We start from the raw sequence: 57,671 nt of genomic DNA, 5'->3' as shown, positions 1-57,671 counted from the left end.
ACCACCCGCAGGAAAACTGCCATCGCTTCCAACGTATCCATGACTGCCTACTTGGCGATGATTTGGAATGAATACTATAGGTATTTACGCTCTTATCGGAATCGCTCGACTGCGTGAGACTGTGCCCATCGCCCCAAAACAGTTCAACAGGAGTTCCCATGAGCCAGACCACCATGCACGCCGCCGTCGCCTTGAATGCCGGTGCCGCCCTGCAACTGCAGAACCTGCCACGGCCTGAAATAAAGACCGACCAGGTGTTGATCAAGATCATCGCCAGTGGCGTGAACCCATTGGACACGAAGATCAGCAGCGGCCAGGGCGGCCATGCGCGGCAACCGTTGCCCGCGGTGTTGGGCATGGACCTGGCCGGGGTTGTCGAAGCGGTCGGTGTCGACGTTACGGCGTTCAATATCGGCGACCAGGTCTACGGCATGGCCGGTGGGATTGGCGGTCACCAGGGTTCGCTGGCGCAATACATTGCCGTCGATGCCGATTTGCTGGCGCGTAAACCGCGAAACCTGAGCATGCGCGAAGCTGCCGCCCTCCCCTTGATTTTCATCACCGCCTGGGAAGGCTTGGTGGATCGGGCCAAGGTCCGGGCCGGGCAACAGGTGTTGGTGCAAGGTGGCGCCGGGGGTGTCGGGCATATGGCCGTTCAGATCGCCAGGGCTCGCGGGGCCGACGTGTTCGCCACCGGCAGTGGCAAGGGCCTGGCAATCATCGAGGGCTTCGGCGCCACGGCGATTGATTACCGCAGTCAGGCGCCGGCCGATTATCTTGAGCAACACACCAACGGCGAAGGGTTTGACATCGTGTATGACACGGTCGGCGGCGCGACACTGGACGCCTCGTTCGATGTCTTGAAGGTCTACACCGGCCACGTGGTCAGTTGCCTGGGCTGGGGCGAACACAAACTTGCGCCGCTGTCGTTCCGGGGCGCGACCTATTCCGGCGTTTTCACGTTGCTGCCGCTGATCACCGGAAAAGGCCGCAAGCACCACGGCGAGATCCTCGCTGAGGCCACGCGGATGGCTGAAGCCGGGCAACTGCGGGTGCTGCTGGACGACCGACGCTTTACCCTGGAAAACGTCAATGACGCTCACGCCATCGTTGCTGCGGGACAGGCAATCGGTAAAGTAGTGATCGACATCTGACCGATCCCTGCCTGGATACTCATGAATGAGCGTTAAACCGAAACTTCGCATCCTGTGCTGCGCCGGCCTCAGCCTTATCGTCCTCGACGCCCAGGCCAGCGCGCCACCCGAAACCTTGCAACCGCTATTGGTGACGTTGAACGAACGCCTGAACATCGCTGACCTGGTCGCCCTGACCAAATGGGACAGCGGCAAGCCGATACAGGACAGCCCCCGGGAAGCTCAAGTCATCGCCAACGCCAGGCAATTGGCTACCGACCGTAAAATGGACCCCGAAGACGTCGGCCAGTTACTGGCGGCGCAGATGGAGGCCAACAAACTGGTGCAATACGGCCTGCTCGCCAAATGGCAAGCCACCGGCAAGGCACCAGACACCCCGCGCCCAGACCTCGCCAAACAAATCCGGCCACGCCTGGATGAGCTGCAAAACCGCCTATTGCAGCAATACGCCGACTTCACGCCGTATCGAAAGGATCCACAGTGCGCGGACTGGATCGCAAAGGCACGCGCCAACCTGGCCACCGATCAGTTGCATGAACTGGCATTGATCCGCGCCACGGGGGAGTTGTGTACCGGTAAACCGTAACGCGATCCGTAGCAGTTGGCGCTCGGCTTGTCGCAGCTGTCGAGCCCCAGCGAGGCGGCGTCTGGCGTTATAGCTGCTCTGCTACAACGCCAAACGCAGGCGACGCCACGCGCTCACGTACTCGGCGATTTATGCCACGGATAGCCTTTCGCGCTGAGTTCAAAGGCGTAATCGAATAACCGCTTCATGTACGCGCCATCGAATTTGCGACTACGAGCACCATCAAAATCGGCGCCGATGTACGCCAGGTTGAAGTCCGCGCCGTCCTGTTGGGCGATCCGGTAGATTCGATCGAGGTCGCTGATGCCCTGGGTCTGGATCAAGGTGCTGATGGCTCGGCCGCCGATACTCAAGGTACGACGCTTGGTGCCGGACCACTGCGGTTCCAGTTTGCCGTTGCGAATGACATAGAAATGCCGTTCCCGGCGCAAACGCGCGCCGGTCACCTGGTTCAGCGCCATCACGGTGCCCGGTGGGTAAAGGAACACCTGGGTGAGGACGCCGCCGTCCACGTGCATTTCCTGGAACTGTTTGCCGTCGACTTCTACATCGATCATCACCGGTGAGACCGCGCCGGGAATGCTCATCGACGCCACCATGATGTTGCGAAACAGTTCGAGCGCTCCTGGTGCACCGCTGGCGGCAATCGCGCCCATGTTCCAGGTGACGGCCCGCCCTGAATCCAGGTCGGTGGTGCCGATCATCAGCAGTCGTCCCTTGGCGTATTGCCCGGCGATGGCCGCCAGCACTTCGGCGCTGACGTACTTGGCAATCAAGCGCGACAGTGGCTTGCTGTCGGCCATACCGTCGCTCGCCAGGCGGGTCAGCATGCTGCGCGAATGGAACACGTCTTTGGGACCGATGCCCTTGCAGATCCCCAGAATGATCCCGTCATACTCAGGCCCCAGGTAAGCAAACGGGGCCACCAGGGCGCCGGCGCTGATGCCGGTGACGACCTTGAACACCGGTCGGGTGCCATGCAGGGACCATCCGGCAATGATGCCAGCGGCGAAGGTGCCGGCGTCGCCACCACCCGAGACGGCCAGCATATCGGCCAGCGGCAGCCTGTCATCCGGTGCCTCGGTACTGGCGAACGCCTCGTACTCTCGATGGTTGGCCTCACTCGCATCCCGGATAAACGACGTCAGGTCCTGGTCCAGCCAGTAACGCGCATTGGGGATACCGGGGATGACCGCTTGTTCCGTTAGCGCTTGAGGCACCGCATCTCGACGTTGCAGGCAGCCTTGGCGCAACATGTTCAGCGTTGAGGCGCTGGGCCTGGGTAGAAAGGGTTTCAACACGCCTCCTCCGGTCCCTGCCATCGACAGAGAACGTGCTCGACTATTCGGTGAAATGGCCTCGCCCATCATGCGCGCGCCCTGCAACCGTGACTACCCACTCAGGGACGCCCGGTCTGTCTTGCAATGGATTCAACGCAGCTTCAACGGATCGACCAATTGCGCCGCAATCGCCATCCCCACCAGGTCCGGCAAGGTATTGGCCTGCATCCGTTTCATCACCCGTGAGCGATACAAATCGACGGTTTTCGCGCTGACGCCCAATTGCTCGGCGATTTCCTTGGTGGTGTAACCCTGCACCAGCGGCAGCAATACGTCGCGCTCCCGTGGGGTCAGGGTCAGCATGCGTGCCTGCAATTCTTCGTGGCCCACATTGCCCGAGCGATTGGCCGCGCAGTTGCTGAGGGCTTGTTGCACGCTGTCGAGCAGCAGCTGTTCGTTGTAGGGTTTTTCGATGAAGTCATGGGCGCCGGCCTTGAAGGCACGGACCACGATCGGCACATCGGCGTGGCCGCTGACGAAGATGATCGGCAGGTTCAATTCGCGCAGGCGCATTTCTTCCTGAACGTTCAAACCGCCCATGCCCGGCATGCGCACATCGAGCAACACGCAGGCGTTGAGCCGTGCGTCGCAGGCCTCCAGAAATTCGACGCCGCTGGTAAACGGCAAGGCCTTGAGGCCCACCGACTCCAGCAGCCAAACCGTCGAATCGAGCATGCCTTGATCATCATCGACCACGTACACCACGTGCTCCGTCACACCTGCCATTGCGTCATTCCTGTTGTTGTTTTATGGGGCCGGCCAGTGGCAAACGGCAGTAAACCAGCAGCCCGACCGGTTGCCGCCGCGCCCGTAACTCGCCGCCGAAACCTTCGATGATGCTGCGGCTCATGGACAATCCCAGGCCCAGGCCATCCGGTTTGCTGGTGAAGAACGGGGTGAATATTTGCTCCAGTTCCGGTTCGCTGACGCCCGGCCCCTGGTCATGCACGCTGATCTCCACCGTGGCCGCACTGCCCTGCCCCGCAGCCATCACGATCAGCGACGGGCGGCCCGGATGTTGTTCGCGGTTGGCATCGATGGCGTTGCGCAACAGGTTGAGCAGTACTTGTTCCAGCAGCACCCGGTCGGCGTAAACGGGCGGCAGATTATCCGGCAGTCGATCCTCGATTGTCACTTGGCAATGGGTCGCTTCCCAGGCACACAAGCGCACCGCCTCACGGGCGACATCCACCATGTTCAGCGCCTGCATGCGCCGCTGGCCCTTGCGCAGGAAGCCGCGCAAACGCCGGATGACTTCCGAGGCATGGGTGGCGTGCAACGTGATGCGTTCCAGGCCCTGGGCCACCCGTTCCGCCGCCTGGGGATTGGTCGTCAACGCCTGCATATACCGCTGGCTGGCGTTGGCGTAATTGACCACCGCCGCCAGTGGCTGGTTGATTTCGTGGGCGATGCCCGAGGCCAGTTCCCCCAGCGTCACCAGGCGCGCGGTGTGGGCCAGTTCATCTTCCAGGCGTCGGCGGTTTTCTTCGCCCTGTACCCGCGCGGTGATGTCCCGGGACACGCACACCACTTCGACCACCGCCCCGGTGTAGGTCTCGCGAATCGCCCGGCTGGCGGTTTCGAACCACAGGTAATGCCCGTCACGATGGCGGATGCGATACGTCATGGTGTGATAACCGTTCTGCTCCAGGGCATCGCGCGCGGTTTGCACCAGATTCGCCAGGTCCTGGCCGTGGAACAAGCCTTGGGCCATTTGCCCGCGCAGCGCTTCGGGCCAATAGCCGAGCAAGGTCCAGGACGCTGGCGATGCATCCAGAAAGCGCCCGTCCGGGGTGTGCCGGGAAATCAGGTCGGTGGTGTTCTCGATGATCAGCCGGTACAGCCGCCGCGCCGTGGCCGCTTCACGCTCGGCCAGCACTTGGGCGGTGGCCACGAGACAGCGGGCGAACACGCGGTTGTTGGGCGGATCGGGGATAAAGGTCCAGATCAGAATCTGCGTCTGAAACTGCGCCTCGACCCCTTCGATCGCCCGCTGTTGCGCCAGGCAGGCGCGCACCAGGTCGCGATGATTTTTCGGCAGAAACCCGAGCACGTAGCTGTGCGGATGCTGTGCGAGCAATGCCAGCAGCGCTGCATTCAACTCCAGCGGCTGACCCTGGCTATCGAGCAGCACGCTCGGCTGAGGGTCATGGCTCAATAAGAGGGCGTCAGGCGTCATCACCGGTCCACTGCGTAGGGAACGGCCAGAATATACCGGCCAGGAAGGAATCGCCGCATTCATTTAGCTTCTGAAGAATTATATATAGTACATATACTATACAACCTAGGTTGTACTTCCATATCAAGGGTTGATTGTTATATAAAGCAGACCGGACATAAAAGTTGACCTCAGCGGCTACGCTGAACAGGTCAGCCATAGAGCTAACAATCAGCCACCGAGTACCCGTCATGTCGATCTTCGAACAAGGGCTTAGCCCTACGGCTGTCAATCATATCGCCTTGTCGCCGCTCAGCTTCCTCGAGCGCACCGCCCACGTTTACCCCGACTACCCCGCCGTTATTCACGGCTCGATCCGCCGCACCTGGGCGCAGACCTACACCCGCTGCCGACGCCTGGCTTCGGCGCTGGCCGGGCGTGGCATCGGCAAGGACGACACCGTCGCGGTCATGTTGCCGAACATCCCCGAGATGCTCGAAGTGCACTTCGGCGTGCCGATGATCGGCGCGGTGCTCAACCCGCTCAACGTACGCCTGGACGCCGAAGCCATCGCCTTCATGCTGCAACACGGCGAAGCCAAGGTGCTGATCACCGACCGCGAATTCCACAGCGTGATTCACGCGGCCATCGGCATGCTCGATCACCCGCCGCTGGTGATCGACGTCAACGACCCGGAATACGGCGAAGGCCAGGCTGTCAGCGACCTGGACTATGAAGCGCTGCTGGCCGAGGGCGATCCGGCGTTCGCCTGGCAATGGCCGGATGACGAGTGGCAAGCCATCTCGCTGAACTACACCTCCGGCACCACCGGTAATCCGAAAGGCGTGGTCTATCATCATCGCGGCGCCTACCTCAACGCCTTGGGCAACCAAATGACCTGGGCCATGGGCAACCACCCGGTGTACCTCTGGACCCTGCCGATGTTCCACTGCAACGGTTGGTGCTACCCGTGGACCATCACCGCGCTGGCCGGGGTGCATGTGTTTCTGCGCCGGGTCGATCCACAGAAAATCCTCACCCTGATCCGCGAGCACCAGGTGACTCACCTGTGCGGCGCGCCCATCGTGCTCAATGCGCTGGTCAACATGCCGGACTCGGCCAAAGCCGCCATCGATCACCCGGTCAACGCCATGGTCGCCGGTGCCGCGCCGCCGGCCAAAGTCATCGGTGCCGTGGAAGAAATGGGCATCAAGGTCACCCACGTTTATGGCCTGACCGAAACCTACGGCCCGGTGACACTGTGTGCCTGGCATGCCGAGTGGGATGAATTGCCCCTGGATGAGCGCGCGCAGATCAAGTCCCGCCAAGGCGTGCGTTATCCGACGCTCGAAGGGGTGATGGTCGGCGACTCGACCACCCTGAAACCGACCCCGCGCGACGGCAAGACCATCGGCGAGATCTTCATGCGCGGCAACACCGTGATGAAGGGCTATCTGAAAAACCCGACCGCCACCGCCGAAGCGTTTGAAGGTGGCTGGTTCCACACCGGCGACCTGGCGGTGTGTCATCCCGACGGTTATGTCGAGATCAAGGACCGGCTCAAGGACATCATCATTTCCGGCGGCGAAAACATTTCCACCATCGAACTCGAAGGCGTGTTGTACCGCCATCCGGGTGTGATGGAAGCCGCTGTCGTTGCTCGTCCCGACGAAAAATGGGGCGAAACCCCCTGCGCCTTTATCACCTTGAAGGCGGATCACCAGGACGTGCGCGAGGCGGACATCATCAGTTTCTGCCGCGAACACCTGGCCGGGTTCAAAGTGCCGCGCACGGTGATCTTCACCCTGTTGCCGAAGACGTCCACCGGCAAGATCCAGAAGTACGTACTGCGCGACAGGGCCCAGGCGCTCTAACCCTCCCACGCTGAACCCTTCAAGCGGCAGGTCGCGAACCTGCCGTTTCGGGCTCGTGCGCGCCGGATTCGGCGCAACGCGGCCCTGCCCCCACACACCGACAACAAAAACAATGTGGAGCTACCGATGATCGACATCCATTCAACCGACACCCAGCGTTGCGAACGGATTCGCGCGAATCCGAAATTCCTCCAACTGGTCAGCAGCCGTTCGCGCCTGGCCTGGACGTTGAGTGCCACGGTGCTGGGCACCTATTACCTGTTCATGCTAGTGGTGGCGTTTGCCCCGCAATGGCTGCATGCACCGCTCGGCGAGCACCGGATGTTGACCCTGGGCATGCCGGTGGGCGCGGCGATCATCATTTTTTCCTGGTTGCTGACGGGGTGGTACGTCTACCGCGCCAACACCCGGTTCGATGCGCTCGGCGCGGCGATTCTTGAGGAGAGCAAGTGATGAAGCGGCTCAGAAAGCTCTGCCTCGCGGGTGCAGCCCTGCTGTCGTCTGGCGTCGTACTCGCCGCGCCGCTGACCGGTGCAGTGGAGAAACAACCGCTCAACCTGAATGCGATCAGCATGTTCTTTGTGTTCGTGCTCGGCACGCTCTGCATCACCTGGTGGGCCGCGCGGCAAACCAAATCCACCTCGGATTTCTACACCGCGGGTGGCGGCATCACCGGGTTCCAGAATGGTCTGGCGATTGCCGGTGACTACATGTCCGCCGCCACGTTGCTCGGGCTGTCGAGCCTGGTGTTTGCCAAGGGTTACGACGGTTTCATCTACACCATCGGCTTCTTCGTCGGCTGGCCGATCATCACCTTCCTGATGGCCGAGCGCTTGCGCAATCTGGGGCGCTACACCTTCGCCGACATCGTGTCCTATCGCCTGGACCAGAACAAAGTGCGGATCTTCGCCGCGTTCGGGTCGCTGACGGTGGTGTGCTGCTATTTGATCGTGCAGATGGTCGGTGCCGGGCAGTTGATCAAATTGTTGTTCGGCCTCGACTACCCGGTGGCGGTGGTGATCGTCGGTGCGCTGATGCTGGTGTACGTGATCTTCGGCGGCATGATCGCCACCACCTGGGTGCAGATCATCAAGGCTGTGTTGCTGCTGGCCGGCGGTACGACCCTGGCGGTCATGGCCATGTCGCAATTCGGTTTCAGCTACGAAACCCTCGCCGCCAAAGCGGTCCAGGCCCACGCCAGCGGCTGGAACATCATGGGGCCGGGCGCGATGCTCGCCGACCCGATCAACACCGCGTCCATGTCCCTCGGGCTGGTATTCGGGATTGCCGGGTTGCCGCACATCCTGATGCGCTTCTTCACCGTGCCGAACGCCAAGGAAGCGCGTAAATCGGTGTTCTACGCCACCGGTTTCATCGGTTTCTTCTTCCTCGTGGTCTGCACGTTGGGTTTCGCGGCGATGGTGATCATCGGCACCGATCCGCAGTACTACGTCAACGGTGAAGTCGGCGGTGCCTTGATCGGCGGCGGCAACATGGTTGCCATGCACCTGGCCAAAGCGGTGGGTGGGAACCTGTTCTTCGGTTTCCTCGCCGCCGTCGCCTTCGCCACCATTCTGGCGGTGGTCTCTGGGCTCGCCCTGGCCGGTGCCTCGGCGATTTCCCACGACCTGTACGCCACGGTGTTCAAGAAAGGCAAGGCCAGCGAGAAACAGGAAATGCGCGTCACGCGCATGGCTACCGTCGGCCTGGGCATCGTCGCGATTTTGCTGGGCATTCTGTTCGAGAAGATGAACGTCGCGTTCCTGGTGGGCCTGACGTTCGGCATCGCCGCGTCGACCAACTTCCCGGTGCTGATCATGGCCATGTACTGGAAAGGCCTGACCACCAAAGGCGCGATCCTCGGCGGTTTCGCCGGGCTGATCTGTGCGCTGGTGCTGGTGATTCTGTCGCCAGCCGTGTGGGTCACCGTGCTCGGCCACGCCCACGCGATCTTCCCCTACGACCACCCGGCACTGTTCTCCATGCCGCTGGCGTTCCTGGTGATTGTGGTCGTGTCGAAACTCGACCGCAGCGTGCGCGCCGACAAGGAACGTGATGCCTACGCCGACCAGTTCGTGCGCGCCCAGACCGGTCTCGGTGCCGCCAGCGCTTCCAGTCATTGATTGAAAAAGCACGGCCCGCCGTTGCGGCGCCGTGCCCACCGTCCCAACGAGGTTCACGCTATGCCCGAATTCAACGCTCCCCTGCGCGACATGCGCTTCGTGCTGCATGAAGTGTTCGACGCCCCGGCCCTGTGGGCGCGCCTGCCGGCCCTGGCGGACAATGTCGATGCCGACACTGCCGACGCGATTCTTGAAGAGGCGGCGAAAGTCACCTCGCACCTGATTGCCCCCTTGAATCGCAGCGGCGACGAAGAAGGCGCGCATTGGGTCTATGGCCAGGTCACGACGCCGATCGGTTTCAAACAGGCTTACACCACTTACATCGAAGGCGGCTGGGTCGGTTTGTCCGGCAACGCCGAGTTCGGCGGCATGGGCATGCCGAAGATGCTCGCGGTGCAGTTCGAAGAAATGCTCTACGGCGCTAATTCCAGCTTTGCGCTGTATTCGGCATTGAGTTCCGGTGCCTGTCTGGCCATCGATGCCCACGCCAGCGAAGAACTGAAAAATCTCTACCTGCCGCCGATGTACGAAGGCCGCTGGGCCGGTTCCATGTGCCTGACCGAAGCCCACGCCGGCACGGACCTGGGGCTGATCCGCACCCGCGCCGAACCCCAGGCCGATGGCAGTTACCAGCTCAGCGGCAGCAAGATCTTCATCACCGGCGGCGATCAGGACCTGACCGAAAACATCATCCATCTGGTGCTGGCCAAACTGCCGGACGCGCCGGCCGGGCCTAAAGGGATCTCGCTGTTTGTGGTGCCCAAAGTGCTGGTCAATGCCGACGGTTCCCTCGGCCATGCCAACGCCGTGAGTTGCGGTTCGATCGAACACAAGATGGGCATCAAGGCCTCGGCCACCTGCGTGATGAACTTCGACGGTGCCAGCGGTTGGTTGGTGGGTGAAGCCAACAAAGGCTTGGCGGCGATGTTCACCATGATGAACTACGAGCGCCTGTCGATCGGCATTCAGGGCATCGGTTGCGCAGAGGCGTCCTATCAGAGCGCGGTGAAATATGCCCGCGAACGGGTCCAGAGCCGATCGCCGGTCGGTACCCTGGCGCCGAGCCAGATCGCCGACCCGATCATCGTCCACCCCGATGTGCGCCGCATGCTGCTGAGCATGAAAGCCATGACCGAAGGTGGCCGCGCGTTTGCCAGTTATGTCGGCCAGCAACTGGATTTGGCGAAGTTCTCCGACGACGCCCGGGAGCGCGACAACGCGCAAACCCTGGTGGCGCTGCTGACCCCGGTGGCCAAGGCGTTTTTCACCGACACCGGCCTCGACAGCTGCATCCACGGCCAGCAAGTGTTCGGCGGTCACGGCTACATCCGCGAATGGGGCCAGGAGCAACTGGTGCGTGACGTGCGTATCGCGCAGATCTACGAAGGCACCAACGGCATCCAGGCGCTGGACTTGCTCGGACGCAAAGTGCTGGCCGACAGCGGCGTGGCGCTGCGCCAGTTCACCGGCGAGATCCGCCACTTCGCCCATCAGCCCGACGCGCCCTACTCCATTCAACTGTTCGATGCCGTGCAGCGCCTGGAAAATCTCAGCGACTGGCTGCAAGACCAGGCCGCGACCAACCGCAATGAAATCGGCGCCGCGTCGGTGGAATACCTGCACTTGTTCGGGTATGTCGCCTACGCCTGGCTGTGGGCGCGAATGGCCCAGGTCGCGAAGAAAAAGCGCAGTGACGATCCGGCGTTCTACGGCGCGAAAATCGCCACCGCCGATTTCTACATCGAGCGTTTGCTCCCGCGCATTTTGAGCCTGGAGCAATCCATTCGCGCCGGCAGTGGCTCGTTGTATGGCCTGAGCGCCGAACAGTTCTGACGATTGAACCGCACGCGGCGCCCCCGCTCCTCATTTTGGGCGTTCGCGTTTTTTACTGAACAAGCCCTCGCCCGTCTGGCGAGGGTGCATGGCCGACTATTCCAACAATAAAAATAAAGGGGCTTCACCATGGACCGTCACACCCGCACGCTCGCTACCCGACTGTTACTGGCCGGTGGCGTCATCAGCCTCTCGGCCCCCGCTGCCGCTGACTTTATCAAGGACAGCAAAGCCAGCCTGGAACTGCGCAACTTCTACTTCAACCGCGACTTTCGCCAGGACAACGCTGCGCAATCGAAACAAGAGGAATGGGCCCAGGGTTTTCTGCTGCGCTATGAATCGGGCTTCACGGATGGGTTGGTCGGCTTCGGTGTCGATGCTATTGGCCTGCTCGGGGTCAAACTCGATTCGAGCCCGGATCGCGCCGGTTCCGGGTTGCTGCAACGCCATCGCACCACCAGCAAGGGTGCTCAGGACGAGTACGGCGACTTGGGCGTGACAGCGAAGGTGCGCGCCTCGAAAACGGTGCTGAAACTCGGCACTTTGCTGCCCAAGTTGCCGACGGTGCTGGCCAATGATTCGCGGCTGTTGCCACAGACGTTCGAGGGCGGTCAGCTGACCTCGCTGGAAGTCGAAGGCCTGACCGTGGACGGCGGACGCCTGAAACAAGTCAACCAGCGCGATTCCTCCGACTATGAAGACATGGGCATCACCCGGACCGGCGCCAAAGGCATCATCACGCCGCACACCACCAGCGACAGCTTCGACTTTGCCAGCCTCAACTACAAATGGACCGGCAACCTCGCCACGGGCTACAGCTATGGCCATCTCGACAACCTCTACAGCCAGCACATGGTCAACCTGACTTACGTGTTGCCGGTGACGGCGGGCCAGTCGTTCAAGAGTGATTTGCGCTTTGCCCGCTCCACCGACGATGGCGGCAGCAACGTCGACAACAAGGCGCTGGGGGCGATGTTCACCTACAGCCTCGGCGGGCATGCGCTGGGCCTGGGTTATCAGAGCATGAGCGGCGACACCGGGTTTGCCTACATCAATGGCACTGACGCGTTCCTGGTCAACTTCGTGCAGATCGGCGACTTCGCCAGCAAGGATGAAAAGTCCTGGCAGGCCCGTTACGACTACAACTTCGCAGCCATTGGCGTGCCGGGGCTGACCTTCATGACCCGTTATCTCACGGGCGACAATATCGATCTGGGCGGCAATCGCCCGGAGGGAAAGGAATGGGAGCGCGATACCGATATCGGTTATGTCGTGCAGAGTGGCCCACTGAAGAACGTTGGGGTGAAATGGCGCAATGCGACCGTGCGCTCGACGAATTTCGGCAGTGATCTGGATGAGAACCGGTTGATCGTCAGCTACAGCTTGCCGATCTGGTAAGCACCACATGATCGTTCCCACGCTCCTGCGTGGGAACGATCACCGAAGCTGAACCACCACATCACCTGTAGGAGCAAGGCTTGCCCGCGAAAGCGTCGGCACATCCAACATCGACAGTGACTGACGCAACGTCTTCGCGGGCAAGCCTCGCTCCTACAGGGGCGTGGTCGTCAGGCGGCGTTGCGGTCTGTTTGTGATCTTGTAGGAGCAAGGCTTGCCCGCGAAAGCGTCGGCACATCCAACATCGACAGTGACTGACACAACGTCTTCGCGGGCAAGCCTCGCTCCTACAGGGCTCGGCGGGTCGGCGACATCGGCGATAGTAGGTTAAGATGCCTGCAAATCAGGCTCGCCGCGAGACGCCCCGCATGACCGTTAACAACCCCAACACCCCCCGCCTGATCAAGAAATACCCCAATCGCCGCCTGTACGACACCCATACCAGCAGCCACTTGACCCTGGCCGATATTCGGCAATTGGTGGTCGATAAAATCCCGTTCCAGGTGGTCGATGCCAAAACTGGCGAGGACTTGACCCGCAGTATTCTGTTGCAAGTCATCCTCGAAGCCGAAAGCGGTGGTGAGCCGATCTTCAGCAGCGAGATGCTGATGGGCATCATCCAGTTCTACGGCCCGTACCAGGGCGTGCTCGGCAGCTACCTGGATAAAAGCATCCAGACCGTGATCGACATCCAGTCCCAGACCGGCGCCCAGTCGTCCGAGGCCTGGAGCACCTTCATGCACCAGCAGGCGCCGGTGATGCAGGACTTGATGCGCCAATACGTCGATCAGTCCAAGGCGCTCTACCTCAATACCCAGAACATGTTCGGCCTGTTCGGCGCCAAGCCGGGCACCGATAACGGGACGAAAAAAAATGGCGATGGGGAATAATCCCATCGCCATCGGTGATGCTGGCCTGATCTGACTTATTTGTTGCCGTTGGTAGTCTTGGCACCTGCTTCTGGAGCAGCTTTGCCGGCGGCAGCGGTCGCAGCGTCGAAGCCACTCTGGGCTACATCAGACGCCTGCTTTACCGCCTTCTGTGCGCTTTCGAACACGGTACCGGCATTCGCCAGACCCGATTTGAAGGCCGCGACCACTGGCTCGGAGCCAGCCGGTGCATTCTTGCTGATCGACTCGACGAACTCATTCACCTGCTGAGTGCCCGCCTGGACTTGACCTTCGGTCAGTTTGGCGATCTCCGACTGGGTGCCGACGATCAGCGCCTGAACCTGACGATTGAATTCAGCCAGGCGTTCGGTTTGCGCGCTCGGTTGGGTGAACGACGCCTGCAAATCAGCGAAACCTTGTGGATCACGCACCGCCAGCAGCTTGCGCACGCCTTCGAAGTGCTCCTCGGTGGAGTCGCGCAGTGCCTTGAACTGCAACTGGCTCAGTTGTTCAACGCTGGCGAAGACTTTGCCGCTGATCTGCTGCAACAGGTCGAGGTTGGCTTTCTGGGTGGCTTGCAGTTTTTCCGAGTTGAAAAAAGACATGCTGAAATCTCCTGGTACTGGAAGGCCCATTCAGGCCTGAGGACGCGACAGCGATCCGGGCAGTCGTCGCGTTAGCCTTGATATTGCAGTGCACAAAAAGGTTTGGCAACGGATATTTTGTGCGCTGCAAAATAAACGGTACTCCTGCGGTGGTTATTCACTATAGACTCGTGAAAATCCGATGACCGGCCTAGCCATCGCTAGACTGGCTGACGATTCCCCCCGCACCGTGTCAGGAGTTCACCATGGGCCAGGAAGAAAATATTGCGCTGCAAGATGAGGGGCTTTCCCCGGCGACCGGGTTGTTCGAGCACCTGAATCACCTACAACAGCTCAATACCCGCAACGTGCTCGACGCGGTGCAGCAGCGCCAGGCAAAAACCTTCGCGCCGCTCAGCCAGGGCCAGCTCAAACAACCGACGGCGGCGCACTGGCAGGAATACTTCACCGACCTCAGCCAACGCAGCCTGTTGTTCTGGGACACCTTGCGCCAGCGCGGCGACAACACCTTGGCCCACGAGCGGGCAGGCTTTCCGCTGCTGCTCAAGTTCGAGCATGAAACCCTGGTCAACGGCGCCGACCTGCCGCGCCCGGTCAACTACTCACTGTTGCGCATCCTCAGCGCCGAACCAGCCATCGACAGCCAGCCACCGGTGATCATCATCGACCCGCGCGGCGGCCATGGCTCCGGCATCGGCGGCTTCAAGCAGGATTCACTCATTGGCGAAAGCCTGCGCGCCGGTCATCCCACCTACTTCATCTCGTTCAGTCACTCACCCGCTCCCGGGCAAACCCTGGCGGACATCGTCGAGGCGCAAGCTCGGTTCATCGAAACAGTCAGCGCCCGGCATCCCGCCAGCGCCAAACCGGTGGTGATCGGCAACTGCCAGGCAGGCTGGGCATTGATGGGACTGGCCGCCACACGCCCCGAACTGCCGGGGCTGATCATCGTCAACGGGGCACCGCTGTCGTACTGGGCCGGGGTCAATGGCCGCAACCCGATGCGCTACACCGGCGGTTTGCTCGGCGGTGGCTGGATGGCGCGTTTGGGTAGCGATCTGGGCAACGAGCGGTTCGACGGCACCTGGCTGGTGAGCAATTTCGAAAACCTCGACCCGGCCAACACCTATTGGGGCAAGTACTACCACCTGTTTAGCGAAGTCGACACCGAAGCCGCGCGCTTCCTCGACTTCGAACGCTGGTGGGGCAGCCCGACGCTGCTGAACGGCGAAGAAATCGAGATGATTGTCGACGACCTGTTCATCGGCAATCAGCTGTCCGGCGGCCTGGGGCGCAAGAGCAGCGGGCTCGACCTCAAGCGCATCGAAGTGCCCGTGGTGGTGTTTTGTTCCTATGGCGACAACATCACCTCGCCGCAACAGGCGCTGGACTGGATCGCCGATGTCTACCCCAGTGACCTGGCCTTGCAGAACGCCGGGCGGACCATTGTCTACCTGCGTCACGCGAGCATCGGCCACCTGGGGATTTTCGTCTCCGGCGAAGTGGCCCGGCGTGAACACCGCGAGCTGCTGGGTGCGGTCGAGACCATCAACGCCCTGCCCGCCGGGCTCTATGAAATGCTGATCGACGATCTACCCGACACGCAATACGCCGTGCGTTTCGAACCCCGACGCATCGCCGACATCCATGGCGAAGTGCCGCCGCCCCGGGATGATGATCGCGAATTCGCCCTGGTCGAACGCGCCTCGAGTATCAACAACAGCGTGTACGACGGCTTCATTCGGCCGTGGCTGCGTCCGTTGATCAATGAACCGACCGCCGATCTGCTACGCAAGGCCCATCCGTTCCATCAGCAACAAGTGCTCTGGAGCAGTTCGAACCCGGCCCTCTGGTGGCTGGCCGGCAGCGCCGCCCAGGTGCGCAATGAGCGTCGCCCCGCCGCCACCGACAATCCGTTGCTGGCCTGGCAGGCGTTGTTCTCCAACCAGGTTCAGGACACTTTGAACGCCTACCGCGATCTACGCGATGCCACCCAGGAACTGTGTTTCTACGGCGTCTACGGCGCACTCAACCAACTCAGCGGCAACGTGCCAACGCGCGATCTGCAAGCCCACGCCGAGAACCACGACAAAGCACTGCTCGAACGCCTGCAAACCGCCCTGCCCCTGGGCGGCCTGATGGAAGCGCTGGTGCGCATCCTGTTCCTGCTGGACCGCGACAGCGACGCGCGAGGCAAAGCCAATCTCGACAAACTGCTCGAACAAATGCAGTGCTTGTTGCAGGACCACAGCGTCGAACCGCTGGATCTGCGTGACACCCTGCAAACGCAGAAAATGCTGGTCCTCACTTATCCGCAGGAAAGCCTGCAAAGCCTGCCGCTGTTGCTGCCTGAAACTGAGGAGCGCCAGCAGGTATTGGCCGCCGTTGCCAATCTGCTGCCGGAACTGTTGAACGAGAACGCGGCCGGGCACGGATTCTGGTGCGAGTTGCACACCTTGCTTGAAGTGCCGCTACCGGGTTTTGACCTGACTCAACCGCCCAGCGAGACTGATGCAGTTCCTGAACAACCCGCGCCTGTCGCCAAGGTTGAAGTCCCGACGCCACAACCCACCAAACCCCGCAAAACCTCGAAGAAACCACCAAAGAAATAAAACCGAACCGCATCGGCCAGATCAGGCCGATGCGGCTGTCTCGACGTCAAAAGATTCATCCGCCCGATACTGCCCCGGCGTCATCCCGAACCACCGGCTGCACGCCTTGTTGAAGCTGCTGTGGTCATGGAAACCAAGGAGATACGCCACATGCTTCATGTTGAAATGAGAGTGGCGCAGGTAGTAGTCAGCCAATTGCCGGCGCACCGCATTCTGCACATCCTTGAATTGCGTCCCTTCCTTTTCCAGCGAGCGTTGCAGCGTACGTTTGCTGATGTTCAGCGCCGCGGCGATCGACTCCATGTCGTACTGCCCTTGCCCCTGGCTCAACCGCTCGCTGATCAACGCGCGAATCCGGCCGACAATCGAGAAGCCGAACAGCAGGTCAAGTTGCGCCTCGGCAAAACTGTCGTGCAGCACCGCCAGTGTCTCGTTGGCCATGCTCAACGGGCGCAGCACTTCCTGGCCGTCGAACAGAATGCTGTCGTAGGGTGCGTTGAACTGCAGGTTGCAGCCAAACAAACGCCGATGTTCCGAAGTGTCGGCGGGTTCGGGATAACTGAACTGCACCTGCAACGGCTGCGGCGAGTTGCCGCCTGCCAGCCAACGGCAAAACCCCATCAGGGACGCCAGGGCGGCGTCGACGTATTGCCGGGGTTTGACCGAGCCGGCCTGCTGATGATCAAGCGCCGCCAATCGAAAGTTTTGCTGCTCAGCGGTGAAAAACAGGCTGAAGCCGGTACCGATCAACGGGCTGAAACGCACCAGCCGTTCTATCGCCCTTTTCAGGTTCAGGCTGGACATCATGGTGTAGCCGACAATCTGGAAACTGCCGGGATGGAAGTTGCCATAGGCTTTCAAGCCGATGTCCGGGTCAGCGCTGGCCTGCGCGGCCAGGGCCCACAATCGATAGATCGCCCGGCGTTCGCAAAACGCACCGGGCAGTTTCGCCAGATGGATGTCCAGTCCGGCCTCTTGGCACAAGCTGGCGACATCCAGTCCTTGAGCAGAAAGCGTATTCACCAGCACGCTGGCATAGCCTGAACTCATTCTGTACATGGGCGTCCTCAATGACCTGTGGTGCCGAACATCCTGTTCGGGCCATACGGATCTGCGTCTGAATCAAAGAATATTGGGCCGTTCAGTGTCGAGTGTTGATCCCAGTATAGGTACTCGTCGCTTTTAGCGACTTCTGGCGTCGTTGGACACCAAACAGTCACCTCACAACACTTCCCCAGCCCCCACCCATACCGAACAATCCTCCCATCTTGCAGCGCAAAATAATAAAAGGAAGAAGTCTATGAAGTCGCTTGGTCGTATTGCATTGGTAACCGGCGGTATGGGTGGGATTGGTACGGCGATCAGCCAGCGTCTTTACCAGGAAGGCTTCAAGGTGGTGGTGGGCTGCAGCGCCAATTCCAGCCGCAAGGAAGAATGGGCCGCCGCCCAGTCGGCAGCCGGGTTCGAGTTCCATTTTGTCTACGGTGACATCACCGACTGGGAGTCAACTCGCGCGGCGTTTGAGTGGGTCAAGGAGACGTACGGTCCGGTGGACGTGCTGGTCAACAACGCCGGCATTACCCGGGATACCTCGTTCCGCAAGCTCACCCCCGAAGACTGGAACGCCGTCATCGGCACCAACCTCAGCGGCATGTTCAACACCACCAAACAGGTGATTGAAGGCATGTTGAGCAAAGGCTGGGGCCGGATCATCAACATCTCCTCGATCAACGGCCAGCGCGGCCAGTTCGGCCAGACCAACTACAGCGCGGCCAAGGCCGGTATCCACGGCTTCACCATGGCCCTGGCGCGGGAAGTGTCAGGCAAGGGCGTGACAGTCAATACCGTGTCGCCGGGCTACATCCAGACCAGCATGACCGCGGCCATTCGCCCGGACATCCTCGACAGCATGATCGCCGCCACACCAGTCGGTCGCCTCGGCCAACCGGAAGAAATCGCCTCCATCGTCGCCTGGCTGGCGTCCGATGAGTCAGCCTACAGCACCGGTGCCGACTTCTCGGTCAACGGCGGCATGAATATGCAGTAACCCGTGCAGGGCAAGGAGGCCCTGCTGCCGTTCGACACATTCTTAATGAGGTCACGCATGAACGAAGTCGTAATCGTTGCCGCTACTCGTACCGCCATTGGCAGCTTCCAGGGTGCCTTGTCCGCGATTCCGGCCACCGAACTGGGTGCGGCGCTGATTCGCCGCTTGCTGGAACAGACCGGTATCAACGGCGAACAGATCGATGAAGTAATCCTCGGCCAGGTGCTCAGCGCCGGTGCCGGACAGAACCCGGCACGCCAGACCGCGATCAAGGCCGGCCTGCCCTTCACCACCCCAGCCATGACCCTGAACAAAGTCTGTGGCTCCGGGCTCAAGGCTGTGCAACTGGCGGTCCAGGCCATCCGCTGTGGTGACGCCGAACTGGTGATTGCCGGCGGCCAGGAAAACATGAGCCTGGCGCCTTACGTCCTGCCCAAGGCCCGCACCGGTTTGCGCCTGGGCCATGCGCAACTGCAAGACAGCGTGATTCAGGACGGTTTGTGGGATGCCTTCAACGACTACCACATGGGCATCACCGCAGAGAATCTGGCTGAGAAATACAGTGTCACCCGTGAGCAACAGGACACCTTCGCCGCCGCCTCGCAGCAGAAAGCCGCAGCGGCCATCGAAGCCGGGTACTTCAAGCGTGAAATCACCCCGATCCTGATTCCCCAGCGCAAGGGCGAGCCGCTGGCCTTCGACACCGATGAACAGCCACGAGCGGACAGCAGCGCCCAGTCCCTGGGCAAGCTGAAGCCGGCGTTCCAGAAAGACGGCAGCGTTACCGCCGGCAACTCGTCAACCCTCAACGACGGCGCCGCCGTGCTGTTGCTGGCCAGCGCCGCCAAGGCCCAAGCCTTGGGGTTACCGGTCCTGGCGCGGATCAAGGCGTACGCCAGTGCCGGCGTTGACCCGTCGATCATGGGCATCGGCCCCGTTCCGGCCACCCGCCTGGCGCTGGAAAAGGCCGGCTGGAGCCTTGATGACCTGGACCTGATCGAAGCCAATGAAGCCTTCGCTGCGCAGTCACTGGCGGTCGGCAAAGAACTGGGCTGGGACACCAGCAAGGTCAACGTCAACGGCGGTGCGATTGCCCTCGGTCATCCGATCGGCGCCTCGGGGGCACGGATTCTGGTGTCGCTGTTGTTCGAACTGATTCGTCGCGATGGCCATAAAGGCCTGGCCACGTTGTGCATCGGTGGCGGGCAAGGCGTCAGCCTGGTCATCGAGCGCTAGTCACACCGAACTGCTTGCCTTTGCTAATGACGCGGCACCGTACGCGGTGTCGCGCTTTTTTCTGCCCGGTTGACCTTTGTGGGCAAGGAGTTCCATGGATAACAACGCGCACACCTTCAACACTTACTGGTCTGGCCAGGTTCCGTTCATTGCCTCCTTTGCAGTGCAACAATTACGCCTGTGGGTCAGCACTAATCCGTGGTTCACCGGGCAGGAATACAACGACTGGTTTGACCTGCCCCGTGGCACCCTCGACAGCCTGCAGTCCGACTATCAACTGCAATGGGGTGACCTCGGCCAGCGCCTGATGACCGGCCAGCCGTTCACCTTCGATGATCGACGCTTCGCCAGCGGCGCCTGGAGCCAACCGCTGTTCGGTTCACTCGCCGCGTTTTACCTGCTCAACGCCGGCTTTCTGCTGAAGCTGCTCGACAAGTTGCCGATCAAGGACAAGAAACCGCGCCAACGCCTGCTGTACCTGGTGGAGCAAGCCATCGCCGCCGGCGCGCCGAGCAACTTCCTGGCGAGTAACCCTGACGCGTTACAACGGGTGGTCGATACCCAGGGCGCCAGCCTGCTCACGGGGTTGCTGCACCTGGCCAGCGACCTGCAAGAAGGCAAGATGCGCCAGTGCGACAGCAATGCGTTCAAGGTCGGTGAGGACCTGGCGACAACACCCGGCGAAGTGGTGTTCGAGAACGAATTGTTCCAGCTGATCCAGTACTACCCGCAAACCGAAACCCAGTACCGGCGCCCGGTGTTCGTGGTGCCGCCGTCGATCAACAAGTACTACATCCTCGATTTGCGCCCCGACAACTCGATGATCGGCCATCTGTTGCAGCAAGGCCATCCGGTGTTTCTGATGTCCTGGCGCAACTTTGACCAGGCCCACGCCAACACCACGTGGGATGACCTGATCGAAACCGGCATCATCAAAGGCCTGCAAGTGACCCGCGAGATCAGCGGCGAGCAACGACCCAATTGCGTCGGCTTCTGTATCGGCGGCACGCTGTTGAGCACGGCGCTGGCGGTGTTGGCCGCGCGTGGCGATAAAGACATCGCCAGCGTCAGCCTGTTGACCACATTCCTCGATTACCTCGACACCGGCCCCATCGACATCTTTGTCGACGAAAAACTGGTGGCCTACCGCGAACGCACCATCGGCGGGCTGGACGGCCCCATCGGCCTGTTCAAGGGCGAGGACATGGGCAACACCTTCTCCCTGCTGCGCCCCAATGACTTGTGGTGGAACTACAACGTCGACAAATACCTCAAGGGCCAGAAGCCGGTCGCCCTGGACCTGCTGTTCTGGAACAACGACAGCACCAACCTGCCCGGCCCGATGTATTGCTGGTATTTGCGCCACACGTATTTGCAGAACGACTTGAAGTCCGGTGAGCTGGATTGCTGCGGGGTCAAACTCGACCTGCGAGCCATCGAGGCGCCGGCGTACATCCTCGCCACCCACGACGACCACATCGTGCCGTGGCGCAGCGCCTACGCCAGCACCGAACTGCTCGGCGGGACCAAGCGCTTTGTGCTCGGCGCCTCGGGGCATATCGCCGGGGTGATCAACCCGCCGGCCAATCAGAAGCGTCATTACTGGACCAACAACCGCATCAGCAAAAAACCGGACACATGGTTCATGAATGCCCAGCAACATCCCGGTAGCTGGTGGAATGACTGGTTTGCCTGGCTGGCCGAACACGCCGGGGAGCGCCAGCCTTCGGCGCTGCACATCGGCAATGCCCAATACCCGGCGATTGAGTCGGCACCGGGGCGGTATGTGATGCAATGACCCGCCGTCCTGCGCGATGAACTTGCATCGCGCAGGGCTCATACCACACACAAACACAGCACACCCACTCAAGATCCCCAGCCGAATCTGCGCAACCATGAGCCTTCACTCAATCCCGTAAGGACCTCGTGATGGCCATTGCACAAGCAGTTCCCGGCAAAACCCTGCTGACCCCTACCGACCACACCCTGATCATGATTGATCACCAGTCGCAGATGTCCTTCGCGACCAAGTCCATCGATGCCGTGACCCTGCGCAACAACGCCGCGCTGGTGGCCAAGGCTGCGCGTGGCTTCAAGGTTTCGACCATTCTCACCACTGTGGCCGAGAAGAGCTTTTCCGGGCCGATCTTCGATGAAATCAAGTCGGTGTTCCCGGAACACAACGTGATCGACCGCACCAGCATGAACACCTGGGAAGACGAGCGCATCGCTGTTGAAGTGAACAAGTTCGGCAAGCAGAAAATCGTTCTCGCCGGGCTCTGGACCTCGGTGTGCATCGTTGGCCCGGCGCTGTCTGCCCTGGACCAGGGTTTCGAGGTGTACTTCATCGCCGATGCTTGTGGCGATGTGTCGATCGAAGCCCATGACATGGCGATTCAACGCATGATCCAGCTCGGCGCCCGACCGATGACATCGCTGCAATACCTGCTGGAACTGCAACGCGACTGGGCACGCAGCGAGACCTACGAAGAAACCGTGAAAACCTCCATCGCCAATGGCGGCTCCTACGGTTTGGGCCTGATCTACGCCAAAACCATGTTCGGCGCGTCCGAAGGCCATTAAGCAACAACGGCGACTGCGTGACTTGCTTGCGCAGTCGCTGCCTTGGTGGTGATCTATCCATGACGTCTTCTTTGTTAAATCGCAGCCTGTGCTTGTCGATACTGCTGACCGGCACGGCCCTGGCAGATGAACCGGCGCCCACAGGTTTTCTGGACGGTGCGACGCTCGGGGTGTTGAGTCGCAACTTCTATCTCAACAGCGACTATCGAACGCCCTCGCCTTCTGGAAAAAGCTACAAAGCCGAATGGGCTCAAGGGTTTATCAGCAACTTTGAATCCGGTTTCACCGATGGCGCGATTGGTTTTGGCCTCGACGCCCACGGGTTTTTCGGGCTCAAGCTCGATGGCGGTAAAGGCCATTCCGGCACTGGATTGCTGCCGCTGGATGATGACGGTCGCAGCGACAGCAACTACTCCAGTGGCGGCGGCGCGATCAAGGTCAAGGCGTCTCGCACCACCCTGGCATTCGGTGAAATGACCGTAGAAACCCCGGTGTTCGATACGTCGGACAAACGCCTGCAACCGGAGTACGCCACGGGTTTTCTGATGAACAGTCGGGAAATCGACGGCATCAACCTGGTGGCCGGGCACTTCACAGCGTTCAAGAACCAGGACAGCTCATCGGGCAAGGGCGATTTTTTCGGTTACGGCGCCAACACCGAGGCTGGCGGAATTTCCTTTATCGGGGCCGACCTGTTCACCAACAGCCCGGTGGGTGGTGCGTTGTATGCCTCCGAACTGAGCGACACCTGGCACCAGTACTACGGCAATCTGCACCTCAAGCAGTCTGATATTTTTCTCGATGCGAACCTGTACCACACGCAGGACACCGGCCGGGCATTGGCGGGGGCAATCGACAACACCGCCTACAGTCTGTCGGGCAAATACACCCTCGGCGCCCAAGCCTTTACCCTCGCCTACCAGCAAATCAACGGTGATACGCCCTTCGATTTCGTCGGTGGCGACTCCATCTACCTGGCCAACTCGATCAAGTACGCCGACTTCAACGGCGCCCATGAACGTTCCTGGCAGGCTCGTTATGACCTTGATTTGGGTGAATTCGGCATTCCGGGGCTGAACTTCATGACCCGTTATGTAAGGGGCAGCAACATCGACGGCACCCACGCGCCCAAGGGCGGGGTCTATAACCCGTTCGACGAGGAAAGTGGCGAGTACGTGCCGCAACAAGGGAATGGTGGCAAGCATTGGGAGCGGGATATCGATGTGCGCTATGTCGTGCAGTCAGGGTCGGCCAAGGGCTTGTCGCTGCAACTGTCCCATGTCTCGCACCGGGGTAACGCGGCCCAGGCTGGTGATGACATCGACCGGGTTTATGTCGTGGTCCAGTACCCGTTGAGCTTCGGGCCGTTCTGATTCTCACAAATCCCTGTAGGAGCGAGCGGTGCGGCGATCCGACTTGCCCGCGAAGGCGTCGTGTCAGACGACATTAATGCTGGCTGACACAACGCTTTCGCGGGCAAGCCTCGCTCCTACAGGGAATCGCGGCGGTCGCGGGATTGGGCTGCCACATGGGCCCTGAGCCTGGCTCAGGGCCGGTGGACGATCGTTATTTAAACCTTCCGCTGCGGAGCCTTGTGCACCATCGTGTAGGCGTAATCCACGCCCATGCCGTAGGCGCCGCTGTGTTCGCGCACCAGTTCCATCACCGCGTCGTAGGTTTCTTTGTGCGCCCAGTCGCGTTGGTATTCGAGCAGCACTTGTTGCCAGGTCACCGGCACCGCGCCGGCCTGAATCATCCGCTGCACCGACATGTCGTGCGCTTCCTTGGTGGTGCCGCCGGACGCGTCGGTGACGATGTACACCTCGTAGCCTTCGGCCAGGGCTTCCAGCGCCGGGAAGTTCAGGCAGACCTCGGTCCACAGCGCGGCCATGATCAGTTTTTTGCGCCCGGTGGCCTTCACTGCGGCGACCAGCGCCTTGTCTTCCCAGGAGTTCATCGAGGTGCGCTCGATCGGCTGCTGGTCCGGGAACACGCCGAGCAATTCCGGCCAGATAAAACCGCTGAAGCTTTCGGTTTCCACCGAAGTCAGGATGGTCGGCACGTTGAAGATCTTCGCCGTCTTGGCCAGGGCCACGGTGTTGTTCTTCAGGGTCTGGCGATCGATCGATTGCACGCCAAAGGACATCTGCGGCTGGTGGTCGATCAGGATCAGGGCGGAGTTGGTTGGGTTGAGCAATTCACGAATGGACATGGCGAGTTCCTTTTGATGTCGATGAGTTCTGTTCAGTGGGTTAGCCGTTGTTTGCTGCCGGCTTGTGGCTAATTTAGGCGCTAGCGATAAAAGGAACAATTCCCTAGAATCGGGAATCATTGATTCCAAATTGGGGACAGTCTTGGATCGTATCGAATGCATGCGCGCGTTTATCGTCACCGTCGGTGAAAACGGCTTCGCCGCCGCAGCCCGGGCAATGGACGTGCCGCGCTCCAAAGTCAGCAAACAGATTCAGGCGCTGGAAGAGGCGATCGGCGTGCAATTGCTGCAACGCACCACCCGCAGCCTGCACCTGACCGAGGCTGGCGCCGAGTATTACGACGCGGCACGGGAACTGATTGCTTCGCTGGACGAAGCCGAGCAACGGGCGCGGGATGGTATTGGAGAGTTACGCGGCGTGCTGCGGATCAACGCGCCGATGTCCTTCGGTCTGCGCCGCTTGGGGCCGCTGATTCCGCTGTTCCACGAGCAGCACCCGAACATCGAGTTGCAGCTGGTGCTGAGTGACCAGCAAGTGGACCCGGTGCGCGGAGGTTTTGATGTGACCTTGCGGATTGCGAGCATGCCGGACTCATCGATGATCGCCCGCCTCATCGCCCCCGCGCCACGGATCATGGTTGCTTCACCGGCCTATCTGAAACGCGCCGGCACACCCCAGGTGCCGAAGGACCTGACCGCCCACCAATGCCTGAGCTACGGCTATCTGCAAAGCGGCGTCAGCTTGCAACTGAGCAATGGCAAGGACACGCAACGGGTCAACGTCACCGGCCCGCTGCACGCCAACAACGGTGACCTGCTGGCCCAGGCCGCCGAAGCCGGCATGGGCATCGCCCTGCTCCCGGATTTCATTGTCGAAGACGCGTTGGCGGCCGGTCGTTTGGTGCCGGTGCTGTGCGAATGGCAGGCACCGCCGATCACCATCAACGCGGTCTACCCGTCAGCACGGCGGGTGCCGCAGAAGACCCGCACGTTCATTGATTTCCTGATCAAGGAACTGGGGCCACGCTGAAAATGGCGGAAGGCAGCCGGAGTCGAACCTGCCCGGGAACGGATGCCGTCCCCCACCGGGTTTGAAGCCCGGCCGCACCACCGGGCGCGATTGCCTTCCTTATTCGTTGGCCTGGGCCAGTGCACTGTCACGGCGGATCTGGCGGCGGTCGCCGATACGCCGGGTCAGGCCGATCCGGTCGAAGTATTCGAGAATCTGCACGCTGCGCTTGCGCCCCAGCCCTACCGCATCGCGAAACGCCACAACCTCGATCACCGGGTTTTCCCCGGCCAGTTGCATCAGCATAGCCGCCAATTGCCGCAACACCGTGTCGGTGTAGAACAGGTCGCGCACCACTTGGTGCAGCAAACCCAGCCGCGCCATTTTGCGCAGCAGCGCGCGCACCACCGCTTCGTCATGGCCGAGGTCGCGCACCCACGGTGGATTGAAACCGGCTGCTTCAAATGTCGGCTGCAATTGCTGCCACAAGGCTTCGTCTTCGGCACTCAGGCGCACTTGATGATCGGGCAGATGCAGCCACGGTCCACTGCTGACGAGGGCGCCGCTGGCGAGTAATTCGTCGAGCAGGCTGATGAACGTCGGACGGTCCAGCGCGGAGCCAGAGAACCGACGCAGGCGATCGCGATCCGGGCCCATTTGGTCCGGTTCCAGTTGATGGAAGCGTGCGAGGTGTTCCAGCAGTGGCGGCTTGAGGGATTCCCAGCGTTCGGCGCTGAACAACAACGGGCCTTGGCGGGTGTTGATCAGGCGCACATCGCCGGGCAGGACCCAGCTATCGCGAGGACGGTTGAACTGGCGCTCCAGGCGTTGCGGATCGAGTCCTATGTCGCTGTGGGCCAACAGCGCAGGTATGACAGCTTCAAGGCTGTCGGTGCTGGCGAGGGCTTGCAGTTGAGCCAGTCGTTCAGGGCTGCGGCGCTGGCGGCTCGGGGCAAATGGATCGAGCACGCGGCCGCCGCCGAGGGTGCGTTGGGCGCTCTGGTCGCGCAGGATCAAGGGATCGCCCTTCACCGCGTGTACCGGCGCGTTCAGCAGCAGTTGCGCGAACGTCCGCTCGCCGGGGGCCAGGCTTGAACCTTCCAGCAACGCCACACGCCCGGTCACGTCCTGGGTGCCGAGGTGAACGTGCACCGGGTGGAAATGCTGGAATGCGGTGGCTTCGCTGGGCAACAGCTGCATCTCGATGTCCAGGCGCTGGGTCGGTGCATGCAGCCACTCGGCCAGCAACCATTGGCCACGGTGGATGTGCTCCAGATTCAAGCGATCGGCGCTCAAATTCAGCGCGACTCGTTGCCCGGCGAAAGCAGTGTCGGCCGCTTGGTTCTGCGCATGCAGGCCCCGCACTCGCACCGGTTTCCCCTGCGGCCCGAGCAGCAACGTATCGCCCACGTTCACGGCACCGGACAATGCCGTGCCGGTGACCACAATGCCCGCGCCGGCCACGCTGAAGGCACGATCAATCGCCAGGCGAAAGCCGCCAAGGATGTTGCGTTGAAGGACGTTTTTCTGCACGTCGAGCAAGGCGTCACGCAGGGTTTCAACGCCCTCGCCCGTCACACTCGACACCCGCAATTAACGGCGCACCGGCAAAAGGCCCCGGCGCCAACAGCATTGAGATCTGCGCCCGGACTTCCTCGATTCGACCCGGTTCAACCCGATCACACTTGGTCATCGCCACCAACGCCCGAGGGATCCCCAGCAACTCGACAATCGCCAGATGCTCACGGGTCTGGGGCATCACCCCGTCATCCGCCGCCACCACCAACAGCACCAGATCAATCCCTTGCGCGCCCGCGAGCATGTTGTGGGTGAAACGCTCATGCCCCGGCACATCGATAAACCCGGTCAACGCCGCACCCGGCTCCAAGGCGGCGTAGAGATAACCGAGGTCAATGGTCATCCCCCGCTCCCGCTCCTCACGGCGACGATCCCCTTGCTGACCGGTCAACGCCTCAAGCAACAACGTCTTGCCGTGGTCGATGTGCCCTGCCGTACCGACGATCACGCCTGCCCGCCGTTCAACTGATCGAGTTGCGCCAGCCATGCCGCTTCATCGTCCAGTTGCCGCAGGTCCAGCCACAAGGCGTCATCGTCAATGCGCCCGAGCACCGGAATCGGCAAGGTGCGAAATGCCGTTTCCAGCGTAAGCAACAACCGCCCACGCAGACGTTTGGACACCAGCGGCCGCAGGCACAACGCCCCGCTCGGCAACCGCGCCACCGGTTGGCTGCCGCTGCCGATCATCCCCAGCGCCGGCACCGCGCTGACGTTCCAGCCATCACCCAGCCGTTGGGCCAATGAAGGTTGCAGACGTTCGGCCTGGGCGAGGATGTCAGCCTGAGTCCGGGTCAGCAGACGCAAACTCGGCAAGCGCTCGGCCAATCGATCCGGATCGCGGTACAAACCCAACACCGCCTCAAGCGCCGCCAACGTCAGCTTGTCGACCCGCAACGCCCGTTTCAGCGGGTTCTTCTTGATCTTCGCGATCAAATCCTTGCGCCCGACAATCAGCCCGGCCTGGGGACCACCCAACAACTTATCGCCGCTAAACGTCACGATATCCGCACCGTCGAGCAACGCCTGACGCACCGTCGGTTCCGCCGGCAAACCCCAGCGCGTCAGGTCCAGCAGACTGCCGCTGCCCAAATCCTCCAGCAACGGCAACGCATGCTTGTGCGCCAACTCGGCCAGTTCGGCCGTCGGCACGCTGGTCGTGAAACCGGAGATCGCGTAGTTGCTCGCATGCACGCGCATGATCAATCCGCTGCGCAGGCCGATGGCGGCTTCATAGTCTTTGGCGTGGGTGCGATTGGTGGTGCCGACTTCAACCAGTTTCACCCCGGCCCGGGCCATGATGTCGGGAATGCGAAACGCGCCGCCGATCTCGATCAACTCACCCCGGGAAATGATGCCTTCCTTGCGTGCGCCGAGGCTGTTGAGGGTCAGCAGCACCGCCGCCGCGTTGTTGTTGACCACGGTCACCGCTTCGGCACCGGTCAACTCGCGAATGAGGCCTTCGATCAAATCGTCACGGTCACCGCGCTTGCCGCTGTGCAGATCGAACTCAAGATTGATCGGATACCGCGCCGCCATCTGCACCGCTTCAATGGCTTCCTGCGGCAACAACGCCCGTCCGAGGTTGGTGTGCAGCACGGTCCCGGTGAGGTTGAACACCCGCCGTACATGGCTGCGATGCTGGGCAACCAGCCGTTCACCGGCCCGGCCCGCCAACACTTCTGGCGCAATCTCGACCGCCGCCAGTTGCCCCGACAACACCGGCTCGCGCAGGTCATCCAGCAGCTGTCGCAGACTGGCGAGCAACGCCTCGCGCCCGTAGCGCTCGGCCAGCGGCTGGCACGCCGGATGGCGCAATAGGCTGTCGATGGAAGGCAGACGCAGGTTGGACATCAGCAGCACCCGAAAGCAATGGACCGTCGCGCCTGAGTGTAGACGCTGGGCTTATTCGCTTCCGGGGGCTAGCAACAGATTCGGCGCCAAGCGCTGATAACCTTCCTGCTCCAGCCGCATGTCCAGCAACAGGCTGGTCAGGTCGGTGGACAAGGCTTCAGCCTCAGCATCGTTTTCCAGATACAGCAATTTCAGGTAGCTGTTGCAGCCCGGACAGACTTCGGCACGCAACGGCGCCTGATCCGCCGCGTGGCGATCATCGTCGAGGCTGACGTATTCCAGGCCTTTGCTCTGCTCGCAATACACGCACTTGACCCGCACCACATGCCATTCACAGGCACACAGCGAGCACACCAGATAGCGCAAACCGTTGAACTTGCCGCGATGACGAATCACCCCCGCCATGGCCGGCGAACCACAGGCCGGGCATTGGCTGAGGCTGTCGCCGGGTTTGAGGTCCAGGTTCGGCGTGTCCAGCAACCAGTGGCTCCACGCCACTTGCAGGGCGGCGCCGAGAAACGGCACCACTTCGGCGGGCAATAACGAATATTGACCGCTGACCAACGCAACGGCCCAGGCCTTGAGCTCACCGGGGTTGGCCCCTAGCAGCGTGTTGATCGCGCTTTTGACCGCAGGCTGTGGCGGTGGCTTATAGCGCAGCAACAGCGCGTACAGAAACGGCAGCCAATCCGCCTCGCGCACCAGACTGTCAGCGGCGAACGGCGGCAAACCGTGCTGCTGGCAGACGCTCAACCGTTCGGCGTCGGGCAGCTCATCAACCGGCAGGTCATCGAGCATGTCCTGTTGCAGATGGCACAACCCGGCGACCAGCCGCAGGTAATCGGCCAGCGGATGGCCCTCGGCCAAGCGCTCCAGCCCCCGCGCTCGCAGGGTGAACAGATTACGCGGTGGCAAATGCAGAAACGGCGGAGAACTCGCCGCCGCTTCGATTTCGCCTGGCTCAAGAATCGTCGCCACGTGCTTATCCTTTTCTGATCGGTCGATCGGGGTCTTCGTCGCGGGTCACTTCGCGGTACCAGAGCTCATGGTGCTTCTTCGCCCAAGCGCGGCTGACCCAACCGTGGACCATGGCGCTGATCGAGCCCTTGATCCAGATCCCGGCGTAGATGTGCACGATGATGCTCAACACCAGCACAAACCCCGCCAGCGCATGCAGCAGCATGGCCCAGCGAATCGTGGTGATGCCGAAATACACGCTGAAGTAAGCGCGCCAGATCACCAACCCCGTGAACAACAACCCTAACATGCACAACAGCAACGTCCAGAACAGCAACTTCTGGCCGGGGTTGTATTTGCCAATCGGCGGCACGCCCTCCTCTTCATTCTGGATCACCCGGTCGATGCGCTTGAGCCACAGCCCATCGTTGCGGATGAAGTAGTTGGCGCGCCAGAAGCGGAACACCAGGCCGAGGAACAGCACAAACATCACCACCCCCATGAACGGATGCAGAATCCGCGTCCACGGCCCGCCGCCAAACAGGTTGCTCAGCCAGAACAGCGCCGGGTGAAACAGCGCCAGCCCCGACAGCGCGGCCATGAAAAACAGGATCGCCACCAGCCAGTGATTGGTCCGCTGGTTGGCGGTGTAGCGCAGGATCTGCTTGCGGATCATGGTCTGTCCTCCCCGCGCGGATCGAAGGTGTGCACCGATGGATCGACTTCGTGCACCGCCGGGTCTTTGATCGGTGGCAGCTCATCCTCTTCCACAATCTGCGGCCCGATGCGCACGTAATGGAAGAACCCCGCCAGCACCGCCAGGCCCATGGCGAGCAGGCCCAAGGGTTTGCTCACGCCTTTCCACAGGCCCACCAACGGACTGATTTCAGGATCTTTCGCCAGCCCGGCGTAGATCTGCGGCGTATCGGCGTGGTGCAGCACGTACATCACGTGGGTGCCGCCGACACCGGCCGGGTCATACAAACCGGCGTTTTCAAAACCACGGCTCTTGAGGTCGACGATACGTTCGGCGGCGTGTTCCTTCATGTCTTCCTTGGTGCCGAAGACGATGGCGCCGGTCGGGCAGGTTTTCACGCAGGCCGGTTCCAGGCCCACGGCGACCCGGTCCGAGCACAGCGTGCACTTGTAGGCCTTGTGGTCCTTTTGCGAGATGCGCGGAATGTTGAACGGGCAACCGGTGATGCAATAGCCGCAGCCGATGCAATGGTCCTGGTCGAAATCGACGATGCCATTGGCGTGCTTGATGATCGCCCCGGGGCTGGGGCACGCCGCCAGGCAACCGGGTTCGGCGCAGTGCATGCAGCCGTCCTTGCGGATCAGCCATTCGAGGTTGCCGGCGTCGGTTTCGTGCTCGGTGAAACGCATCAGGGTCCAGGTTTCAGCGGTCAGGTCCTGGGGATTGTCGTAGGTGCCGAGGTTATGGCCGATGTCGTCGCGCAACTCGTTCCATTCCGAACAGGCCACTTGGCAGGCCTTGCAACCGATGCACTTGGTGGTGTCGATCAGCTTCGCCACTTCTTCCTGATTACGCGCCGACGGCGGCACGGTGGTGGTGGCCGAGCGGGCAATGATGTCTTGGCTGGCCATTTAGACTTTCTCCACGTTGACCAGGAATGACTTGGATTCCGGGGTCTGGGAATTACCATCGCCGAGGAACGGCACCAGGGTGTTGGTGAGATAACCGTGACGCGTCAACCCGGTAAACCCCCAGTGCAGCGGGATACCGATGTGGTGCACCACCTGGCCGTTGACCTGCAACGGCCGGATACGCTTGGTCACCACCGCCACCGCTTCGATAAAGCCGCGCTTGCTGCTGACCCGCACCTTGTCGCCGGCCACGATGCCTTTCTCTTTGGCCAGCACTTCGCCGATCTCGACGAATTGCTCCGGCTGCGCGATGGCGTTGAGCTTGCAGTGCTTGCTCCAGAAGTGGAAATGCTCGGTCAGCCGATAACTCGTCGCGGCGTACGGGTAATCCTTGGCCACGCCGAGGGTGTCCCACACCGAATCGAAGATCCGCGCCGCCGGGTTGCTGGTGGCTTTCTTGTTGTTGGGGTGCAGCGGGTTGATGCCGATCGGGGTTTCAAACGGCTCGTAGTGCTCGGGGAATGGCCCTTCGTTCATCTTGTCCACGGCGAAGAACCGCGCCACGCCTTCGGGGTTCATGATGAATGGGTTCATCCCCGCTTCCGGTGGCGAATCGGCCTTGAAGTCCGGCACATCGGTGCCGCCCCAGGCCTTGCCGTTCCACCACACCAGGCGTTTTTTCTCGTCCCACGGCTTGCCCTGCGGGTCGGCCGAGGCGCGGTTGTAGAGAATCCGCCGGTTGGATGGCCAGGCCCAGGCCCAGCCCAAATGTTGCTTCATGCCGTACGGATCGCTGTTATCGCGACGGGCCATCTGATTGCCGGTTTCGGTCCAGCTGCCGCAGAAAATCCAGCAGCCGGACGCGGTGCTGCCGTCGTCCTTGAGCTGGCCGAAACCGGCCAGTTGCGCGTTGCCCTTGATCGCCGCGCCGGTGGCATCGGTGAAATCGACGGTGGCGTTGCCGTTGATTTCCTTGGCCAGTTCTTCCGGCGACGGTTCGTCAGGGATTTTGTATGGCCACGACAGTTTCAGCAGCGGATCGGGATACGTACCGCCCTCGGCCTGATAACGCTTGCGCAGGCGCAGGAACAATTCGCCCATGATCTTGATGTCGGTGTGCGCTTCCCCCGGCCCGTCTGCGCCTTTCCAGTGCCATTGCAGCCAGCGACTGCTGTTGACCAGCGAACCGTCCTCCTCGGCAAAACAGGTGGTCGGCAGGCGAATGACTTCGGTATGAATATCGGCGCTGGTCACGTCGTTGTACGGCCCGACGTTTTTCCAGAATTCCGAGGTTTCCGTGGACAGCGGGTCCATCACCACCAGCCATTTGAGCTTGGCCAGCGCCGCCATCACCCGGTTCTTGTCCGGCAACGCGGCAATCGGGTTGAAGCCCTGGCACATGTAGCCGTTGACCTTGCCCTGCCCCATCAAATCGAACATTTTCAGGATGTCGTAGTTGGGAATGTCGAGTTTGGGCAGGTAGTCGTAGGCCCAATTGTTCTCGGCGGTGGCGTTGTTGCCGTACCAGGACTTCATCAGGCTGACGTGGAACTTGCTGTAGTTCTGCCAGTAGGACAACTGCCCCGGGCGCAACGGCATTTGTGTGCGCTTGGTGATGTAGGCCTTGTAGTCCTGCTCGGCATCCACGCCCAGGGTCAGGTAACCGGGCAGCGCATTGGAGAGCAAGCCGAGGTCGGTCAGGCCCTGGATGTTGGAGTGGCCGCGCAAGGCATTGACCCCACCGCCGGGCATGCCGACGTTGCCCAGCAGCAGTTGCACCATCGCCGCGCTGCGGATGATCTGCGAACCGATGGAATGTTGAGTCCAGCCGAGCGCGTAGAGAATCGTCATGGTCTTGCCCGGTGTCGAGCAGGTGGCGATTTCTTCCCAGATTTTCTTGATGGCGTCCACGGGCATGCCGCAGATCTGGCTCGCCAGGTCGATGGTGTAGCGGCTGTAGTGGGTTTTCATCAGCTGATAAACGCAGCGCGGGTCTTGCAGGGTCGGGTCGACCTTGGCAAAACCGTCCTCGCCCAGCTCATAACCCCAGCCGGATTTGTCGGTGTACAGGCGTTTTTCCGCGTCGTAGCCGCTGAAAATCCCGTCCTCGAAACCGAACCCGGCTTTGACGATGAACGACACGTCGGTGTAATTGCGCACGTACTCGTGCTGGATCTTGTCCTCGGTCAGCAGGTAATTGATCAACCCGCCCATGAAGGCGATGTCGGTGCCGGTGCGGATCGGCGCGTAATAGTCGGCCACGGACGCGGTGCGGGTGAAGCGCGGATCGACCACGATCAACCGGGCCTTGTTGTGGGCCTTGGCTTCGGTCACCCATTTAAAGCCGCAAGGGTGCGCTTCTGCTGCGTTGCCGCCCATCACCAGGATCAGGTTCGCGTTGGCGATATCGGTCCAGGTATTGGTCATGGCACCACGGCCGTACGTCGGGGCAAGACTTGCCACCGTCGGACCGTGTCAGACACGCGCCTGGTTATCGAACCCCAGCATGCCCAGGCTGCGAATCACCTTGTGGGTGATGTAGCCCGCTTCGTTGGACGCCGCCGACGCCGCGAGGAACCCGGTGGTCAGCCAGCGGTTCACCGTTTCGCCCTTGGCGTTCTTCTCGATGAAATTGGCGTCGCGGTCGGTCTTCATCAGGTCGACCACGCGGTCCAGCGCTTCATCCCAGGAGATACGTGTCCATTCGCTGCTGCCAGGCTTGCGTACTTGCGGGTATTGCAAGCGGCTGGGGCTGTGAATGAAGTCCAGCAGGCCCGCGCCTTTGGGGCACAGGGTGCCGCGATTGACCGGGTGATCGGCGTCGCCTTCGATGTGGATGATGCTTTGCGCGACGTTCTTGGCCTGGTCACCCTGGCTGTACATGATCAAGCCGCAACCCACCGAGCAGTACGGGCAGGTGTTGCGGGTTTCATGGGTGTGGGCGAGTTTGAAATGACGCACTTGCTCGGCGAAGGCCGGCACCGGGAGCATGCCCAGCGCGCCGAGGCTCGAGCCCGCAAGGCCGATACCGGCGACCTTGAAGAACTGACGACGGTTGAGGTCCATCGTGCACTCCTGATCAGGTGAAGACCCGGTGCTTTTCCGGGCTTTTCTGGACAGACACGGTCGCGGCAGCGTGGCTGCCGGTACTTCAAACTTTAGGCCAGGGTTATGAGTTCAACTATGAAAACCGACCGTCGGCACAACACCACCGTGGCCTGACACCACCACCGATTCCCTGTAGGAGCAAGGCTTGCCCGCGATGGCGATTTTGATGACGCCTTCGCGGGCAAGCCTCGCTCCTACAGGAGAATGGTGTGCTCGATGGGGGTTGCGGCTTATCATGGCCGCCGTGATTAACCCTGCCTTCTATGAGACCGCGCATGACTTTCGATTTCGACCAGGTGTTCGACCGCCACGCAACCGGCAGTACCAAATGGAGCCGTTACCCGGCCGACGTGTTGCCGATGTGGGTCGCGGACATGGATTTCGCCGCGCCGCCGGTGATTATCCAGGCCCTGCAAAAACGCCTGGAACACCCGTTGCTCGGCTACAGCGTGGCCCCGGACAGCCTGCGCGACGCCATCGTCGCCGACCTCTGGAACAAATACGCCTGGCGGGTGAAACCGTCGGAACTGGTGTTTTTGCCGGGGGTGGAATCGGGATTCAACATGGCGCTGAACGCGCTGGTCGAGCCGCAGCAGAACGTCGTGGTGCAAACACCGAACTACCCGCCACTGCGTCACGCACCGGGACATTGGGGACTGAACAAGGTCGAGCTGGAATTCGTCGCCCAGGCCGACGGTTCCTACGCCACACCGCTCGATGCCTTGCGCGAATCCCTGAACGGAGGTGGCGCGTTGCTGCTGAGCAACCCGCATAACCCGCTGGGCAAGGTGTTCCCCCGGGAAGAACTGCAAGCCGTGGCCGATATCTGCCTGGCGCAGGACGCCTGGATCATCTCCGACGAGATCCACGCCGAGCTGTGTTACGACGGGCGCGTACATATTCCTACCGCGTCGTTGAGCGCTGAAATCGCCAAACGCACCATCACCCTGATGTCGGCGAGCAAGGCCTACAACATCGCGGGCTTGAAGACCTCCTTCATGATCATCCAGGATCCGGCACTGCTGTCGCGGGTCAATCACGCCCGTTGCGGCCTGGTCGACAGCGTCAACCCGCTGGGCCTGGAAGCCACCCGCGTGGCCTATACCGAAGGCGGACCTTGGCTGGCCGGGCTGATGACGTACCTGCACGCTAACCGTGATTATCTGGTGGACGCCGTGCGCACGCGATTGCCGGGCGTGACCATCAACGTGCCCCAAGGCACCTACCTGGCGTGGCTCGACTGTTCGGCGCTGGGGCTGGAGGATCCGCAGCGGTTCTTCCTGGAACAGGCCAAGGTCGGGTTGAGTGCGGGCCTGGATTTTGGGGATCACAGCCAACAGTTTGTACGCCTGAACTTCGGCTGCCCGCGGGTATTGCTGGAAGAAGGGATTGCGCGGATGGAGCGCAGCCTCAAAGCCTGACCCCATTCCCTGGAGGAGCGAGGCTTGCCCGCGAAGGCGTCCGTCCAGTCGATAGGGATGTTGACTGACACACCGTCTTCGCGGGCAAGCCTCGCTCCTGCAAGGGTGGAAGTGGCGCCAATCTATGTGTTGCTGGCGTCGGACGAGGCCATCGGCCCGGCGGGCATGGACCTTCTCAAGCTGGACATCAAGGACGCGGCGAACTGGATGGGCCACGGCATCGGGCGCGTGACTTTGTCGATGCGCATCCGCAATGCCGACAGCACCTTCTCCCCCAATGATTACTGTGCACCGACCTGACGTTGTCGATCGTGGCGCTGAGCATCCTGGTCCATGGCATCAGCACCCATCTGATGCTGGCTCGCTACGAGTGACTGAATAATCAAAAATTCTGATTGTTTTTTACGATAGCAAGCTATGTTTCCATCCATTTTTGTGCGTAAAAATTTTGAAATTTCCTTGAAAGGCAGGCGGTCACACGATTATCAGCCCGTGTGGCTACCCCTCTTATCAAGGTGAACGCTATGAAGTACTTCTCGGCTCCGGTAGATCCTGAGGCTCGCCGCAACTTCGCACTGGAATGCAATCGTCTGTTGTTCGAAGAGGCGCATCTGCTGAGCCGGGAGGCGTTTGAACTGCTGGAAAAAGCCGAACTGGATGCCGAGTTGTTCACCCAATACCAGGCGCTGCGCCAAAAGGCTGATGTGAAGTTCCAGGACGCGATCGATCATCTGCGGCTGATTGAAGAAGAGTTTCCGTCGACGGAGACGTTGGCGATGTTGCGTGCGAAATCGGCGGGGTTTGATTCTCGGGTTTGAGCGGAATTGGAAAGATCAAAAGATCGCAGCCTTCGGCGGCTCCTACAGGGTTTTGTGTACGCCCGCAGGAGCTGCCGAAGGCTGCGATTTTTTCGTTTCGTGAACCCCAATCCGATGCCGCGATCTGCACTGAATACCCTCGTCAATTCATGCACCTTGCACGGTGCAAATGGCTATTAGCCGCGCCAACCTATTGTTTTATTAACGTTTTGTCCGCAGACGAAATCAGGCACAGGAAATGCTCTTGCACTGTAAGCGACTGACGGCAACGCGATCGTCTGCGCTGTCCCGTGACTAAAAAAGAGGTTCGACCATGAACGCCATTGACCTGTTGAAAGCCGACCACGAACGCGTAAAAGGCATCTTGAGCCAGTTGAGCGATTCCACCGACCGCGCGATCAAAAAACGCGTGGAGTTGATCGGCAAGCTGGAGATGGAAATCACCATTCACACGCGCCTGGAAGAGGAAGTGCTGTACCCCGCGTATAAAAAGGCCGGTGGCAAGGAGCAGGACGTCATGTACTACGAGGCCAAGGAAGAACACCGAACCGTGGATTCGCTGGTGCTGCCGGACTTGAAGGTCACCGACCCTTCGACACCCGAGTTCGCCGGCCGGGTGAAGGTGGTCAAGGAACTGCTGGAGCACCACATCGAGGAAGAAGAGACCGAGATGTTCCCTCAGGCCAAGAAGTTGTTGGGCAAGGCGACGCTTGATGAACTCGGGCAGCAGATGGAAATGCTCAAGGTGCAATACAAGAAGGAAATGACGGCGGCCAACATTGCGGCGTAATCGCAAGGCTGGCACTGAACCTGTGGCTAAAAGGCTTGCCTGTGGTGAGAGGCTTGCTGTGGCGAGAGGGCTTGCTGTGGCGAGAGGGCTTGCTGTGGCGAGGGGGCTTGCCCCCGTCGGACTGCGCAGCAGTCCCCCAAGAGCGGGGGCCGCTTCGCTGCCCAACGGGGGCAAGCCCCCTCGCCACAACAGCTTATTCACCCCTTGCCCCCCTGCACCCCCTGCACCCATTTAACCCCCAGGATTCGTGACCTGGATGTAAACCGCATAAGTGCCCAACAACATCCAGAACGTCGCAAAAATCCACGGCGTGCGCACCGAGAACAACAGCGACTTGCGATACCCTTTGTGGCTCGACTCTGTTTCAGCAAACAGCGGCGACTCGTCGTAAGCCAGCCCCATCAGCGGTTCGCTGCTCAGCAACTGGCTTTGCTTGAAGTGCCAGTGATCGATGATGTCGTACGCCGCGCGAATCCCCGGCCAGGCGTTCAACGAACTGAGCACGCCCAGCAGCGCCAAAAATGGCGGCACCACCAGCGTGAACAACTTGCCCCATTCGGGGTTGAGATTGGCCATGCAAGACGCGAAGGCAATCACCAGAAACGATTGCGCCGCCAGGTAGGCATCGGTGCGGTTGGCCAGGATGCTGGTTTCGTACTGGATTTCCCGGCGATAAAAATCCAGGCGTTCCTTGGGCGAACCGAACATCTTGGCGTTGTGTTCGGTCAGGGCTTCTTCGGCCACGGTTTCAGTCAGGATTCTTGGCACAACGTTCTCGCACAGAGTGGAAAACGTTTAGAAGAGCCGCAAATTGGCAAAGTTCAGCCGGATTGCCAGGCGTCCCAAGTCAAAGAAAAAACACATACCCGCTTTTTATTTCATGGCCTGGGCAATGATTTCCACCAAGTGCACCTGGGTAAAAGGTTTGGACAAGCGCGGCAGTTCGGTCACGAAACCCTCAAGCCGCTCGGCATAACCGGTGGCGAGGATGATCGGCAGGTCGGGCTTCAGGCCCCGGATCGCCTGCGCCAGTTGCGCGCCATTCATCTGGGGCATGGCCATGTCGGTGATGACCAGATCGATGGCCTGGCCGGTGTTGAATGCTTCCAGCGCCTGCGCCCCGGATGCCGCACTGATCACTCGGTGGCCGAGGTCCTCGAGCAGCAGGCTGGTGCTGGTCAACACCAGGGTGTCGTCATCCACCACCAGCACGGACAACCCCGGAACCGGCGACATCGCTGACACTTCAGTGGCCGGTTTGGCCATCGAACCCGGCGTGGCAACCGGTAGCCAGAGTTCGGCCGTGGTGCCGACGTTTTTCTCGCTCTTGAGAATAAAGCGCCCGCCCAGTTGCGCGATAAAACCGTGGACCATCGACAAACCCAGGCCCGTGCCTTTACCGACGCCTTTGGTGGTGAAGAACGGATCGGTCGCCGACGCCAGGGTGGCCAGGTCCATACCCTCCCCGGTGTCCGTGACCGACAGACACACATAGCGGCCGGCCGGCAAGGATGACCGGGCCGGGTCGCTGACCACCTCGGACCGGGCGCTGATGACCATTTTCCCGCCATCGGGCATAGCGTCCCGGGCGTTCGTCGCCAGGTTCAACACCGCCAGTTCGAGTTGGTTAATGTCAGCCAGCGCGGGTTCGAGATCCCCAGCAAAGCGGGTTTCCAGCGCCACTGACGGTCCCAGGGAACTGCGTAACAGCCCGGTGATGCCGTGGATCAGCGCTGGTATTTCCACCGGTTCGGTCTTGAGTTCCTGTCGCCGGGCGAAGGCCAGCATGCGTTGGGTCAGGGACACACCACGCAATGCGCCCTGGGTCGCGTTATCCAGCAAACGAACGATCTTCGGCTCGTCCCCCACCCGTTTGCGCACGATTTCCAGGTTCCCCAGGATCACCGTCAACAGGTTGTTAAAGTCGTGGGCGATCCCGCCACTGAGTTGGCCGATGGCCTGCATTTTTTGCGCCTGGAACAACGCTTCACGGGTTTGCTCCAGGGCATGCTGTGCCTGGGTTACTTCGGTAATGTCCCGGGTGATCTTGGCAAAACCGAGCAGCGTCCCCGTCTCACCCCAGATCGGGTCCACCACCACGTGCGCGAAAAACTGCGTACCGTCCTTGCGCACGCGCCAGGCCTTCTTTTCAAATCGACCTTCCCGCGCAGCCGTCTCCAGCGCCCGTTGCGGTTCGCCGGCTTCGCGGTCTTCCGGGGTGTAGAAAATCGAAAAATGCTTGCCGATCACTTCTTCGGGCAGGTAGCCCTTGATGCGCTGGGCGCCAAGGTTCCAGTTGGTCAGGTAGCCGCTCGCGTCGAGCATGTAGATGGCGTAGTCCGTGACGCTCTGCACCAGCAGGCGAAACTGCTGCTCGCTTTGCTTGAGGGTTTCTTCGGCCATCTTGCGGTCGGTCAGGTCCCGGGTGATCTTGGCGAAACCCAGCAACGTGCCCGAGGGGTCGATGATCGGGTCGATCACCACGTGGGACCAGAAATGCGTGCCGTCCTTGCGCACCCGCCAGCCTTCGCCTTCGAAGCGCCCTTCCCTGATGGCCGTGTCCAGTGCGCGTTGCGGCAGCCCGGCCAGGCGATCCGGTTCGGTGTAGAACCGCGAGAAATGCTGGCCCAGAATCTCCGCTTCCTCGTAGCCTTTGAAGCGTTTGGCCCCGGCGTTCCAGCTGGTAATGATGCCATCGGGGTCGATCATGTAGATCGCATAGTCCACCACAGCATCGATCAACAGACGGAATCGGCTGTCCTCGATAGCACTGGCTTTTGTCCGATCTGCACTCATTGATCCATCCCGGCATTATTGTTTGGTGGAGTATGCGACAAACCACAGGATTGGAAAGCCGCAATAAACAGACTTTGGATGGTCGTGGTGGAGCGCCAGTCACAGACCACCTATTCTCGACGCCAACGGCCACTTCTGGCCAAGGAAGATGCTCTCGATGATTCTGATCCTGTTGCCGACCCGCGATTACGACCCGACTGAAAGCAGCGTGCCCTGGCAAGCCATGCGCCAGGCCGGGATCGAGGTGCGTTTCGCCACGCCCGAGGGACGGCCCGCCTTCGCCGACCCACGCCTGGTGGACAAGGGCTTCGGCCTGTTGAACCCGGTGCTGATGACACGCAAACCCGACCTCGCCAACTACGCCCGGATGATCGAGGACGCAGCCTTCCTCCGGCCACTGGCCTACGCCGATGTCGACCCGGCGCAATTTGCCGGCCTGCTGATTCCCGGCGGCCACGCCAAGGGCATGCGCAGCCTGCTGGAGTCCGGACAGGCCCGGCGCATTGCCCGGCACTTTTTCCAGACCGACAAACCGGTAGCCGCCGTGTGCCATGGCGTGCTGTTGCTGGCCCGCACCCTGGCCCTGGCCACCGGGCGACCGGTGATCGATGGGTACAAGGTCACCGCACTGGTGGCCGGCACCATGGAAATGCCGGCCTGGTTCCTCACCGGCCTGTGGCTGGGGCGCTATTACCGCACCTATCGGGATACCGTCGAAGCCGAAGTGCGCGCCGCCCTGCGCCAACCGGCGGATTTCCAGCGTGGCCCTTGGTTGTCCAGCCGTGATTCGGCGGACAAGCCGGAACGCGGCTTCGTGGTGCGCGACCGCCAATTGCTCACCGCTCGCTGGCCAGGGGACTGTCATCGCTTTGCCGCCGAATGGCTGCGCCTGCTGGATGAACAGACCACCAGCGCGGCAGCAACTGCCTGACCTTGCTCTCACCAAAGCGGTCATCGATCAGCATCACCACGCCGTGGTCCTGCTGGGTGCGGATCACTCGCCCGGCGGCCTGCACGACTTTCTGCACGCCGGGGTACAGATAGGTGTAGTCGTATCCCGCGCCGAAAATCGCCGCCATGCGGTGTTTCATTTGTTCGTTGACCGGGTTCAGTTGCGCCAGTCCCAGGGTGGCAATAAAGGCACCGATCAGCCGTGCGCCCGGCAGGTCGATGCCTTCGCCAAATGCTCCGCCCAATACCGCGAAACCAACGCCCTGGCTGTGGCTGGTGAACTGGTCGAGGAAGGCCTGGCGCTGACTTTCGGCCATGCCCCGGGACTGTGACCACAACGTGATATGCGGATGCCGCTCGGCCAGCAACTGCGCCACTTTCTGCAAATAATCGAAGCTGCTGAAAAACGCCAGGTAGTTGCCGGGACGCTCGGTGAACTGCCGGGCGATCAGCTCGACAATCGGCCCGAGGGACGCCTGACGGTGCACGAAACGCGTTGAGATCTGGCTGACGATGCTGACGTGCAACTGATCGGCATGGAACGGCGACTCCACGTCGATGCACACGGTATTCGCCGGCGTGCCGAGCAAGTCGGCGTAGTAATGCCGAGGGCTCAGGGTCGCGGAAAACAGCACGGTGCTGCGCGCTGCCGTCAGGCGCGGGCGGATAAACCCGGCAGGCACCACGTTGCGCAGGCACAGTTGCGACAGGTTGCGCTTGCGTTCGAGGTCGCGCTTGCTGATATCGAACAGGAACTGCTCGTCGAACAGCTCCGCCACTCGGCCGAATTGCAGGATGTCGAAGTAGAAATTCTGCAAGGCACTGTCCAGGCCCTGGGGATGGTCGTTCAGGTAGTCGCCGATGCTCGCGCTGCACGAGGACAAGGCTTGCAGGAGTTTTTCCGGGGCCTTGTCGTAGGCCTGATAGGGGCTCAGTTGCAGGTCATGCAGGGCGTTCCATTCGCGATTGACCCGTTGCAGGGATTTCTTCAATGGCTCAGGCGCGGTTTTGCGCACGTTATTGAGTGTCGCTTGATCAAGGCTGGCGCTGTACATCTGCCGGCCGCGCTCAACCAGGTTGTGCGCCTCGTCCACCAGCACCGCGACCCGCCAGTTGTTGGCCTGGGCCAGGCCGAACAACAAGGCGCTGAAGTCGAAGTAATAGTTGTAGTCGGCGACCACCACGTCCGCCCAGCGCGCCATTTCCTGGCTCAGGTAATAAGGGCAAACGGTGTGTTGCAGCGCCACTTCCCGCAAGGCGCTCTGGTTCAACAGACTCAATTGGCTGGCAGCCTGGCGCGCGGCAGGCAAACGATCGTAGAAGCCTTGGGCCAACGGGCAGGATTCGCCATGGCAAGCCTTGTCCGGGTGTTCGCAGGCCTTGTCCCGGGCGATCATCTCCAGCACGCGCAACGGTGGCGCGCCGGCGCTGTCGAGGATCACCTGCGCCGCATCCAGCGCCAGTTTGCGTCCCGGGGTTTTCGCCGTGAGGAAGAACACCTTGTCCAGTTGCTGCGGCGCCAGGGCCTTGAGCATCGGGAACAGCGTGCCGACGGTCTTGCCGATCCCGGTGGGCGCCTGCGCCATCAGGCAGCGGCCGGTGCTGACGGCTTTGAACACCGATTCGGCCAGATGCCGTTGCCCCGGACGAAACCCGGCATGGGGAAACGCCAACCCCTGCGCCGCTTGATTACGCGCGTCGCGATGGGCCATTTCCTGCTCGGCCCAATGCAGGAACAACCGGCAATGCTGCTCGAAGAACACCCCCAGTTCATCGGCGCTGAACCCCTCGACCAGGCAGGTTTCCTTTTCGCTGACGATGTCGAAGTACACCAGCGCCAGGTTGATCTGTTGCAGGTGCAACTTCTGGCACATCAACCAGCCATAGATCTTGGCCTGGGCCCAGTGCAACTGGCGGTGGTTAGCCGGTTGCTTGCTCAAGTCGCCGCGATAGGTTTTGACTTCTTCCAGGCAGTTTTGCGCCGGGTCGTAGCCGTCCGCCCTGCCCTTGACCTTCAAGGTTTGATACAGCCCCTCCAGGGCGACTTCGCTTTGGTAGTTGTCGTTGCGCCGTGATGCGACAGTGCGATGGCCGACGATGCCTTCCAGCGCGGTCGGTGAGGGGGTGAAACGAAGGTCGAGGTCACCAACCTTGGCGGTGAATTCACACAACGCCCGCACCGCGATGCTGTAGCTCAAGCGCTCTGCTCCGCCCATTGCACGTAGCAGACGGCAATCGGCATCTGGTGTTCGTGGCAGAACTCGATCCAGCGCAATTGGTTGTCTTGCAGGCGATCGCCGGGGCCTTTGACTTCGATCATGCGGTAGGTCTTGTCCTGCGGCCAGAACTGGATCAGGTCCGGCATGCCGGCGCGATTGGCCTTGATGTCCAGCAACAAGCGATTGAACCAGTGCTTGAGGTGCTCGGCTGGCAGGCAATCCAGCGCCTGATCGAGCAAGTCCTCGGTCAGCGCGCCCCAGAACACGAACGGCGACTGCACGCCCCACTTGCCCAAGTAGCGCTCGCGGATGGTCTGGCGGTAGCGTCCGTCATCCAGTTCGGCGAGGCAGGCCTGGAACAACTCGGCCCGGCGCCCGTGGAAGTCCTCATTAAGCAGATCCACCGGCCCGCGCTGGAACGGGTGGAAAAACGCTCCTGGCAACGGCGCGAAGATCGCTGGCCAGCAGAGCAAGCCAAACAGCGAGTTGATCAGGCTGTTCTCGACGTAATGCACCGGCGCCGTTTCTTCGGCCAGATGGGCCTGAACGTAATACTCCACAGACAGCGCCAGATCGGTTCGGGGCAGTTGCAGATCCAGCCGCTCCATGACTCGCGGGCCTGCGCGTTTTATCGGCGGTCCGCCCAGTTTGCGTCGCAGCCTTGGCAGCACCCGCAACAGTTGTTGCTGTTCGGCGGCGCTTTCCGGTGACAACTCGGCGATGACCGCCAGTTCCAGTGCCAACGCGTATTCAGCACAACGCTCCAGCACCCGAATCAATCGCAGGCGCGCGCCGGGATAGTCACATTCGCGGTAAATGCCCAGGGCGGTGGGGAAATCGGCGATGCGTTCACAATACTGGCCGATCTGGAACAACAACTTGGCCCGACGCCGTTGCAGCCAGGGATTGCTTAGCGCCAATGCGTTGATTTGCTCGACAACGGCCCCCACCTCTTCACCCGCCTCGAAACGCTGCTGACACCCGTGGAGGAACACACAGGCGTCCACGTCATCACGGCTGCGCAGGCCACGGGAATCATCGCAGAACTCAACTTTTTCATAGGTAAAGATGCCAAGGTCCGCCAGCACGAACTCCGACCAGTCCTGGTAGAGATTGCCGAAGAACATCAGGCGCAACCGGTCACACAGGCCCATGATGGTCAGGCTGAACAAGCGGTCATTCAGGGTCGGGCACCACTGCGCGAAACGGCGGGACTCGGGAAACTGCTCACTGAGCAGCGGCAACCAATCGGCCTTCTTGCCCTTGGGCTGGTCGATGGCGTGCCCCAGGCATTGCAGGATTTCGGCCTTGAGCAAGACATCGAACAGTTCTTCGATTAATAACGGCGCCTGCTCATCAATCCAGCCCAATTGCAGTAATGGGCCAGCCGCAAGGGCGGTATCCCCGATTTCGACGTAATGAAGTTTGCCGGCCCGGAAATGCAGGCCCTTGCGCATCACCATCCGCACCAGCAGCGCCCGGGACTCCCTTGGCAAACGGTGGAACTCGGCGATGAAGCGCTGTTCGTCCGGGCTCAACACATCGGCATAGCGATGCTCAAGCCAATCAAGCACTTGCATGAAGTTGTTCAAGTAATAGAACGGGTCGTCGAGCGGGTTTGCAGTCACAGGAAAAAGGACCATGGCGAGCGAGTACTGGTTATGCGTACAGATACCAGCTCCACCCGGTTCGGCGCAAACGGAAAAGGATGGGCGGCGCGGCGAACTGGATCTTTTTCGGGTGGCCATCGAACTTTCCGGCAATCCGTGGCACCAACCGCCATAGCGCTTATTTTTTGATCAAGGAGATAAATATGAATATCAAGACCCTGGGCCTGCCCCTGGCCGTAGCAGCCTTTCTGGCCCTGGCCGGTTGCTCCACGCCAACGGTGGTGACCCTGCAGAATGGCACCCAGTATTTGACCAAGGACATGCCGAAAACCAAGACCAAGGATGGCTTCTACGAGTTCGAGGATATTTCCGGGGCGAACGTGAAGGTCAATGCCAATGATGTGGCAACGGTGCGCAAGGAAGATTAAAAGACCGCGTTATCGTTGATCGCGGGCAAGCCTTGCTCTTGTAGGAGCGAGCTTGCCCGCGAAGAGGCCCGTCAAATCACTACAAATTTCAAGGCATTCCCGGGATGCCGGTATCGCAAACGATATAGCGCTCCCCGCGCTTGATCAGCTCCGCCCGCAGCTTCTGACAACGGTCATATTCCTGCTGCACGGAATTATCGATGCTGATGTTGCCGGTCACTGGCGGCTTGTTCCCGTCGCCGATCCGGATCGTCGCCCAAGGCTGCTCCGGCTCAATCTGAAAACGGCTTTTCTCTTCAACCGGTGCCTGGGTTTCGATGGCGGCCGGTTTCGGCAACTCATCCGGCGTCATGCCATAACGGCTCAAAATCGAGCCGTGAGGCAGTTCTGCGGCGGCGTTTGCCGATAACACGGCCAAAGCCAACCCCAAGACAACCGTTTTGCTGTTACTCACGTGGCTGAATCTCCTGTACTCAATGGCGGCATGCCGCGGGTGCGTTGTAGAAATAACGCAGAAGTGGGCGGATGCTTTAGTGCCGGTTCCTGTTGGTGCAGGTATTGGAGTCCAGGCGTGACCATCAGGTCACGGTGATAGGCCGTTTACCGCGTTATCGTTCTTCGCGGGCAAGCCTCGCCCCCACAAGGGATCGCGTAACCCCTGTAGGAGCGAGGCTTGCCCGCGAAGAGTCCCTATCAGGCAATAACGATTCCAGAGCCAGACAAACTCTCCAGCCCAACCCCGACCAACGTCACCGAATCCCCGCCAAACGTCAGCACCGTGTCATGCCCGACCGCCGAGACATGCGCCCGGAAGTTATCGTCCGGCGTCACGCCTTGCACACCCATGAACACCAGCTTATCGGTGGCTTGATAGCCAACCACCCTGTCCTGGCCAAACGCCCCGGTGAACAGGAAGGTATTAACCCCGCCCCCCGACTCCATCAGGTCATTCCCTGCGCCGCCGACAAACACGTCATTGCCCTTGCCGCCGATCAAATGGTCGTTGCCGTCGAGGCCAAACAACCAGTCACCGCTGGCGTGTGCCGTGAGCGTATCGGCGCCCGCGCCGCCCTTCACCGTCGAGGCGTATTGGGTCAGGTTATTGCCGACCTTCAGGCCATCCGCCGTGACGCTGTGGGTCACGTCGTCCTTGAACACACCCCACAGGAACGCCGGTTCCTTGGTCAGGATGTTGCCGATGTCGCGGGTGATGCTGATCCCGCCGTTGGCGTCCTTCACGTACAGGTTGCCGACGCCGTCGTTGGCGAACACGAAGTTCTTCACCGACTGTTGCAAGTCCAGCAGGTTGCTGCCCTTGCCGCCCAGCATGATGTTGTAGCCGCCGCCATCGCGGAAGGTGTCGTTGCCGTCCCGGCCTTCGAGGTAGTCATTGCCCTTCCCGCCCTGGATCAGGTCATTGGCGTCGCTGCCGATGATGAAGGTGCTGCCTTTGTGGGTTTCGGCGTTGCGGTTCAGGTCCTGGACCCAGGTGTTGGCCCGCGCCGGGTCCGACAGGTTGGCCACGACGATGGTCGAGTCTTTGCTGGTGAGGTCGTAGAACTTCGACTCAATCACCCGGTTCATGCCGTCGCCGTAAGCGGTCGGCAGGTGCGAGATCCAGGTCGGAATGTTGAGGATGGAAAACGGCAGCACGTTCCACACCGTGGAGGCGTAGTGATCGTTGAAGCTGACGATGTTGTCGGTCGCCGAGGCCTTGGCCGCGTCGTGCACACCCACCGACGCGAGGTTGAAAGTCGAGCCGTCGAGGGCGCGGAACACCGGGTCGTTTTCGTAGCCGATGTTGAGCACTTTGTCGTTGCTGCTCTGGGTCGGCGACGCGTAGGCGATGTAGTTCGAATCCTTGTAGAACCCGCCCCACTTGTCCGTGCTCAGGTCCGCCGCGCTGTTGACGGCCAACCCGCCCAGGCTGTGGCCGCTGAACAACACGTCCTTGCCGGACAAACCGTTGGCACTGGCAAACGCCGCGACATTGCCGAGCAGTTTGCCAAAGGCTTCACCGACGTAATTTTTCGCGTAATCCTTCGGCCCCAGAGCCGCCAACAGATCGTTGATGACGTCGCCGATGGAGTCACCGATCTGGATTTCCCGCGGGCCGCTGGTGCCACGAAAGGCGACACCGACTTCAGTGAGATGGCCCTGGGCGTCGTACTTGCCGAGGATCTCGACCTGGGCGCTGGTGAACCCGGCCTTTTCGCCGTAGAAGGTTCCGCGCGCGTCGGTCTTGCCGTCATAGCCCAGCTGCGCGGCAGTGATCGGGGTCCAGCCGGCCTTCTGCACCGCTTGCAGGGCGAGTTTTTCCGAATCGGGGTTCCACGGAACGCCCGGTATAACCCCTTGGGAATCGGTGCCGCCAATCAGCGCGGTGACCAGGGTGGCCGGCAGCCCGATCCCGAAACCGTTGTGCTGATAACCGGTGGCAAAACCGTTATCGAGGTTGTGATAGGAGTACAGCGTGATGGCCATGGCGTCGCTGAACAGCGCCTTGGAATCGGCTGTGGTGAAGTTTTTGTAGTCGTAAACACCCATTTGCTATTGCCTCTCTTTTGTTGGAATTGTCAGAGATAGCTCACAGCCAAAGCGCCTCGGGAATGAGGCGCTCCGGAGCATTTCAGTGCATGCAGCCGTTATGCAAAGGTAAAACTTGAAGTGGAAAGGTTATCCAGCCCGACGCCGACCAGGGTCACGGCAAAATCGCCGACCTTCAGCACGGTGTCGTGGCCGGACTGTGAAGCATGCTGTTTGTAGTCATAGCCCTGCCCCGCGCCCTGGACGCCCATGAACACCAGTTTGTCACTGCCCTGGTAGCCATTGATCGTGTCGAAACCAAAGGCACCGCTGAACAGGAATGTGTTGTTACCAGCGCCCGCCGCGTGCATCACGTCATTGCCCGCGCCACCGATGAAGGTGACGTGGCTCTTGTCGCTGCGCAGCAGGTCGTCACCGGCATTGCCGAACAACCAATCGCCATCCAGCGTGGCCGCCAGCGCGTTGCCATAGGCGTCGCCGTTGAGCGAATGGTTGTAGTGGGTCAGATCATTACCGTTAAGCAAGCCGCTGGCCGTGACGTTGTAACTGACGTCCTTGGTGCCAAACCATGAGCCCGGCTCCTTGCTCACCAGCGCGCCGATGTCCCGGGTCAGGCTGATGCCGCCGTAGGCGTCACGCACATACAACGTGCCGTCGCCGTCGTTGGCAAAGCTGAAGTTCTGCAACGGCTTTTGCAGCTCAAAGGTGTTGCTGCCCTTGCCGCCCAGCAGGATGTTGTAGCCGCCGTCATCGCGGAAACGGTCGTCACCGGCCCGGCCCTCGATGAAGTCATTACCGGCGCCGCCCTTGAGCAAGTCGTTGCTGTCGGTGCCGATGATGAAGGTGCTGCCGGTGTGCGGTTCGCCGCTGCGGCCCAGGTCCTCGACCCAGGTTTTACCCCGGGACTCCAGCGCCAGGTTGGAGACGATCAGCGTCGAATCCTTGCTGGTCAGATCGTAGAACTTAGAGTCGATTACCCGGTTCAAACCATCGGCATAACCCAGCGAGCCGTGGGCCGACCAGCTCAGCGGGTTGAGGATGCTGAACGGCGTGAGGTTCTGCGCGGTGGAGGCGTAATGGTCATTGAAGTTGACGATGTTGTTGGTCGCCGACGCCTGATAACCATCGTGCTTGCCCACCGAACCGCTGCTGAACGTGGTGCCGTCCAGCGCACGGAACACCGGGTCATTCTCGTAACCGACGTTCAGCACGTTATTCGAGATGCTTTGGGTCGGCGAAGCGAAGGCCACGTAGTTGGCGTCCTTGAAGAACCCGCCCCAGTTGTCGCCGCTCAGTTCTGCCACGCTGTTGACCCCAAGTCCGCCGAGGCTGTGGCCACTGATCAGCACGTCCTTGGCACTCAGGCCATGGGCGATGGCGAACGCCGCGACGTCCTTGAGCAAGGTGTCGAAGGCGCTTTTGGCGTAGTTCTTCGCGTAATCCACCGGGCCGATGGCGGCCAGCAAGTTGTTCTTGATGTCGCCGAAGGTGTCGCTGTAGCCCAGGCCCCCGGTGCCGCGAAAGGCTACACCGAGGCCGATCAGCTTGCCGGCCGCGTCGTACTTGCCGAGCACTTCGGCTTCGGCACTGGTGAAACCGTCCTTCTCGCCAAAGTACGAGCCTTGCGGGCCGACCTTGCCTTGATAGCCCAGGGCCGAGGCGCCAATCGGCGCCCAACCGGTGGCGGGCAATGGCTGGCCCGTCGGCGTGTAGGCATACAGCGTTAGCGCGATGGCATCGCTGTACAGCGCCTTGCCGGCTTCACTGCCGGCATTTTTGTAATCAAACAGTCCCATGTTATTGGCTTCCTTTGCGTCAAATCAGAACTGCCAGTCCAAGGTCAGGCCCACGCCGTGATCCTTTTCGTTGGAACCCAGCAATCCGTTGTAATCCAGGTTCACGCGAGTGGCTTTGTTCAAGGCCAACCCGGCGCGCAGGCCGACCACGGCGGCGTTGCGATCCATCGACACACTCTGCACGTTGAACCCGGTGTTGCTGCTGGCGAAGGCCAGGTGTTGATCGGTATCGACACTGCTCAGGTTGTGCTGCCAGCCGAGGCTGCCAGACAGTTCGAGCTGCTTCTGGTCGGACAGCGCAATGGCTTTGCTCGCCCGCAGACCGAGGGTCGACAGCACCGCGTCGCGGTTGTCTTCACCCGCCTTGAGCGCGGCTGCGTCACCCTTCTCGGTGAAGCTGTCGCTGTTCAAGTGCACGTAAGCCAGTTTGGCGAACGGTTCCAGGGCCAGGGGTTGCAGGTCCAAACGGTAAGCGGCTTCGGTGAACACCTGCGCGGTGGTCGCATCGTGCTTGGTTTTCTGCTTGCCGCTGACATCGGCGAATTGCAGGTCACGTTTCGCATCAATGCGATGCCAGCTGTAGGCACCGCCGACGCTCAGGCGCAGGGCATCGATTTCATGCCCCAGGTACGCACCCAAGTGGTAGCTGTCGACGTCCGCCGACGAGTGCGTGCCATCGCCCATGCTCAACGAGCTGTTGCTATAACCGGTGACGAAACCCAGACGGGTATCTTTAGCGATCAAGCCATCGCCACCCACCAGCAAGCCGCCGATGGAGCTGTTGGAACTAGCGTTGTCGTTACCGCCATCGCTCTTGCCCCAGGCGCCCAGGACTTTGACCCACAGGTTGCTTTTGTCATCCGTCGGCGCGCCGGCGTCGAACAGATCACGTTCACGCAAACGATCACTGACGGCGTCACGCAGGTAGCGACTGTCGTTCATCAGCATGGTGCCCACCGCCGGATGAATCTCGCCGGACAGTTGCTGGAACGCTTGCTGCGCCACTGCGGCGGTCGGCGCCAGCAACAGGGTTTCGTACAGCGCATTGCCCGCGCCCAGTTGCTCGGCGGCTGCGGCTACGGCGCGTTGGTTCGGGGTCTGGCCGACAGCGCTGAAAGACGTCGCGTTACGTTCCACCGCCAGTTGAATCCCGTTGGCCGTGTAATCCAGGGCACCGCCGATAAACAGGTAGTTCGGCAACACTTGCCCAAACTGCCCTTGGATGCCGCCCGCCGCTTGCAGGATGTTGTACTGATGGCCGAGCAGGGTTTGCGTTTCAGCAGTGGTCAGCAGGGTCGGACTGTTTTCCAGGGACAGGCTGACCGTGGCGCCATCGATCACAGCCTTGCCGCCGGCAATGATCTGGTCGCTGCTGGTGGGCGACAGTTCCACGGCGTAGGTCGAACCCGGTTCGAAGACCACGTCGCCGGCCACTTGCAAGGTGCCGATGGAGTTGCCCGGCGCCACGGTGCCGCCGCTTTTCGCGGTCAGCGCGCCGATGCGGCCGTTACCGCCGAGGATGCCGTTGTCATTGACGGTGACTGCCGATTGCAGCGAACCGTTGATCGCCAGGCGACCCTGATTGACCAGGGTCGGGCCGGTGTAGGTGTTGGCGCCGGTCAGCACCAGGGTGCCGATGCCTTGCTTGGTCAGGCCGCCATGTCCGGAGATGTCGTTGCGCCAGGTGTCGAGCCCGCAGTGCTCGTCGTTGCACACGCGTTCGGTGGGTTTGCCGGCGTCGACGATGCCACCGATGCCCGGCAGGTCCGCGACAAACTGGCTGTCGCCGTAGGCACCCTGGATGCGGAATTCTTCCGGGATGTCCTGCTCAGTCACCAACATCGCCGGGCCATTGATGCCTTTGCCCAGGTTGATCATGCCCCAGCCGTACAACGCGTCGACGCCAGGGGCACCGAGGTCGGTGGCCGTGGTGCGCAACACGCTGGCGACCTGCGCGCCGGTCATGTACGGGAAGCGTTCCATCAACACCGCCATGGAGCCCGCCACGTGCGGCGCGGCCATCGAGGTGCCGTTGTAGTTGGCATAACCGGTGCCGACATTGTTGGGGTCGGTGCCGCTGATGATCGAGCTGTAGATTTTGCTGCCCGGCGCCGACACGCAGTAGCTGGCGGTGTAACCGCAGCGCGAGGAGAACACGCTGATGTTGTAGAGCTCGCTGCTGGTCAGGTCCGGATTCTTTTGCAGCGCCGCCACGGTGATCCAGTTTGGCGCGATGTCCGGCACGAAATACGCCAGGCCGGCGATGGCGTCCGGGTTGTTGAGGTTGTAGTCGTTACCGGCGGCGAAGATCGTGACGATGCCGCTGCGAGCCGCCGCGATGGCGCCGTCATAGGCACCGCCGGGCTTGGTGCCGAGCAAGGGCTGGATCTCGTTGAACTGCAATTGCGCGTCCTGCACGGTGAAGTGCGGGAACGCCGGGTCGCGCCCGCCGAGGTCGAAGCGATCGGTGATGCCGATCCCCCAGCTGTTGTTGATGATCCGCGCGCCGCTGGCGATCAGGGCATCCCAACCGGCCTTGTACACGGCGCCGTCGTTGCCGCGAATGATCCCGTCCTCGGGGCCCGGGTCGCCGTTGTCGGCGCTGATGATTTGCGCGCCGAAGGCCACGCCGTGCATCGAGCCACCGTCGCGGCTGCCGGCGGCAATCCCGCCGACGTGGGTGCCGTGGGCGCCGAGCTTGCCGTCGGAGCCGACCGAGGGCGCGCCGTTGTAAAGGAACGCGTCCCCGGCTTTGACCGGGATGTACGGGTCGGTGTATTCACGGATGCCGCTGGTGACCAGGTTAATCACCTTATTGGCCCCGGAAAACTCCGGGTGTTGGGCGTAGACCGGCTGGTCGAAAATCCCCAGTTTCACGCCTTTACCGGAGTAGCCGGCGGCGTAGGCCTCCTGGGCGTTGATCGCGCCCACGCCCCAATCGGCGTTGAACTCGGCGCTGCGCCAACTGTTGGGATCGCCGACCTTGCCGTTTTCCACGTAAGGCGCGGCATGGGCAGTGCCCAGCGTGGCCAGCGCGCAGAGCACGGCGAGGTTGAGGGATTTGAGGGCGAACGTGTTGTTGTTTTCGGACGTCATCCAGCTACCTTCCTTAGTTGTGTTGCCTTTTTCATGACCCCAGGTCATTTGGGGTATCCAAAAGATCGCAGCCTTCGGCAACTCCTACGCCGAACGCGTCACCCGTAGGCGCTGCCGCAGGCTGCGAGCTCTTCACGGGTTCAAACAATCAGAACTGCCAATTGAGGCTCAGCCCCACGCCATGGCTTTTCTCGCGGCTGGCCAGTTGGCCGGTGTAATCGAGGTTCAGGCGAATATCGCGGCTCAGCGCCAGGCTGGCGTGGGCACCGACCAGCGCGGCATCGCGCACCAGTGGCGAACTTTCCACCGCGAACCCGGTGCCACCGCTGGCAAACGCCAGATGCTGCTCGGAATCAACGCTGCTCAGGTTGTGCTGCCAGCCGAGGCTGCCGCTCAGGTCCAGTTGTTGCTGGCCGGACAGGTTCACGGTTTTCAGTGCCCGCAGGCCGAGGGTGCTGAGCACCGCATCGCGGGTGTCGCCATGGCTTTTCAGCGCGGCGGCATCGCCTTTCTCGGTAAATCCCTCGGTGTCGAGGTGCACGTAGGCCAGGTTGGCGAACGGTTCCAGGGCCAAGGGTTGCAGGTTCAGGCGATACGCCGCCTCACCGAAGACCTGGGTGGTGGCTGCATCGACCTTGGCTTTCTGTTTGGCGCTGACATCGCCGTATTGCAGGTCACGTTTCACATCGGCGCGATGCCAGCTGTAGGCACCGCCCGCGCTCAGGCGCCAGGCGCCCAGTTCGTGGCCGGCATACGCGCCCAGGTGATAGCTATCGACCTGCGCCGAGGAATGGGTGCCTGAGCCCATGTTCACCGAACTGTCGCTGTAACCGGCGACCAGGCCGATCCGGGTTTGCTCATCCACGGCGCCATCGACGCCCGCCAGCAAACCGCCAATCGAGGTGGTGTAACCCGCCGTGTCGTGCCGGTCATCGGTCTTGCCCCAGGCGCCCAGGGCCTTGATCCAGCCGTTGCTTTGCGCGCTTTTGGCCTCGTTGAGACGTTCACCCACGGCATCGCGCAGGTAACGGCTGTCGTTGATCAGCACCGAACCCAGCGCCGGGTAGATTTCCCCCGACAACTGCTGGAACGCTTGCTGTGCCGAAGTCGCGGTCGCCGACAGCAGCAGGCTTTCGTACACCGCATTGCCCGCGCCCAGCCCTTCCACGGCGCCGGCCACGGCACGCTGGTTCGGGGTCTGGCCGACGCTGGCGAAGCTGGTGGAGTTACGCGCTACGCTCAGGCCAATGCCGGTGGCGGAATAATCGAGCGTGCCGCCGATAAACAGGTAATTGGGCAACACCGCACCGAACTGTCCCTGGATACCGCCAGCCGCTTGCAAGATGTTGTATTGACGACCGAGCAAGGATTGGGTCTGGGCGGTGGTCAGTAAGGTCGGACTGTTTTCCAGGGACAGGCTGACGGTGGCGCCGCTGACCGTGGCGGTGCCGCCAGCGACAATTCGGTCGCTGCGGGTGGGTGACAGTTCCACGGCATAGGTCGAACCCGGGGCGAAGGTCACGTCGCCGGCGACCTGCAAGGTGCCGATGGAATTGCCCGGCGCCACGGTGCCGCCGCTATTGGCGGTCAGCGCGCCGATGCGCCCGGAACCGCCCAGGGTGCCGCTGTCATTCACGGTCACGGCGGAAGTCAGCGAGCCGTTGACCGCCAGCAGGCCGCCGTTGACGGTGGTCGGCCCGCGATAGGTACTGTCGCCGGTGAGCATCAAGCGCCCGGCGCCAGACTTGATCAGGCTGCCTTCATAGACTCGCGTGGCTGCCGCGCTATCCCGCGCCATGCCCACGGCGTAATCAGTCTGATCCTGTTGACTGGCGCCCGCCGCCACGCCGTTTTCCCAGCCGTTGTCCTTCAGAGTCTGTTGCCAGGCACTGTGTTCGGCGGCGTCTTCGGCCTGGCGCTGGATCAACGCCTTGTCGCTGATGCCGTTGCTCCAGACGTCACTCTGCCCTGCCCCCAGATTGGCGTCGAACGCGCCGAGTAATTGCCCCGGCCCGCGCATCGCCCGGTCCAGGTTGGCCACGCCCCAGCCGACCTGGGTGGTCGGCGCATCGGTGATCGAGCCGTCGAGCTGGGTTGCGGTGGTCAGCAGCACTTGCAGCGCCTGCTGATTGGTCATGTACGGGTAGCGTTCCATCACCAGCGCCAGGGCGGCCGTGGCGTGGGGCGCGGACATGGAGGTGCCGGACTTGATCGCGTAGCCACCGTCAGGAATGGTGCTGTCGATCTTCGCGCCGGGGGTGGTGATGCACCAGTACTTGGCGATCCCGCACTGGTTGTACTTTTGCTGATTGGCTTGATCCAGCCCCGAGACCGCCAGCCAGTGGCCTTCCAATTCCGGCTGGAAGTACGGCAGCGCCGAACGCACGCTGGCGTTGGGGTAGCCGCTGTTGCCGGCACTGAACACGTTGATCACGCCGCGTTGGGACGACACGTCGGCGGCGGCATCCAGCCAGGTGCCTTTATTGAAGTGTTGAGCGTAGGCCGCGTGCAGGTCGTCGAGGGTGCGATAGCTGACATCCGGCGGCTGGCTGCCCCAGCTGTTGTTGATCGCCCGCACACCGGCATCGGCCAGGGCGTTGTAGGCCGCTTTGAAATACTGCGGATCGGGATTGGGACCGAACAGGAAACTGTCGTTCTTGTTGGTGTTGGCCACGTAGATCTGCGCGTTGAACGCCACCCCGTGCATGCCGGTGCCGTCACGGGACGCGCCCAGGGTGCCGGTGACGTGGGTGCCATGGGAGTCGTTGTTGGGATTGAGCGTACCGTCGACGTTGAACGGTGTGCCGTCGACATAGGTGCCGCGGGTGGTGACCGCGTGATAGCGGTCGGTGGCGAACTCGGGATGGCTGGCGTCGAAGCCGGAATCCAGTTCACCGATCTTCACGCCTTTGCCGGTGATGCCGGCGGCGTAGGCTTGATCGGCCTGCATGCGGGCCAGACCCCAGTCACGCTGGAACTCCGCCGAGCGCCAACTGGCGGCGTCACCGGGTTTGCCGGTTTCGAGGTATTGGGCCTGGGCTGCTTGGGGGATGGCAGAAACCAGGAGCAATAGCGTGCCGACCGATATCGGCTTGATCTGTACTTCCATGTCTTTCTCGCTTTTTTGGCGTTTTTAGAGTTTTAGTCCCCCTGTTCGCGGGGGTGGTCGTGCGGTGTTGCCGAAATGCATTTCTTTCAGGATGTCGCGATTCCTGTGGCAATCGAGCTTTTCGTGGCGAGGGAGCTTGCTCCCGCTGGGCTGCGAAGCGGCCCCCCCACGGCGGTTACGGGAGCAAGGTCCCTCGCCACAAAAGCCTGTTCGCCACAGGTTTGTTTTTCGTCAGCAGATCAGCGGGTTTTCGGGCCCTGGCCAAACGCCTCATCTACCTTCGCCAGATCCTGGTCGTTCAATGTCCCGGCGTAGTAATGCAGCTTGGTCCACGCCATCAGGTAGTCATACCGCGCCTGCGCCAGGTCTCTTCGAGTGGTGAACAACTGTTGTTCAGCGTTGAGCGCATCCAGGTTGACCCGCTCACCGCCAAGGATGCTTTGCTTGGTCGACACCACCAGCGCTTCGGCGGACACCAGGGCTTTTTGATAGGCGCGCAGCTTGTTCACCCCCGACAAACAGGCGCTGAACTGGCGGCGCAGTTCGATCAGGGTTTCCCGGGTCTTGCCGTCCAGTTCGTACTCGGCTTGCTCCATGGTGCGGCTGGCCTGGCGGGTCATGGCCGAGACCCCGCCACCGGCATACAACGGCACGCTGACTTCGATGCCGATGGTGTTGGTGTCGTAGCGCTGGTTATAGGTGTTGCCGCTTTCCGATTCGTTCTGGCGCACCGAGGCGTAGGCGCTGACTTTGGGCAGGTGCCCGGCGCGGTTGCGTTCGACTTCGTAGCGCGCCACTTCCACGGCCTGACGCTGGGAAGCCAGGTTCGGATTGTTGGCCACGGCCATCTCGTGCCAGGTGTCGTAATTGGCCGGTTGCAGGGCGAAGGTCTGGAAGTTCTGGTCCAGGGGCGCCAGATCACCGATGTTGACCGCCGGCACGCCGATCAGCGCACCCAGCTCACGCAGCGACGCGTCCTGCTCGTCACGGGCCTCGATTTCCTCGGCCGTGGCCAGTTCATAGCGCGACTCGGCCTCAAGAATGTCGGTGCGCGTGCCTTCGCCCTGGCGGAACATGTGTTCGTTCTGCTGGAACTGTTGCTCGAACGCCTTTTTCTTGGCCTGGGCGATGTCGATCTGGTCCTGGGCAAACAACGCCTTGGTGTAGTTATCCAGCACCCGCACCAGCAATTCCTGGCTCTTGCCTCGAAAGGCTTCGTCGGCGAACAACGATTGCGCCACGCCTTTGCGATACGACGCGTAAGCCTCGTAGTCGAGCAACGGTTGTTGCACCGTCAAGGTCGAGCCGTAGCTGCTGTAGTTGCGGTC

The 57,671-nt window shown here is 61.4% G+C and carries 43 protein-coding genes, 1 tRNA gene and 1 pseudogene (2 of these 45 only partly in view); 21 read left to right on the top strand and 24 right to left on the bottom strand.

Features of this window, described 5'->3' with window-relative positions:
- A protein-coding gene (locus ACZ89E_RS06880) for a LysR family transcriptional regulator (protein WP_476255185.1) crosses the window boundary here: on the bottom strand, positions 1 to 41 show its start. The gene continues 865 nt to the left of window position 1, outside the view; only the first 41 of its 906 coding nucleotides appear in the window; its start codon is at positions 39 to 41; its stop codon lies beyond the left edge, outside the window.
- Between the two features lie 117 nt (positions 42 to 158).
- Between ACZ89E_RS06880 and ACZ89E_RS06875 the strand changes: the two genes are divergently transcribed.
- Together ACZ89E_RS06875 and ACZ89E_RS06870 are read left to right on the top strand one after the other, a co-directional pair.
- Positions 159 to 1,154, top strand: coding sequence for a zinc-dependent alcohol dehydrogenase family protein (locus ACZ89E_RS06875; protein ID WP_476255184.1), 996 nt, complete (start codon positions 159 to 161; stop codon positions 1,152 to 1,154).
- A gap of 25 nt (positions 1,155 to 1,179) precedes the next feature.
- On the top strand, positions 1,180 to 1,740 hold the full coding sequence (locus tag ACZ89E_RS06870; protein ID WP_476255183.1) for a chorismate mutase: 561 nt from the start codon (positions 1,180 to 1,182) through the stop codon (positions 1,738 to 1,740).
- A gap of 113 nt (positions 1,741 to 1,853) precedes the next feature.
- Here ACZ89E_RS06870 and ACZ89E_RS06865 read toward each other — a convergent pair whose 3' ends face one another.
- The 3 genes from ACZ89E_RS06865 to ACZ89E_RS06855 form a co-directional block, all read right to left on the bottom strand.
- The gene (locus ACZ89E_RS06865; protein WP_476257023.1) at positions 1,854 to 2,996 is read right to left on the bottom strand and encodes a patatin-like phospholipase family protein; all 1,143 of its coding nucleotides are present in this window, start codon (positions 2,994 to 2,996) and stop codon (positions 1,854 to 1,856) included.
- 174 nt (positions 2,997 to 3,170) lie between these two features.
- Positions 3,171 to 3,806, bottom strand: coding sequence for a response regulator transcription factor (locus ACZ89E_RS06860; protein ID WP_149660408.1), 636 nt, complete (start codon positions 3,804 to 3,806; stop codon positions 3,171 to 3,173).
- A gap of 4 nt (positions 3,807 to 3,810) precedes the next feature.
- Positions 3,811 to 5,259: a sensor histidine kinase gene (locus ACZ89E_RS06855; RefSeq protein WP_476255182.1), complete on the bottom strand. Its 1,449-nt coding sequence runs from the start codon at positions 5,257 to 5,259 to the stop codon at positions 3,811 to 3,813.
- A 230-nt stretch (positions 5,260 to 5,489) separates the two neighbouring features.
- Here ACZ89E_RS06855 and ACZ89E_RS06850 point away from each other — a divergent pair, with 230 nt between their 5' ends.
- The 6 genes from ACZ89E_RS06850 (at position 5,490) to phaR (ending at position 13,356) form a co-directional block, all read left to right on the top strand.
- On the top strand, positions 5,490 to 7,112 hold the full coding sequence (locus ACZ89E_RS06850) for an acyl-CoA synthetase (protein WP_149660406.1): 1,623 nt from the start codon (positions 5,490 to 5,492) through the stop codon (positions 7,110 to 7,112).
- A gap of 126 nt (positions 7,113 to 7,238) precedes the next feature.
- Entirely contained in the window at positions 7,239 to 7,565 is a 327-nt protein-coding gene (locus ACZ89E_RS06845; protein ID WP_149660405.1) for a DUF485 domain-containing protein, read from the top strand.
- Positions 7,565 to 9,235 (top strand): cation acetate symporter, encoded by a 1,671-nt coding sequence (locus ACZ89E_RS06840; protein WP_149660404.1) that lies wholly within the window; start codon positions 7,565 to 7,567, stop codon positions 9,233 to 9,235. The genes ACZ89E_RS06845 and ACZ89E_RS06840 overlap by 1 nt, the downstream gene beginning before the upstream one ends.
- A 60-nt stretch (positions 9,236 to 9,295) precedes the next feature.
- A complete protein-coding gene (locus ACZ89E_RS06835) occupies positions 9,296 to 11,068 on the top strand; it encodes an acyl-CoA dehydrogenase C-terminal domain-containing protein (RefSeq protein ID WP_476255181.1) in 1,773 nt (590 codons plus the stop codon).
- A 129-nt stretch (positions 11,069 to 11,197) separates the two neighbouring features.
- Complete coding sequence (locus ACZ89E_RS06830) at positions 11,198 to 12,466, top strand: OprD family porin (protein WP_149660402.1); 1,269 nt, start codon at positions 11,198 to 11,200, stop codon at positions 12,464 to 12,466.
- A 368-nt stretch (positions 12,467 to 12,834) separates the two neighbouring features.
- Positions 12,835 to 13,356: a polyhydroxyalkanoate synthesis repressor PhaR gene (phaR, locus tag ACZ89E_RS06825; RefSeq protein WP_476255180.1), complete on the top strand. Its 522-nt coding sequence runs from the start codon at positions 12,835 to 12,837 to the stop codon at positions 13,354 to 13,356.
- 35 nt (positions 13,357 to 13,391) lie between these two features.
- Here phaR and ACZ89E_RS06820 read toward each other — a convergent pair whose 3' ends face one another.
- A complete protein-coding gene (locus tag ACZ89E_RS06820) occupies positions 13,392 to 13,961 on the bottom strand; it encodes a phasin family protein (protein ID WP_149660400.1) in 570 nt (189 codons plus the stop codon).
- 245 nt (positions 13,962 to 14,206) lie between these two features.
- Here ACZ89E_RS06820 and ACZ89E_RS06815 point away from each other — a divergent pair, with 245 nt between their 5' ends.
- Positions 14,207 to 16,573, top strand: coding sequence for a DUF3141 domain-containing protein (locus tag ACZ89E_RS06815; protein ID WP_476255179.1), 2,367 nt, complete (start codon positions 14,207 to 14,209; stop codon positions 16,571 to 16,573).
- 21 nt (positions 16,574 to 16,594) lie between these two features.
- Here the strand turns inward: ACZ89E_RS06815 and ACZ89E_RS06810 are convergent, their stop codons facing one another.
- On the bottom strand, positions 16,595 to 17,632 hold the full coding sequence (locus ACZ89E_RS06810; protein ID WP_149660398.1) for an AraC family transcriptional regulator: 1,038 nt from the start codon (positions 17,630 to 17,632) through the stop codon (positions 16,595 to 16,597).
- 241 nt (positions 17,633 to 17,873) lie between these two features.
- Between ACZ89E_RS06810 and phbB the strand changes: the two genes are divergently transcribed.
- The 5 genes from phbB (at position 17,874) to ACZ89E_RS06785 (ending at position 23,812) form a co-directional block, all read left to right on the top strand.
- Positions 17,874 to 18,620: an acetoacetyl-CoA reductase gene (gene phbB / locus ACZ89E_RS06805; protein WP_476255178.1), complete on the top strand. Its 747-nt coding sequence runs from the start codon at positions 17,874 to 17,876 to the stop codon at positions 18,618 to 18,620.
- A 57-nt stretch (positions 18,621 to 18,677) separates the two neighbouring features.
- Positions 18,678 to 19,856 carry an acetyl-CoA C-acetyltransferase gene (locus ACZ89E_RS06800; RefSeq protein ID WP_149660396.1) on the top strand — a complete coding sequence of 393 codons (1,179 nt, stop codon included), beginning with the start codon at positions 18,678 to 18,680 and terminating at the stop codon, positions 19,854 to 19,856.
- Between the two features lie 94 nt (positions 19,857 to 19,950).
- Positions 19,951 to 21,654, top strand: coding sequence for a class I poly(R)-hydroxyalkanoic acid synthase (gene phaC / locus ACZ89E_RS06795; protein ID WP_476255177.1), 1,704 nt, complete (start codon positions 19,951 to 19,953; stop codon positions 21,652 to 21,654).
- 131 nt (positions 21,655 to 21,785) lie between these two features.
- On the top strand, positions 21,786 to 22,439 hold the full coding sequence (locus ACZ89E_RS06790) for a hydrolase (RefSeq protein WP_463257391.1): 654 nt from the start codon (positions 21,786 to 21,788) through the stop codon (positions 22,437 to 22,439).
- Between the two features lie 59 nt (positions 22,440 to 22,498).
- Positions 22,499 to 23,812: an OprD family porin gene (locus ACZ89E_RS06785; RefSeq protein ID WP_476255176.1), complete on the top strand. Its 1,314-nt coding sequence runs from the start codon at positions 22,499 to 22,501 to the stop codon at positions 23,810 to 23,812.
- A gap of 197 nt (positions 23,813 to 24,009) precedes the next feature.
- Here ACZ89E_RS06785 and ACZ89E_RS06780 read toward each other — a convergent pair whose 3' ends face one another.
- Entirely contained in the window at positions 24,010 to 24,651 is a 642-nt protein-coding gene (locus tag ACZ89E_RS06780) for a hydrolase (RefSeq protein ID WP_149660393.1), read from the bottom strand.
- Positions 24,652 to 24,793: 142 nt separating this feature from the next.
- Between ACZ89E_RS06780 and ACZ89E_RS06775 the strand changes: the two genes are divergently transcribed.
- Complete coding sequence (locus ACZ89E_RS06775) at positions 24,794 to 25,681, top strand: LysR family transcriptional regulator (protein ID WP_149660392.1); 888 nt, start codon at positions 24,794 to 24,796, stop codon at positions 25,679 to 25,681.
- A 3-nt stretch (positions 25,682 to 25,684) separates the two neighbouring features.
- Here the strand turns inward: ACZ89E_RS06775 and ACZ89E_RS06770 are convergent.
- The 7 genes and pseudogenes from ACZ89E_RS06770 to fdnG form a co-directional block, all read right to left on the bottom strand.
- Positions 25,685 to 25,780, bottom strand: a tRNA-Sec gene (locus ACZ89E_RS06770).
- Positions 25,781 to 27,686 (bottom strand): annotated as a pseudogene (selB, locus tag ACZ89E_RS06765) (selenocysteine-specific translation elongation factor).
- The gene (gene selA / locus ACZ89E_RS06760; RefSeq protein ID WP_149660391.1) at positions 27,683 to 29,089 is read right to left on the bottom strand and encodes an L-seryl-tRNA(Sec) selenium transferase; all 1,407 of its coding nucleotides are present in this window, start codon (positions 29,087 to 29,089) and stop codon (positions 27,683 to 27,685) included. The pseudogene selB and the gene selA overlap by 4 nt, the downstream one beginning before the upstream one ends.
- Before the next feature lie 51 nt (positions 29,090 to 29,140).
- The gene (fdhE, locus tag ACZ89E_RS06755) at positions 29,141 to 30,067 is read right to left on the bottom strand and encodes a formate dehydrogenase accessory protein FdhE (RefSeq protein ID WP_476255175.1); all 927 of its coding nucleotides are present in this window, start codon (positions 30,065 to 30,067) and stop codon (positions 29,141 to 29,143) included.
- A 4-nt stretch (positions 30,068 to 30,071) separates the two neighbouring features.
- A complete protein-coding gene (locus ACZ89E_RS06750; RefSeq protein WP_149660389.1) occupies positions 30,072 to 30,722 on the bottom strand; it encodes a formate dehydrogenase subunit gamma in 651 nt (216 codons plus the stop codon).
- The gene (fdxH, locus tag ACZ89E_RS06745; protein WP_476255174.1) at positions 30,719 to 31,654 is read right to left on the bottom strand and encodes a formate dehydrogenase subunit beta; all 936 of its coding nucleotides are present in this window, start codon (positions 31,652 to 31,654) and stop codon (positions 30,719 to 30,721) included. The genes ACZ89E_RS06750 and fdxH overlap by 4 nt, the downstream gene beginning before the upstream one ends.
- A complete protein-coding gene (gene fdnG, locus ACZ89E_RS06740; RefSeq protein WP_476255173.1) occupies positions 31,655 to 34,720 on the bottom strand; it encodes a formate dehydrogenase-N subunit alpha in 3,066 nt (1,021 codons plus the stop codon).
- Between the two features lie 317 nt (positions 34,721 to 35,037).
- Between fdnG and ACZ89E_RS06735 the strand changes: the two genes are divergently transcribed.
- The 4 genes from ACZ89E_RS06735 (at position 35,038) to ACZ89E_RS06720 (ending at position 37,791) form a co-directional block, all read left to right on the top strand.
- A complete protein-coding gene (locus ACZ89E_RS06735; protein WP_463257398.1) occupies positions 35,038 to 36,183 on the top strand; it encodes a MalY/PatB family protein in 1,146 nt (381 codons plus the stop codon).
- 111 nt (positions 36,184 to 36,294) lie between these two features.
- Positions 36,295 to 36,483, top strand: coding sequence for a hypothetical protein (locus tag ACZ89E_RS06730; protein WP_149660385.1), 189 nt, complete (start codon positions 36,295 to 36,297; stop codon positions 36,481 to 36,483).
- 224 nt (positions 36,484 to 36,707) lie between these two features.
- On the top strand, positions 36,708 to 37,001 hold the full coding sequence (locus ACZ89E_RS06725; RefSeq protein ID WP_149660384.1) for a hypothetical protein: 294 nt from the start codon (positions 36,708 to 36,710) through the stop codon (positions 36,999 to 37,001).
- A 313-nt stretch (positions 37,002 to 37,314) separates the two neighbouring features.
- Positions 37,315 to 37,791: a hemerythrin domain-containing protein gene (locus ACZ89E_RS06720; RefSeq protein ID WP_149660383.1), complete on the top strand. Its 477-nt coding sequence runs from the start codon at positions 37,315 to 37,317 to the stop codon at positions 37,789 to 37,791.
- A 231-nt stretch (positions 37,792 to 38,022) separates the two neighbouring features.
- On the opposite strand, the gene ACZ89E_RS06715 is transcribed toward ACZ89E_RS06720, so the two are convergent.
- Together ACZ89E_RS06715 and ACZ89E_RS06710 are read right to left on the bottom strand one after the other, a co-directional pair.
- A complete protein-coding gene (locus ACZ89E_RS06715; RefSeq protein ID WP_149660381.1) occupies positions 38,023 to 38,559 on the bottom strand; it encodes a hypothetical protein in 537 nt (178 codons plus the stop codon).
- A 105-nt stretch (positions 38,560 to 38,664) separates the two neighbouring features.
- Complete coding sequence (locus tag ACZ89E_RS06710) at positions 38,665 to 40,587, bottom strand: hybrid sensor histidine kinase/response regulator (RefSeq protein WP_476255172.1); 1,923 nt, start codon at positions 40,585 to 40,587, stop codon at positions 38,665 to 38,667.
- Positions 40,588 to 40,744: 157 nt separating this feature from the next.
- Here ACZ89E_RS06710 and ACZ89E_RS06705 point away from each other — a divergent pair, with 157 nt between their 5' ends.
- Positions 40,745 to 41,518 (top strand): DJ-1/PfpI family protein, encoded by a 774-nt coding sequence (locus tag ACZ89E_RS06705; protein WP_476255171.1) that lies wholly within the window; start codon positions 40,745 to 40,747, stop codon positions 41,516 to 41,518.
- Here ACZ89E_RS06705 and ACZ89E_RS06700 read toward each other — a convergent pair.
- Both ACZ89E_RS06700 and ACZ89E_RS06695 read right to left on the bottom strand, forming a co-directional pair.
- Positions 41,424 to 43,736 carry an ATP-dependent DNA helicase gene (locus tag ACZ89E_RS06700; protein WP_476255170.1) on the bottom strand — a complete coding sequence of 771 codons (2,313 nt, stop codon included), beginning with the start codon at positions 43,734 to 43,736 and terminating at the stop codon, positions 41,424 to 41,426. The genes ACZ89E_RS06705 and ACZ89E_RS06700 overlap by 95 nt on opposite strands.
- Positions 43,733 to 45,400: a VRR-NUC domain-containing protein gene (locus ACZ89E_RS06695; RefSeq protein WP_476255169.1), complete on the bottom strand. Its 1,668-nt coding sequence runs from the start codon at positions 45,398 to 45,400 to the stop codon at positions 43,733 to 43,735. The genes ACZ89E_RS06700 and ACZ89E_RS06695 overlap by 4 nt, the downstream gene beginning before the upstream one ends.
- 170 nt (positions 45,401 to 45,570) lie before the next feature.
- Here ACZ89E_RS06695 and ACZ89E_RS06690 point away from each other — a divergent pair, with 170 nt between their 5' ends.
- Positions 45,571 to 45,795, top strand: coding sequence for a YgdI/YgdR family lipoprotein (locus tag ACZ89E_RS06690; protein WP_149660376.1), 225 nt, complete (start codon positions 45,571 to 45,573; stop codon positions 45,793 to 45,795).
- A gap of 88 nt (positions 45,796 to 45,883) precedes the next feature.
- Here ACZ89E_RS06690 and ACZ89E_RS06685 read toward each other — a convergent pair whose 3' ends face one another.
- From ACZ89E_RS06685 to ACZ89E_RS06660, 6 genes are all read right to left on the bottom strand, one after another.
- A complete protein-coding gene (locus ACZ89E_RS06685) occupies positions 45,884 to 46,249 on the bottom strand; it encodes a hypothetical protein (RefSeq protein WP_476255168.1) in 366 nt (121 codons plus the stop codon).
- Between the two features lie 239 nt (positions 46,250 to 46,488).
- Positions 46,489 to 48,342 carry a polyurethane esterase gene (locus ACZ89E_RS06680; protein WP_476255167.1) on the bottom strand — a complete coding sequence of 618 codons (1,854 nt, stop codon included), beginning with the start codon at positions 48,340 to 48,342 and terminating at the stop codon, positions 46,489 to 46,491.
- Between the two features lie 98 nt (positions 48,343 to 48,440).
- Entirely contained in the window at positions 48,441 to 50,138 is a 1,698-nt protein-coding gene (locus tag ACZ89E_RS06675; RefSeq protein WP_476255166.1) for a polyurethane esterase, read from the bottom strand.
- Positions 50,139 to 50,162: 24 nt separating this feature from the next.
- Positions 50,163 to 53,234, bottom strand: coding sequence for an autotransporter domain-containing protein (locus ACZ89E_RS06670; RefSeq protein WP_476255165.1), 3,072 nt, complete (start codon positions 53,232 to 53,234; stop codon positions 50,163 to 50,165).
- 148 nt (positions 53,235 to 53,382) lie between these two features.
- Complete coding sequence (gene eprS / locus ACZ89E_RS06665; RefSeq protein ID WP_476255164.1) at positions 53,383 to 56,343, bottom strand: autotransporter serine peptidase EprS; 2,961 nt, start codon at positions 56,341 to 56,343, stop codon at positions 53,383 to 53,385.
- A gap of 239 nt (positions 56,344 to 56,582) precedes the next feature.
- Positions 56,583 to 57,671, bottom strand: partial view of a TolC family outer membrane protein gene (locus ACZ89E_RS06660; protein WP_463257409.1) — the 3' portion only. 264 nt of this gene lie beyond the right edge of the window; the window shows 1,089 of its 1,353 coding nt (coding positions 265–1,353); the start codon falls outside the window, past its right edge; it ends in the stop codon at positions 56,583 to 56,585.

Source organism: Pseudomonas sp. TE3899 (assembly GCF_056279105.1).
This window is presented reverse-complemented; position numbering and strand designations above follow the sequence as displayed.

Coding starts and splice junctions, on each gene's coding strand:
- ACZ89E_RS06875 (WP_476255184.1), top strand. CDS start 159: ATGAGCCAGACCACCATGCACGCCGCCGTCGCCTTGAATGCCGGTGCC.
- ACZ89E_RS06870 (WP_476255183.1), top strand. CDS start 1,180: ATGAGCGTTAAACCGAAACTTCGCATCCTGTGCTGCGCCGGCCTCAGC.
- ACZ89E_RS06865 (WP_476257023.1), bottom strand. CDS start 2,996: ATGTTGCGCCAAGGCTGCCTGCAACGTCGAGATGCGGTGCCTCAAGCG.
- ACZ89E_RS06860 (WP_149660408.1), bottom strand. CDS start 3,806: ATGGCAGGTGTGACGGAGCACGTGGTGTACGTGGTCGATGATGATCAA.
- ACZ89E_RS06855 (WP_476255182.1), bottom strand. CDS start 5,259: ATGACGCCTGACGCCCTCTTATTGAGCCATGACCCTCAGCCGAGCGTG.
- ACZ89E_RS06850 (WP_149660406.1), top strand. CDS start 5,490: ATGTCGATCTTCGAACAAGGGCTTAGCCCTACGGCTGTCAATCATATC.
- ACZ89E_RS06845 (WP_149660405.1), top strand. CDS start 7,239: ATGATCGACATCCATTCAACCGACACCCAGCGTTGCGAACGGATTCGC.
- ACZ89E_RS06840 (WP_149660404.1), top strand. CDS start 7,565: ATGAAGCGGCTCAGAAAGCTCTGCCTCGCGGGTGCAGCCCTGCTGTCG.
- ACZ89E_RS06835 (WP_476255181.1), top strand. CDS start 9,296: ATGCCCGAATTCAACGCTCCCCTGCGCGACATGCGCTTCGTGCTGCAT.
- ACZ89E_RS06830 (WP_149660402.1), top strand. CDS start 11,198: ATGGACCGTCACACCCGCACGCTCGCTACCCGACTGTTACTGGCCGGT.
- phaR (WP_476255180.1), top strand. CDS start 12,835: ATGACCGTTAACAACCCCAACACCCCCCGCCTGATCAAGAAATACCCC.
- ACZ89E_RS06820 (WP_149660400.1), bottom strand. CDS start 13,961: ATGTCTTTTTTCAACTCGGAAAAACTGCAAGCCACCCAGAAAGCCAAC.
- ACZ89E_RS06815 (WP_476255179.1), top strand. CDS start 14,207: ATGGGCCAGGAAGAAAATATTGCGCTGCAAGATGAGGGGCTTTCCCCG.
- ACZ89E_RS06810 (WP_149660398.1), bottom strand. CDS start 17,632: ATGTACAGAATGAGTTCAGGCTATGCCAGCGTGCTGGTGAATACGCTT.
- phbB (WP_476255178.1), top strand. CDS start 17,874: ATGAAGTCGCTTGGTCGTATTGCATTGGTAACCGGCGGTATGGGTGGG.
- ACZ89E_RS06800 (WP_149660396.1), top strand. CDS start 18,678: ATGAACGAAGTCGTAATCGTTGCCGCTACTCGTACCGCCATTGGCAGC.
- phaC (WP_476255177.1), top strand. CDS start 19,951: ATGGATAACAACGCGCACACCTTCAACACTTACTGGTCTGGCCAGGTT.
- ACZ89E_RS06790 (WP_463257391.1), top strand. CDS start 21,786: ATGGCCATTGCACAAGCAGTTCCCGGCAAAACCCTGCTGACCCCTACC.
- ACZ89E_RS06785 (WP_476255176.1), top strand. CDS start 22,499: ATGACGTCTTCTTTGTTAAATCGCAGCCTGTGCTTGTCGATACTGCTG.
- ACZ89E_RS06780 (WP_149660393.1), bottom strand. CDS start 24,651: ATGTCCATTCGTGAATTGCTCAACCCAACCAACTCCGCCCTGATCCTG.
- selA (WP_149660391.1), bottom strand. CDS start 29,089: ATGTCCAACCTGCGTCTGCCTTCCATCGACAGCCTATTGCGCCATCCG.
- ACZ89E_RS06750 (WP_149660389.1), bottom strand. CDS start 30,722: ATGATCCGCAAGCAGATCCTGCGCTACACCGCCAACCAGCGGACCAAT.
- fdxH (WP_476255174.1), bottom strand. CDS start 31,654: ATGGCCAGCCAAGACATCATTGCCCGCTCGGCCACCACCACCGTGCCG.
- ACZ89E_RS06735 (WP_463257398.1), top strand. CDS start 35,038: ATGACTTTCGATTTCGACCAGGTGTTCGACCGCCACGCAACCGGCAGT.
- ACZ89E_RS06725 (WP_149660384.1), top strand. CDS start 36,708: ATGAAGTACTTCTCGGCTCCGGTAGATCCTGAGGCTCGCCGCAACTTC.
- ACZ89E_RS06720 (WP_149660383.1), top strand. CDS start 37,315: ATGAACGCCATTGACCTGTTGAAAGCCGACCACGAACGCGTAAAAGGC.
- ACZ89E_RS06710 (WP_476255172.1), bottom strand. CDS start 40,587: ATGAGTGCAGATCGGACAAAAGCCAGTGCTATCGAGGACAGCCGATTC.
- ACZ89E_RS06705 (WP_476255171.1), top strand. CDS start 40,745: ATGATTCTGATCCTGTTGCCGACCCGCGATTACGACCCGACTGAAAGC.
- ACZ89E_RS06695 (WP_476255169.1), bottom strand. CDS start 45,400: ATGGTCCTTTTTCCTGTGACTGCAAACCCGCTCGACGACCCGTTCTAT.
- ACZ89E_RS06690 (WP_149660376.1), top strand. CDS start 45,571: ATGAATATCAAGACCCTGGGCCTGCCCCTGGCCGTAGCAGCCTTTCTG.
- ACZ89E_RS06680 (WP_476255167.1), bottom strand. CDS start 48,342: ATGGGTGTTTACGACTACAAAAACTTCACCACAGCCGATTCCAAGGCG.
- ACZ89E_RS06675 (WP_476255166.1), bottom strand. CDS start 50,138: ATGGGACTGTTTGATTACAAAAATGCCGGCAGTGAAGCCGGCAAGGCG.
- ACZ89E_RS06670 (WP_476255165.1), bottom strand. CDS start 53,234: ATGACGTCCGAAAACAACAACACGTTCGCCCTCAAATCCCTCAACCTC.
- eprS (WP_476255164.1), bottom strand. CDS start 56,343: ATGGAAGTACAGATCAAGCCGATATCGGTCGGCACGCTATTGCTCCTG.